The organism is Rarobacter incanus (genome assembly GCF_006715765.1).
GTDB classification, from domain to species: Bacteria; Actinomycetota; Actinomycetes; order Actinomycetales; family Cellulomonadaceae; genus Rarobacter; species Rarobacter incanus.
Map to the genome: position 1 here is coordinate 1,441,162 of NZ_VFNV01000001.1, position 57,671 is coordinate 1,498,832.

Annotated in this window: 39 protein-coding genes and 1 CRISPR repeat array (2 of these 40 only partly in view); of the genes, 24 read left to right on the top strand and 15 right to left on the bottom strand. The window is 63.9% G+C overall.

Annotated features, from left to right (window positions below; genetic code table 11):
- Positions 1–653, bottom strand: the 5' portion of a protein-coding gene (rocD, locus tag FB389_RS06100) for an ornithine--oxo-acid transaminase (RefSeq protein WP_211344962.1). It extends 592 nt beyond the left edge of the window; only the first 653 of its 1,245 coding nucleotides appear in the window; its start codon is at positions 651–653; its stop codon lies off the left edge, out of view.
- 311 nt (positions 654–964) lie between these two features.
- Here rocD (FB389_RS06100) and FB389_RS06105 point away from each other — a divergent pair, with 311 nt between their 5' ends.
- Together FB389_RS06105 and FB389_RS06110 are read left to right on the top strand one after the other, a co-directional pair.
- Entirely contained in the window at positions 965–1,273 is a 309-nt protein-coding gene (locus tag FB389_RS06105) for a TM2 domain-containing protein (RefSeq protein WP_246043550.1), read from the top strand.
- A gap of 127 nt (positions 1,274–1,400) precedes the next feature.
- Complete coding sequence (locus FB389_RS06110) at positions 1,401–1,850, top strand: zinc-binding dehydrogenase (RefSeq protein ID WP_246043551.1); 450 nt, start codon at positions 1,401–1,403, stop codon at positions 1,848–1,850.
- Between the two features lie 211 nt (positions 1,851–2,061).
- Here FB389_RS06110 and FB389_RS06115 read toward each other — a convergent pair whose 3' ends face one another.
- Complete coding sequence (locus FB389_RS06115; protein WP_170207899.1) at positions 2,062–5,376, bottom strand: amidase family protein; 3,315 nt, start codon at positions 5,374–5,376, stop codon at positions 2,062–2,064.
- Between the two features lie 331 nt (positions 5,377–5,707).
- Between FB389_RS06115 and FB389_RS06120 the strand changes: the two genes are divergently transcribed.
- Together FB389_RS06120 and FB389_RS06125 are read left to right on the top strand one after the other, a co-directional pair.
- The gene (locus FB389_RS06120; protein ID WP_142111949.1) at positions 5,708–6,643 is read left to right on the top strand and encodes a helix-turn-helix domain-containing protein; all 936 of its coding nucleotides are present in this window, start codon (positions 5,708–5,710) and stop codon (positions 6,641–6,643) included.
- A gap of 157 nt (positions 6,644–6,800) precedes the next feature.
- A complete protein-coding gene (locus tag FB389_RS06125; RefSeq protein WP_142111951.1) occupies positions 6,801–7,565 on the top strand; it encodes a hypothetical protein in 765 nt (254 codons plus the stop codon).
- A gap of 64 nt (positions 7,566–7,629) precedes the next feature.
- Here the strand turns inward: FB389_RS06125 and FB389_RS06130 are convergent, their stop codons facing one another.
- Positions 7,630–8,844 (bottom strand): substrate-binding domain-containing protein, encoded by a 1,215-nt coding sequence (locus tag FB389_RS06130; protein ID WP_142111954.1) that lies wholly within the window; start codon positions 8,842–8,844, stop codon positions 7,630–7,632.
- Positions 8,845–8,878: 34 nt separating this feature from the next.
- Positions 8,879–10,306, bottom strand: a complete 1,428-nt coding sequence (locus tag FB389_RS06135; protein ID WP_170207900.1) for a CHAP domain-containing protein — start codon at positions 10,304–10,306, stop codon at positions 8,879–8,881.
- A 323-nt stretch (positions 10,307–10,629) separates the two neighbouring features.
- On the opposite strand from FB389_RS06135, the gene FB389_RS06140 reads away from it, so the two are divergent.
- Positions 10,630–11,244, top strand: coding sequence for a hypothetical protein (locus FB389_RS06140; RefSeq protein WP_142111957.1), 615 nt, complete (start codon positions 10,630–10,632; stop codon positions 11,242–11,244).
- A 102-nt stretch (positions 11,245–11,346) separates the two neighbouring features.
- On the opposite strand, the gene ddaH is transcribed toward FB389_RS06140, so the two are convergent.
- Together ddaH and rocD (FB389_RS06150) are read right to left on the bottom strand one after the other, a co-directional pair.
- The gene (gene ddaH, locus FB389_RS06145; RefSeq protein WP_246043552.1) at positions 11,347–12,195 is read right to left on the bottom strand and encodes a dimethylargininase; all 849 of its coding nucleotides are present in this window, start codon (positions 12,193–12,195) and stop codon (positions 11,347–11,349) included.
- A 139-nt stretch (positions 12,196–12,334) separates the two neighbouring features.
- Positions 12,335–13,558, bottom strand: coding sequence for an ornithine--oxo-acid transaminase (gene rocD, locus FB389_RS06150; protein WP_142111961.1), 1,224 nt, complete (start codon positions 13,556–13,558; stop codon positions 12,335–12,337).
- A gap of 127 nt (positions 13,559–13,685) precedes the next feature.
- On the opposite strand from rocD (FB389_RS06150), the gene FB389_RS06155 reads away from it, so the two are divergent.
- Entirely contained in the window at positions 13,686–14,114 is a 429-nt protein-coding gene (locus tag FB389_RS06155) for an Lrp/AsnC family transcriptional regulator (protein ID WP_142111963.1), read from the top strand.
- A 129-nt stretch (positions 14,115–14,243) separates the two neighbouring features.
- On the opposite strand, the gene FB389_RS06160 is transcribed toward FB389_RS06155, so the two are convergent.
- Complete coding sequence (locus tag FB389_RS06160) at positions 14,244–14,762, bottom strand: hypothetical protein (protein ID WP_142111965.1); 519 nt, start codon at positions 14,760–14,762, stop codon at positions 14,244–14,246.
- 195 nt (positions 14,763–14,957) lie between these two features.
- On the opposite strand from FB389_RS06160, the gene FB389_RS06165 reads away from it, so the two are divergent.
- The 7 genes from FB389_RS06165 (at position 14,958) to FB389_RS06195 (ending at position 28,133) form a co-directional block, all read left to right on the top strand.
- The gene (locus FB389_RS06165) at positions 14,958–20,051 is read left to right on the top strand and encodes a DEAD/DEAH box helicase (RefSeq protein WP_142111966.1); all 5,094 of its coding nucleotides are present in this window, start codon (positions 14,958–14,960) and stop codon (positions 20,049–20,051) included.
- A complete protein-coding gene (locus FB389_RS06170) occupies positions 20,038–20,871 on the top strand; it encodes a DNA-formamidopyrimidine glycosylase family protein (RefSeq protein ID WP_142111968.1) in 834 nt (277 codons plus the stop codon). Before FB389_RS06165 ends, FB389_RS06170 begins: the two co-directional genes overlap by 14 nt.
- Before the next feature lie 100 nt (positions 20,872–20,971).
- Positions 20,972–23,020, top strand: a complete 2,049-nt coding sequence (locus tag FB389_RS06175; RefSeq protein WP_142111970.1) for a M3 family metallopeptidase — start codon at positions 20,972–20,974, stop codon at positions 23,018–23,020.
- A 317-nt stretch (positions 23,021–23,337) separates the two neighbouring features.
- Positions 23,338–25,674, top strand: coding sequence for an anaerobic ribonucleoside-triphosphate reductase (nrdD, locus tag FB389_RS06180; protein ID WP_246043553.1), 2,337 nt, complete (start codon positions 23,338–23,340; stop codon positions 25,672–25,674).
- A 63-nt stretch (positions 25,675–25,737) separates the two neighbouring features.
- On the top strand, positions 25,738–26,250 hold the full coding sequence (nrdG, locus tag FB389_RS06185) for an anaerobic ribonucleoside-triphosphate reductase activating protein (RefSeq protein ID WP_246043554.1): 513 nt from the start codon (positions 25,738–25,740) through the stop codon (positions 26,248–26,250).
- Between the two features lie 277 nt (positions 26,251–26,527).
- Complete coding sequence (locus FB389_RS10695; protein ID WP_142111974.1) at positions 26,528–27,034, top strand: TM2 domain-containing protein; 507 nt, start codon at positions 26,528–26,530, stop codon at positions 27,032–27,034.
- Positions 27,035–27,059: 25 nt separating this feature from the next.
- Entirely contained in the window at positions 27,060–28,133 is a 1,074-nt protein-coding gene (locus FB389_RS06195; RefSeq protein ID WP_142111976.1) for a YwiC-like family protein, read from the top strand.
- Positions 28,134–28,298: 165 nt separating this feature from the next.
- Here the strand turns inward: FB389_RS06195 and FB389_RS10470 are convergent, their stop codons facing one another.
- Positions 28,299–29,591: a Swt1 family HEPN domain-containing protein gene (locus FB389_RS10470; protein WP_246043677.1), complete on the bottom strand. Its 1,293-nt coding sequence runs from the start codon at positions 29,589–29,591 to the stop codon at positions 28,299–28,301.
- 239 nt (positions 29,592–29,830) lie between these two features.
- Between FB389_RS10470 and FB389_RS06205 the strand changes: the two genes are divergently transcribed.
- Positions 29,831–31,804, top strand: coding sequence for an HNH endonuclease signature motif containing protein (locus tag FB389_RS06205; RefSeq protein ID WP_142111978.1), 1,974 nt, complete (start codon positions 29,831–29,833; stop codon positions 31,802–31,804).
- 186 nt (positions 31,805–31,990) lie between these two features.
- Here FB389_RS06205 and FB389_RS06210 read toward each other — a convergent pair whose 3' ends face one another.
- Both FB389_RS06210 and FB389_RS06215 read right to left on the bottom strand, forming a co-directional pair.
- Positions 31,991–32,470, bottom strand: a complete 480-nt coding sequence (locus tag FB389_RS06210) for a YbaK/EbsC family protein (protein ID WP_142111979.1) — start codon at positions 32,468–32,470, stop codon at positions 31,991–31,993.
- Positions 32,471–32,907: 437 nt separating this feature from the next.
- A complete protein-coding gene (locus FB389_RS06215; RefSeq protein WP_142111981.1) occupies positions 32,908–33,786 on the bottom strand; it encodes an immunoglobulin domain-containing protein in 879 nt (292 codons plus the stop codon).
- Position 33,787: 1 nt separating this feature from the next.
- Between FB389_RS06215 and FB389_RS06220 the strand changes: the two genes are divergently transcribed.
- From FB389_RS06220 to FB389_RS06255, 8 genes are all read left to right on the top strand, one after another.
- The gene (locus FB389_RS06220) at positions 33,788–34,033 is read left to right on the top strand and encodes a hypothetical protein (RefSeq protein WP_142111982.1); all 246 of its coding nucleotides are present in this window, start codon (positions 33,788–33,790) and stop codon (positions 34,031–34,033) included.
- Between the two features lie 772 nt (positions 34,034–34,805).
- A complete protein-coding gene (gene cas9, locus FB389_RS06225) occupies positions 34,806–38,123 on the top strand; it encodes a type II CRISPR RNA-guided endonuclease Cas9 (RefSeq protein ID WP_142111984.1) in 3,318 nt (1,105 codons plus the stop codon).
- A 6-nt stretch (positions 38,124–38,129) separates the two neighbouring features.
- Positions 38,130–39,044, top strand: coding sequence for a type II CRISPR-associated endonuclease Cas1 (cas1, locus tag FB389_RS06230; protein WP_142111986.1), 915 nt, complete (start codon positions 38,130–38,132; stop codon positions 39,042–39,044).
- 7 nt (positions 39,045–39,051) lie between these two features.
- Positions 39,052–39,357: a CRISPR-associated endonuclease Cas2 gene (cas2, locus tag FB389_RS10980; RefSeq protein ID WP_425467270.1), complete on the top strand. Its 306-nt coding sequence runs from the start codon at positions 39,052–39,054 to the stop codon at positions 39,355–39,357.
- Between the two features lie 51 nt (positions 39,358–39,408).
- Positions 39,409–42,324: a CRISPR direct-repeat array (repeat unit 36 nt; unit sequence GAAGTCTATCGGAGGGGCCTGAATACGATTCCCAGC).
- 232 nt (positions 42,325–42,556) lie between these two features.
- Complete coding sequence (locus FB389_RS06240) at positions 42,557–43,708, top strand: SGNH/GDSL hydrolase family protein (protein ID WP_246043555.1); 1,152 nt, start codon at positions 42,557–42,559, stop codon at positions 43,706–43,708.
- Positions 43,709–43,797: 89 nt separating this feature from the next.
- The gene (locus FB389_RS06245) at positions 43,798–44,316 is read left to right on the top strand and encodes a hypothetical protein (protein ID WP_142111993.1); all 519 of its coding nucleotides are present in this window, start codon (positions 43,798–43,800) and stop codon (positions 44,314–44,316) included.
- A 167-nt stretch (positions 44,317–44,483) separates the two neighbouring features.
- On the top strand, positions 44,484–44,987 hold the full coding sequence (locus FB389_RS06250) for a hypothetical protein (protein WP_142111995.1): 504 nt from the start codon (positions 44,484–44,486) through the stop codon (positions 44,985–44,987).
- Positions 44,988–45,100: 113 nt separating this feature from the next.
- Positions 45,101–45,568, top strand: coding sequence for an aminoacyl-tRNA deacylase (locus tag FB389_RS06255; RefSeq protein ID WP_142111997.1), 468 nt, complete (start codon positions 45,101–45,103; stop codon positions 45,566–45,568).
- A gap of 173 nt (positions 45,569–45,741) precedes the next feature.
- On the opposite strand, the gene FB389_RS06260 is transcribed toward FB389_RS06255, so the two are convergent.
- Genes FB389_RS06260 through efeU form a run of 4 tightly spaced genes read right to left on the bottom strand, consistent with a single transcriptional unit; the run spans position 45,742 to position 50,230 of the window.
- The gene (locus tag FB389_RS06260) at positions 45,742–46,737 is read right to left on the bottom strand and encodes a hypothetical protein (RefSeq protein ID WP_142111999.1); all 996 of its coding nucleotides are present in this window, start codon (positions 46,735–46,737) and stop codon (positions 45,742–45,744) included.
- Positions 46,738–46,778: 41 nt separating this feature from the next.
- Positions 46,779–48,062: an iron uptake transporter deferrochelatase/peroxidase subunit gene (gene efeB / locus FB389_RS06265; protein ID WP_142112001.1), complete on the bottom strand. Its 1,284-nt coding sequence runs from the start codon at positions 48,060–48,062 to the stop codon at positions 46,779–46,781.
- Between the two features lie 55 nt (positions 48,063–48,117).
- A complete protein-coding gene (gene efeO / locus FB389_RS06270) occupies positions 48,118–49,332 on the bottom strand; it encodes an iron uptake system protein EfeO (protein WP_142112003.1) in 1,215 nt (404 codons plus the stop codon).
- Position 49,333: 1 nt separating this feature from the next.
- Positions 49,334–50,230 (bottom strand): iron uptake transporter permease EfeU, encoded by an 897-nt coding sequence (gene efeU, locus FB389_RS06275; RefSeq protein WP_142112005.1) that lies wholly within the window; start codon positions 50,228–50,230, stop codon positions 49,334–49,336.
- Between the two features lie 391 nt (positions 50,231–50,621).
- On the opposite strand from efeU, the gene FB389_RS06280 reads away from it, so the two are divergent.
- Both FB389_RS06280 and FB389_RS06285 read left to right on the top strand, forming a co-directional pair.
- Positions 50,622–54,152 carry an amylo-alpha-1,6-glucosidase gene (locus FB389_RS06280; RefSeq protein WP_142112007.1) on the top strand — a complete coding sequence of 1,177 codons (3,531 nt, stop codon included), beginning with the start codon at positions 50,622–50,624 and terminating at the stop codon, positions 54,150–54,152.
- Positions 54,149–56,101, top strand: coding sequence for a hypothetical protein (locus FB389_RS06285; RefSeq protein ID WP_142112008.1), 1,953 nt, complete (start codon positions 54,149–54,151; stop codon positions 56,099–56,101). The genes FB389_RS06280 and FB389_RS06285 overlap by 4 nt, the downstream gene beginning before the upstream one ends.
- Positions 56,102–56,142: 41 nt before the next feature.
- Here FB389_RS06285 and FB389_RS06290 read toward each other — a convergent pair whose 3' ends face one another.
- Positions 56,143–57,671, bottom strand: partial view of a discoidin domain-containing protein gene (locus FB389_RS06290; RefSeq protein ID WP_142112010.1) — the 3' portion only. 589 nt of this gene lie beyond the right edge of the window; the window shows 1,529 of its 2,118 coding nt (coding positions 590–2,118); its start codon lies beyond the right edge, outside the window; it ends in the stop codon at positions 56,143–56,145.

Consider the following 57,671-nt stretch of genomic DNA (forward strand, 5'->3'; position numbering starts at 1 on the left):
TAATCGGCCGGGGGGATGATGACCCCGGCCTCGCCCTGAATCGGTTCCAGCAGGACGGCCACCGTGTTCGCGTCGATTGCCTCCGCGACCGCCGTGGCGTCGCCAAACGGCACCCGCCGGAAGCCCGGCGTGAACGGCCCAAAGTCCTCGTAGGCGCTGGGGTCATCGCTGAAACTCACGATCGTGGTGGTGCGTCCGTGGAAATTCCCGTCCATCACGATGATGTTTGCCTGCCCCGCGGGCACGCCCTTGACTCGATACCCCCATGCGCGGGCAACCTTGATAGCAGATTCGACGGCCTCGGCTCCGGTGTTCATCGGCAAGTACATTTGCGTACCGGTTAGGTCCGTGAGGGCGGCGGCGAACTCGTCCAATTTGTCGTTATCGAACGCGCGCGACGTCAGCGTCAGCCGATCGAGCTGCGCGTGGGCCACGGCCAACAATTGCGGATTGGAGTGCCCGAAATTCACTGCGGAATACGCGGCGAGGCAGTCGAGGTAGCGTCGCGAATCCGTTCCCGTCACCCAGGCGCCCCGTCCGCTAGTGAGCGTGACGGGCAGCGGGTGGTAGTTGTGGGCGAGCCGGTCGGCCCCCGGCGCCGGCGGTCGATCGGCGGCGATTTCGGCTGGTGCGGGGGCGGAAATGTTGGTCACGATGTGCCTCTTTCAGTTAGATCCACCTCCATTATGCGGACCATCGCGCCGAGAATCGTCATCGGTGCCGCGCCTCCACCGACAACGATTCCCCCACCGCACCAAAAACCCGCCGCAGGCATTACCCCACCGCACCAAGAACCCGCCGCAGACATTCCCCTCACCGCGCCGAAAACCCGCCGCAGACATTCCCCTCACCGCGCCAAGAACCCGGCGCACCACAATCCCGCCGGCAACACGCTTCCAACGGCTGTCGGACCTATCCAATAGGCTGGAGCCACTCGTTACTTACTTACAGGGGGTACATGACCATGGCAGCAATTGGAAATAAGAGTTTCATCGCCACGTGGCTTCTATCGTGGTTCCTCGGCGTCTTCGGAATTGACCGTTTCTATCTCGGGAAGATCGGCACCGGGATTCTCAAGCTCGTCACCCTGGGCGGGTTTGGCCTCTGGGCTCTGATCGACCTCGTGATCACACTGGGCGGTGCCCAAACTGACGCGGACGGCTACGCACTCAAGGGATATGACCAGTACAAATGGACGGCAATCATCATCACGGTTGTCGTCGTGGTACTCGGTGGTGGCGGGTACAGCACCAGCATCATGTCGGGCAGCTAGGCGCAACTCTTCGCCCCGCAGCCGGTGTCGTAGGTCATGCGTAGGCTGAACGCATGAAGTTCTCACCCGCCACCCAAGCCTGGCTAGACGCATCCTTCGCTGCGCCGACGCCAGCACAGTTGGGTGCGTGGGATGCCATCGCCACGCGGACCGCGCCGCTCTGGCACGTAAGTTCGGGGCCACCGATGTGATCGCGGAACGCGGTGAAGCAGGCATCGCCGCTGTGCGCGACCTGCTGGGTGGCGAACTGGCTGACGCCGCGCTCGAATGCGTCGGGACAGACGTGGCCATGCACCAGGCGCTCGGATCGGTCCGCGGTGGCGGACGCGTCGGGTTCGTCGGCGTCCCCGCAGGCGGATCTCAGGTGCCCATCGGCACGCTGTTCTCCCGCAACATCACCATCGGCGGCGGTATGGCACCCGCCCGCCGCTACATCCCCGAACTGCTCGAGCACGTCCTCACGGGGACCGTCAACCCCGGCATGGTCTTCACCGAGACATTCGCGCTCGATGACATATCCGCCGCCTACGAGGCGATGTCGGAACGCACCGCGATCAAGTCGCTGGTGATGCCTTAGCGGTCGCACCGTCAGGGCTGGCACGCGCCACATCCCCCGGGCGGCGCGCTCGGTGTCGGTTTGACCCCCCGGGTAGCGCGTTGAAATGCGCACCCAGGGGGGTCAAACCGCCACCTACCAAACCCTCCGCCACCTACCCGAACGAGAGGGCGGGCCAGCCCCCGGGATGACCCCGGCGACCAGCCCGCCGCGACAGTGGCGTGCGAAACGGCTACTTCTTGACTGCCACCTTCTTGATGGCACTCTTGGCTACCTTCGTGGTGGCCGATCCGGCGTAGGTGACGCGCACCTTCGCCTTGCCCTTCTTCAGCTTGGGCAGCTTGACGCTGATCTTGCCGTTCTTGAGGGCAACCGTCTTCACCTTCTTACCGTTCACGCGGACCGTGACCTTGCCGGTGACGGTCTTGAGGCCCGACGCCTTGACGGTGATGGTCGCCTTGAGGCGCTTCTTGGTCGTCGTCTTCTTCGCGACCTTGAGCGTGACCTTTGCCGCCGCCTTGGCGACGGTGACGACCGCCGAGGTGGCCGTACGGGCGGCGCCGTTCGAGGCGCCTGGCAGCAGCCGCGCGGTGAGCGAGTGCTTGCCGACGGTCAACCCGGGCACCTTGAGGGTGGCCTTGCCCGTCGCCGGGATGGTCACCTCGGTGATGACCTTGGCGCCGTCGTACACGATCGCCGTGCCAGCGAGCGGCTTGCCGCTGGCGGTCGTGGCTGCCAGGGTCACGCTCGCCGCCGTTCCGTAGGTCAGTGAGGACTTCGCTGCGGATATGGCGATGGACGAGTCACTCGCCGTCACCGCGAGCTGTGCTGCGGCCGAGCCTGCCGCGACCTTCTGCGTACCGGCGTAGCTGGCCTCGACCAGGTGCGTGCCGACTGTCAGCGTCGAGGGCAGGGTGACGGTTGCCTCACCGTTCACCAGTGCGCCCGTGACCGACGCTCCGTCGACGTTGACCGTGACGTTCCCCGTTGCCGTGCGGGCGCTGACGACTTTGATGGTGGCCTTGGCCGGGGTTCCGAACGCGGTCGAGGTGGAACTCAGCGACAGAGACACGATGGAGTCCGCCGGACCCGAGTATTGCAGTGCCGGCGCGTACTGGGTGTGGAGGGCCGCCTTGGACTGCTGCTCGGCCGCGTAACCGTAGCCGAGGATGCTCGCGTCGTCCCAGGCCCGGCCCACGATCTGGACCGAGTTGGAGTAGCCGGCACTCGTGGTGGTGATCGGCAGGATGACGGTCGGGACACCGAAGTTCGACGTCAGGACTCCGGTCGCGCGGTCCGAGCTGAGGGCTGCGGATGAGGCGTCGTTGTTGCCGACCTCGGAGATGAAGCCCGGGTACACGACCGCGTCAACCGGTTCCGTATCGGCGGCACCTGTGTCCATCCAATCGGCCACCCGCTCCTTGTAGACGTCGCGGCGCTGCAGGTAGAGGTCCGTATTGGCATCGTCCATGCCGACAGAGGTGTAGTTGGACGAGACGTTGTACGGCAGGTTGTCTTTCGACTCGAGCAATCCCTTGGGCGTCGCGAACGGGAAGCCCGGGTTCTCCTCGATGTACCGCTCCCAGCCCTCGGCGCCGCCGCTGCCGACCGGGTTGATGCCCGTTCCCGACGTGGAGGGTGCGCCGGTCATCGGTACGAGCGTGGCGCCAGCAGCCTCGAAGATCTCCTGGATCGCCTCGAAGGTCTCGGGGCCTGTCGTGTCGTCCGTGAAGATGGCGGACTGGAAGGCCGTGGGCGAGTAGCCGATCCGCTTGCCCTGCAGCGCGCCAGAGTCAAGCGCGGTCTTCCATTCGGTCGGACGCTTGGAGTTGTCCACGCGGCTGGTCAGGATGTCGTCCGGGTTGTTGCCCGTCTCCTGGGTTGCGGTGGCATCGAGCAGTACGGCGAGGTCGGACACGGACTTGGCCATCGGGCCGGCGTAGTCCTGAGCCCAGGTGAGCGGCATGACACCCGAGGTCGACGTCAGGCCGTCCGTGCCGCGGAAGGCGGCGATCGAGGCCCCGGTGGATGGGGCGTAGAGCGACACACCGGTCTGGGAACCCATGGCTCCGGCGGCGAAGTCCGCCGCGAGCGCCGTCGCCGAACCGCCGGAGGAGCCGAACGAGCTCTTGGACGGATACAGGCCGTTCCAGGTCTGCTGGAAGCCGGATTCGCTGAAGGAGCCCGAATTCGCGAACTCGGAGAGGTTGGTCTTGCCGATCAGGACGGCTCCGGCATCGCGCAGTGCCGCGACCTGGAAGGCATCCGTGGCCGGCTGCCAGTCCTTCAGCGCCCGTGTGCCACCGGTCGTGATCTGGTCCTTGGTGTCGTACAGGTCCTTCAGGGCGATCGGGATGCCGAGCAGATCGGAGTCGGCGCCGTTCTTGCGCGCCACATCGGCGGCCTCGGCCTGCTCGATCGCGTTGTCGGCGACCGAGATGAAGGCTTTGAAGCCGAGCGATCCCGTGTCGTAGGCGTTGATGCGGTCCAGGTAGGCCTGGGTGATCTCGACCGAGGTCACCTCCCCGGCGCGCATCGCCGCCTGCAGTTCCGTGATGGTCTTTCCCGTGACGTCGTACGCCACATCGGTGACGGCGGGGGCCTCGTCCTCAGCGGGAGGGAGGACGAGCGGCTCTGTGCCAGCGCAGCCGGTCGCGCCCAGAAGCGCGGTGACGTCCCAGTTACTGACGGTGCACAGTTCGTCGAGCGTCAAAGCGCTGACGACAGGGCTGGCCGCGAGCGCCGCCGTGTTGGCCGCAATGGTAGTGGTGTCGTTCCGGTCACCCACGACGACGTAGCGCAGCAGGGACTGAGTCTCACCAGGGGCGATGTCGAGCGATTCGACAAAGCCCGGGTAGTTCGCGGCGCTGCCGGTGGTCACGTAGTCGGTCGTGAACGGGTCGCGTTGCTGGTTGCCGACGCGATCCGAGCCGGCGTCACCGACGACGACACCGACCGCCCGCCGGTTGCTGCCGCCCGCCGCCTGGGACAGGGTCCAGGAGTCGGTGCCATCGATCACCTGATCACCGCTGGAGGTGGCGAGAATCGACGCTGCGGAGTTGGCTGTGCCGTAGCCGAGCGCGCCACCGAACGAGACGTCGACTACGCGGTCCGCAGTGGCCGTGTTGGTGAATGTGTCGAAGAAGGTGGCGATGTTGGTGGTCGTGTCCAGCGAAAGCTTGCGAGTGACGAGGATGTCGCCGAGACGCACAGACGCGGAAGAGGTGTAGGTGGTGCCGGATGTGGCCGTGAGACCGAACCCACGCAGCATCTGACCATTCATGCGGGGCTCCTCGCCACCGCTGACCTGGGCGAAGATCGAGCCGAACGCCTCAACGTTCGAATTGGAGATGTTGCGGATGGAGCCCGTGTCGATGCCGGGTCGGCGAGCGTCGTTGATGTTCCACGAAGCGCTGTCGGCTCCCACGGGAGTGGTGATCGCCGATGCGCTCGTCCCGGCCACCACCGCTACCGGCAGTGCTCCGAGCCCTAGGGCCAGCGCGATGGCGCCGGCGGAGGCCCGTCGCGCGCTCATGTGTCGTCTCATGTTTCGATTCCTCTGCGTCGTGTCTGCTCGCGGCCCATCGGGCCAGACGTTGGACGGAGCCATCCCGGAAGGCATGGGATGTTTCCCGCCTCTCAGTCTGCGGGGCGGGACGGAACCGATTGACGCATTTCGCTCGCTATTTACGGTCGTGAAACAGGGGTTTTACTCGGGAATCTAGGGTGGGAGTCTAAGGCGCGAAGACGGCGGACTCAGGTGCCGGAGGGCTCCTGTTAAGGTCAGGAGCGAACACGCTCCCCGATGGGACATCGTCCAACTAGACTCGGGTGAACGCCAGCAAGGTCACCCGGACCCGCCAGACGAAGTAGCCTCGATGTCAGAAATCTCGCCAGAAGAACTCCTGCGAATCGCGCTCCGCTCGCGGGCTCGCGATGCAGAAAAACTGGCCTTGATCGCTGGCCTGGAACAGGCCGCCACCGATTCCCGTCTTGCCGAGTTGTCGGACGCGGAGCTGCTCAAAGTCCACGACGACGGAGGGATCGAGTACTTCAATCCGTTTGAAGTCGCAGTTACGCAGATAGCGCAGGGAGTGGCCTCCGCGAACCGGTTTCTGGATCGACTGCGTGCTTCCCTCGAGGACTTGCCCGAATTCCTCCGTTCCTGGCAGGAGGGCAGCCAGCCGAATCTTCTAGGACGAGTCATCCATGGTCCGGCCGCTGTCGAGCAGATCTGGCGAGAGAACTTCACGACAAGGGCACCGCGCGATGTTCGCGTGGTGCTGGTCGGCCCTTCCACGCTTCAGCAGTTCGGAGCGGTCCAGCCGGAATGGGCGCATCAGTATCTGACGCATCACGACGTGCGGATACGCTGCGTCGTCGATGCGATAACGTTCGAGGACGGCCCGAACCGGAGTGGATTCGACGACTGGTTCCCACCGTGGGTGTCACTTCGAGTCAACTCCCAAGCAACGGAGATGCTCCACATCTACGACGATCTGCTCCTGGTTCAGGCCGAGACGTCAATGGCGCGGTTCGACTCGGTCATAGCGATCCAAGGCGGTCCGATCGCTTCCCTTGCCGCCGCACACTTCGAATCCCTGTGGCGCAGCGGAGGCAACCCACGTCCGCCCGCCGCAGTGCGACCCTGGGAAGCACTGATCGAACTCCTTGCCCAGGGCCTCACCATTGAATCCGCAGCTCGAACCTTGCTGATCTCGGAAAGGACGGCCCGCCGCCGCATCGCCGAGGCGATGGACTACTACGGTGCTAGCTCGCTCTTCGAATTGGGCCGCCGAAGCGGCAAAGCCTGATTCGGCAGACTTCGGACATGGCCAGTTGATGCCGGTCCAATTCGGTGACCTCTCACCGACGGCCTGGTTTTATTGACAACATCACTGAAACGCAGGCAACGAAACCGAGGTCGTCTCGATCCCATGGTCGTGCAGCCTGACGACCCGAGGGGGAATCATGCGCGATACATCGGAGCTTTTGCCATTGCTGAAAACCGACTGGCGTCTCAAATTCATAGTGCTGATCGGGAGTTTGGTGTTGGTCGCATCGATCGCATCGCCCGCGACCACATCCCACGCCGCCGCTTCTTCGTCGAAATCGACCCCGTCCGCAGATACGAAGACACGGATCACCGGCTGGGTATCGGGAGTCAACCGGAAGGGCAAGCAGGGAAGACGCCTCCCCGCCGCTGTGGTGACCGTAACGGAAGTAGAACCCTACGTTCAGGTGGTTCTGGAATACAACGAAGGCGACGGATGGCGGTCGGCCACCATCAAGACAGTTCCGGAGAATTACGACGGCGGGCCGCTCAAGGTCAAGTTGCGCTTCCCGGTCACTCGAACGCTATCGACGAAATACCGAGTAAGGGTGCAGAAATGCGCAACCTCGACAGGAGCCACATCGAAGGTGCTGCTTGTTAAGGCGAAGGCTGTGAATCCACGCCTTAAAGTGTCGGCCAAGAGCGCCCTGCTGAAGGTGACGATGAAACCTGCCTATTGGCGCAAATATCGCATAGAGGAATGGCGTCAGGGCAGTTGGCGCACGATCCCCTACGGCAAAGGAGACTTCGCCACGTCGAAGGTCAAGACCACCATGAGTCTCTATCTCTTCGAGTCAGGCACGCACCGCGTACGCGTAGTCGTCCCGAGTTCGAAGCGGTACGGCAAAGGCGCGACATCCAAGACGGTGGTGGTGACAGGCCGTCGCAGTCATGTCGGCTAGGTGATACGGGATGTGACCACCCATGCGCTCGCACACGGGACAGATGTGGGTCGGACCTGTTCAGTCAGTCCAGATCGCCGACCGTGGCTTTGAGCGTGCCCAGCATCATCTCGTCATCCGCGAGAGCGGTCTCCCAGTTGTCGTTCGTGATCGTGACCGGATTTACATAGACGGCCGGAATGTCCGTAGCGGTTCCTTCGCGAGGCAGCGTGGGCAACTGGCCAATGGTCCCCCGCTGGAGCGCGTCGAGGGCCGTTCCCACGGAATTGACCAGTTCGGAGGGGAAGACCGTCACCGTTGCGCGCGTGTCAAGTCTCACCACCGATTCGAGGGCGTCGAAGGATGCATCCAGCAAGACCACTGGAAGCTCTTCCGGCAACGACGAGACCAGCAAGGTGCTCGGATCGGCGAGCACGATACCAGCCAGACCATCCAGGCCATCAAGCCATTCGAGCGCATGCTTCTTCACTTTTCGGCTGTCGCCGGCAATCTGGCAGTCGTGAACAATCACGTCGCCAGCGTCCGCGAGCTGTCCCGCTTCAACCAGCGCATCGATCGCCTCACTGAGGTCCGGGGACCCATACGCGAGATTGGCACGCTGCAAGTCACTACCGTCGCCCTGACCCAGGGTGGCGACGAAGTTCGCGATGCGCCACGGCTTCGGAGTATTCCTCTCTGCAAGCATGCCGACCAACGCCTCGAGTTGGGCGCGCGCGATAGCGTCCTCGCGCACTCCGACGTGCAAGTCGACGTCGACGTCGACGGATGCGCGCGGCACAGCGTTGTAGGAGATGAAGCGGACCCCGGCGGTGCGGGCGGCAGCTATGGCCTCCGCGTCCCCATCCCAGACATCGGATTCCATAACGATGGCTGCGGCCCCCTGCTGAGTCCACTCGTCGATGGTCTCCGCCCACGTCCAATCGTCCGTCACGTTCCGGCGGCCGTCGTGCTCATAGCCGCGTTCCGTCAGCATTTCTTGGAACAGATACTCGTCGTCATCCCAGGAGGTGAGTGCATCTGTCTCTTGGATGACACCGATCAGTGCCACAGCCTCCAGTGCCCGCGGCCGCGGGCTCTCATCTGCGACGGGTGTCGCCTCAGCAGGTAGAGTAGTTGACGCGGTGGGGTTCGGACCAGCAGCGCATCCAGCCAGCGTGATCACAACAGCGGCAACCAGAGCCGTCGCCGCGCGGAAGATCGCGGGAGCACGCAGAAGCGTATGGCACGACGCACGCAAAGTGGGGATCACGGTGGCAGTTCGCGAGACGGATCGGCTCATGCATCGAGACTAACCGAACAATGCACCTAGCATGCTAAGACTTATGGACTCTCTTGACTTTCGCCCACACCTTCGCGGTCACGTAGCCCTTCTTCTTGCCGGCAATGCGCACCGCGATCGTGGCTCCCCGATCGCGCTTCTTGACCTTGTAGGTGGCCTTCGTCGCGCCCGCGATCTTCTTGCCGCCCCGGTACCACTGGTACTTAAAGGTGACATCTGGCGTCCATGCGCCGGTCTTGACCGTGAGTTTGGCGCCGACTGCGGCCTTGCCCTTGATCTTGGGCGTCGTCGAGGCGAGCTTGCCGGGCATGACCACGGCGGTCGCGACCGACTTCTTGGTCGCGGTCTTGTATCCGGGCCGCGACGCGACGACGACGACCGAGAGTCGCTTGCCCTTGTCGTCGGGCTGCGCCAGGTACTTGCGGGTGGTCGCGCCCTTGATGGTCTTCCCTTCGCGCCGCCACTGGTAGTCGAGTACGACGCCTTCGGGCCAGTCGGCCACTGCCGCCTTCACCGTGGCCCCCACCCGCGTCTTGCCCGTCAGCGCGACGGTGCCAGCCTTGATCGCGAGCGGCTTCGTCACCTTGACGGTCCTGCCGCCGAGGAGCACCGCCCGCCCCAGCGTTCCAGCGACATTCTGGGCGTACACGTACACGGGCAGCTTCCCGCCCGTCTGTGTGTCCACGGTGATGTCGAAGCCCACGGTGGACGAGATGGCTCCCGTGGCATCCGCGCCCGAGGCGATCCCGCTGGGCGAGGACGGGTTCGTGGACGAGCCCTGCGCCCCGTTGGCGTTCGGCGTGGCGGCGACGGAGGACTCGTCGGCGATCACGCCCGCCCCGCCGGCGGGCGCGCCCACGACGACGCGAATGCCCACTGCCGCTCCGGCGGAGTCGGGGTCGACGGCCCAGCCAGTCACCCGGATCTGGCCGCGCACCGGCGACGTGGCGGCGTCGAGCGCGCCCGTCGGGTTGCCGGCCGCGTCAGCGGTGAAGTGGAGGAACCCGCTGGGCCACACCGAACTGGCGCGCTTGATGCGCTTCCAGTGGAAGTCTCCGGACCAGTTGTCCTCGGAGATGATGACCTCGTCGTTCGACACGACCCTCTCGACGTACGCGACGTGGCCCGCCGAACCCATGCCGCCCGCTCCGCCTAGCCACCAGGCGATCGCACCGACCGCAGGGGCCTGATCGACGAGTTGCGGAACCGACGTCCCCCAGTAGGTCGCGTTGCCTCCGCCGGTCCAGGGGCGCGTCGCGGGGCCGCCATCGCGAATGACCTTGTAGGCCGCGTAGTTGGTGCAGTTGTGGCCGGAGAACATGTTCCAGTACATGCTCGATCGGGCCTGCTTGTAACCGTGATCGGGGTAGCCCGCCGCGACGCAGCCGTCGTATCCGGTGCACAGCACTTCGTAGTTCGCCGCCTGGGCGGGGGCCGTGGTGGCGAGGCCGGGGAGGAGCACGAGGGCTCCTGCGAATGCCATGAGCCGTCGCCAGGCACGAAATGGCCGCCGAGCAAGGCGCCGTCGCCGTGTCGCACGCGGAATGCACCCGGGTACGACGGTCCGATTGGATGCTGCAATGTCGGTGGGAACGAGAGTGCGCTGGGGCATGGCACCTCCTTTGCGGCTACGGCCATCGCGCCAACTGGGGCTGGTGTGACAAAAGTGACAGATGATACGACTGTCATGACTCTATCGGCAGCAGCGACGCGCCACAATATGGCGGCTCGTGGCGTTGCAAGAATCGGTTCGCCGCCGACACATGATGGTTGGAGGTGAACCGCATGAAACCAAGGCTCGTGCGATCGCTAGTGGTGATGATCGCCGCGCTAGCGACGATTGGCATCGCGAGTTGTTCCTCGTCGTACACCAATGAGTTGAGCGCGGACTGGCCGCACTACAGCACGCTGCCCCAGGCCCTCTCGGCGGCGGATGCGGTCATCGTCGGCAAGACGCTGTCCTCCCGGGAATCCCTGCTGCTTCCAGAGAGCACGGCCGCGAACGGCGCCGTGGCGAATCCTGGCGAAGGAACCGCTCCGAGTCCCGACGAAATTGGCGGCTCGGCCGTACCAATAACGATCGCCACGGTCGAGGTCATCGAATCCATCAAGGGCAGCCTGCCGCCGGGAACAACGATTGAGATCGGGCAACCGGGCACCAAGGCTCAGCGCGAAGTCAGCACCGTCCTGCTCGAAGACATCGACGCGGCGGAGATGGTGCTGCTGCTCAGCGCCTACGAATCCTCTCCCTACAGTCTCATCTCCCCCGAATCCGGGGTCATGCCGCTTGCGGGCGAGCGGATCACTGCCCTCAAAGAACCTGCCGGGAGTAGTTCCACCCCGCTCGCCAGCGATCTAGAGGAGATCAGGAACGCGCTGCGGGATAAAGAGGGGGCATAACTCCGGCACCCGTTCCTGCAGACACTTCACGCCGGTGGCCTCCCATGTGAGCCACCGGCGTGAAGCGCTTTGTCGTCACTAGCCTTAAGAGAGGCGGCTAGATCAGTCTCGCAGCGTCATGGTGCAGCACTTGATGCCGCCACCAGCCTTGAGAAACTGCGAGAGGTCGAGGGGAACCGATACGAAGCCGAGTTCCTCGACGATGCGGCCGAACTCGCGCGCGGCACCGGCGTGGAACACGTGCTTGCCGTCGGAGACGGAGTTCATGGCGAATGCTTCCGCGTCCTCAGCCGACACCTTCACGGCGTCGGGGAACAAGCGCTCCAGCGTGGCGCGCGACTCATCGCCGAACGCTCCGGGGAAGTACGCGACGAGCCCGCGAGCCTCGTCGAGCACGCACAGGGCGGTGTCGAGGTGATAGAAGCGCGAGTCGACCAGGTGCAGCGACACGACCTCGCGACCAGCGACCGCTTCCAGCTCGCGATGCGACTCAATGGTCGAACGGAACCCATATCCGGCGAGGACTCGGTCGCCGAGCGCGATGTAGTCGCCCTCGCCCTCGTTCACGAAGGTGGCCTCGACGACCTTCGCGGACGTGTTCGCCTTCTGCCACTCGGCGTGCAGCGGTCCTTCGGCCTCGCGGAACTCGGTCGAGAACTTGGCGGTGTAGAAGATGCCGCCGACGCTGAGGCCGCCGTTCGCGGCGAACACCATGTCGGGCAGGCCCGGCACGCCGGGGATGATCTCGACGGTGTGGCCGTAGGCGCGGTACGCGTCGACCAGCGTGCGCCACTGGGCGAGCGCGAGTTCGCGGTCGGGGCGGTCGGTCGTGGCCATCCACGGGTTGATCTCGTATACGACGTCGAATTCGGACGGTTCGACCATCGCGAAGTGATACGGGGATGCGGTTCGCTCTACGGCTTCGACCTTCTCAGCCAGGGTTTCAGTCACGTGGGACTCCTCGTGTTTCTCAGGGCGGGTTCGGTGGTTGTAGTGATCGGGGGTGGTCCGTGCGGGCTCGCCCATGGGCGGGTGGTTCCTGAGCCTGTCGAAGGGCGGGCGGGTCTCCGGACTCGTCCGGCGAGCGCGATCAGGCGTGCAGGGCGGCCTTGACCGCTTCGGCGAGCTGGTCGACCTCGTCCGCGGTCACGATGAGCGGCGGCGCAAGCCGCACGGTCTGACCATGCGTGTCCTTCGCGAGCACCGAACGCTCCATCAGTCGCATGCAGACGTCGCGGCCCGTGCCGAGGCTGGGGTCCACGTCGATGCCGAACCAGAGTCCGGCACTGCGGATGGCCGTCAGGCCGTTGCCGGCCAGGGGATCGAGCGCCGCCCGCAACTGGGCACCGCGCTCGCGTGCCGCCTGCTGGTGCTCACCGGTCTCGAGCATCCTCACGACCTGGGTTCCCACGGCCGCCGCCAGCGGGTTGCCGCCGAAGGTCGAGCCGTGCTCGCCCGGCCGCAGCACACCGAGCACGTCACCGCGGCCGATCACGGCGGACACGGGGACGACGCCGCCGCCGAGGGCCTTGCCGAGGGTCATCAGGTCGGCGCGGACTCCCTGCCGCTCCGATTCGAGCGTCGCACCGGTACGTCCGAGACCGGCCTGGACCTCGTCGCAGATCAGGAGCACGTTCCGCGCCGCGGTGAGCTCGCGCACATCGGCCAGGTAACCGGCCGGGGGGATCAGCACGCCCGCTTCACCCTGAATGGGCTCGATCAGGACCGCGACGGTGTTCTCGTCCATCGCCTGGGCAATCGCGAGGGCGTCGCCGTACGGCACGCTGCGGAATCCCGGGGTGAAGGGCCCGAAATCGCGGTATGCGCTCGGGTCGTCGCTGAAGCCGACGATGGTCGTGGTGCGGCCGTGGAAGTTGCCGTCCATGACGATGATGTTCGCCCGGTTCTTGGGGACGTCGCGCACCCGGTAGCCCCAGGCGCGTGCCACTTTGATGGCGGATTCGACCGCCTCGGCGCCCGTGTTCATCGGCAGGACCATGTCCGTGCCGGTCAGGTTCGTGAGCGCGAGGGCGAACTCGTCCAGGCGGTCGTTGTCGAAGGCGCGCGAGGTCAGCGTGAGGCGGTCGAGCTGCGCGTGGGCGACGGCGAGCAGTTCTGGGTTGGCGTGACCGAAGTTCACCGCTGAGTAGGCCGAGAGGCAGTCCAGGTACTCCCTGCCGTGGGAGTCGGTGACCCAGGCGCCCTTCCCGCTGGTCAGCGTGACCGGTAGCGGGTGATAGTTGCGGGCCAGTCGGCTCGCGCCCTCCTGCGCGGCGGGCTTCGCGCTCCGGTGCGTCACGGTTGAGTCGGCCATTTCGCCTCCTTGGTGTCGGATTCGTCCCTTCCATTATGGGGACGAGCCCTCCGTCACTTCATTGCAAAATACGCAACGGGCATGCGAATAATGGCGATGGGCGCAAACAGTTTGCTAATTTAACAAAGTGGACGCAATAGATCGCACAATCATTGAACTGCTTCGCGACGATTCCAGAACCGCGCTCGGGGTCATCGGAGCGCAGGTGGGACTCTCGGCTTCCGCGGTGAAGCGAAGGGTCGACCGGCTCCGAGAGCTCGGGATCATCCGCCGCTTCACCATCGTGGTCGATGAGACCGCCGCCAACGCCTCGACCGAGGCCTACGTCGAGGTCTTCTGCCGCGGGACCGTCGCCCCCGCCATGCTCCGGACCATGCTGGAGCAGGTGCCCGAGGTCGTCTACGCCGGGACGGTCACGGGCGACGCCGATGCCGTGGCGCTGCTGCGGGCGCGCGATATCGCCGCTCTCGAACGGGCGCTCGAGCGAGTGCGGGCGATGCCGAACGTTGATCGCACGCGATCCGCTGTGGTCCTCACGCCGCTCGTTCAGAAATAGCGCCAGTCGTCGGCTCGGCCGGACGCTCGGCCAGGCATTGGCTGGCGGCCGTTCGGCAGGGCCAGAAGCACGCGGGCAGGCCCCACCGCGCTTGCGGCGAGACCTGCCCGTCATGAGGTTTGCGTCTGGTCAGCCCAGCAGGAATACCCGGGCGTTGTCCGCTTCGACCGTGGCGCCCAGAACGACTATTGCCTTAGTCTTCGCGGCAAGCGAAATAGGCAGATTGCCCTCGGCGAAGTCCTCTCCGCTGACGCGCTTGAGAACCTTGACGTTCAGCTTCTTGCCCTTGGCCGTGATGATGCGAACCTTCTGGCCCTTCTTCGCCTTCCACAGCTTCGCGGCCGACGCGTGGCCCTTCTTGATGCCAATCAGCAGGGGGAATCCCAACTCGTCGAATGCGCTGCCCTTGGCCTCGATGAAGGTGGACTTCATCTTCCGGGCCTGCTTCACCGTCAGTTTCTCGGGGTTGGCACGACTCTTCGCCTTTACGACGATCGTTTTCGTCGTCTTCACTGCGGCTACAGCAGGTGCGGCAGATACGGCTGGAAGAGGAGCCGCCGGGGAAGCCTGGGCGATGGGGGCGACGCCGGCGGCGGCACCGCTCGAGAGTGCTACCGCGGTCAGGGCCGCGACGATCTTTTTGCGCATGAGTGCGAGGTCTCCATTCAGACGTGAAATGCCGATGTCACATGACCATACTTGCGTCTAGGGACAAGCCAATAGAATACCGGCCACAGCTGGCGCTCAGATGGGACTTGTTCAGCCTCCGCCCCACGCCTAGTGCGACAACCTCCAGACAACCTCAGCCGCTCGTTTGTCAGAGCGTGTGCGTAGGGTTGGCATGTGACGTTCTCGCGCGCGACGCAAGCCTGGCTCGATGCCTCCTTCGACGCGCCCACACCGGCCCAGCGCGACGCGTGGCAGGCGATCGGCCAGGGCAATCACACGCTCGTCGTCGCGCCCACCGGCTCGGGGAAGACGCTCGCAGCGTTCCTGTGGGCAATCGACCAGCACCTCCAGGTCGCGCATCCGGCTTCCCCCGGCGTTTCCGGACCAGCCCCGCAGATCCTCTACGTCTCCCCCCTCAAGGCGCTCGCCAGCGACGTTGAGCGCAACCTGCGTGCCCCGCTGACTGGAATCAGCCAGCGGGCGCACCGCCTGGGTATCTCCATGCCGCCGGTGTCGGTGGGCGTGCGCACCGGCGATACGTCCCAGCGTGACCGGCAAAGAATGACCAAGGATCCCCCGGACATAGTCATAACCACGCCCGAATCGCTGTATCTAATGCTCACCTCGTCCGCGAGCGCGGCGCTGGAACGCGTGGGCACGATCATTATTGACGAGATCCACGCGATCGCGGGGACCAAGCGCGGCGCGCATCTGGCCGTCAGCCTCGAAAGACTCGATGCACTGCTCCCGCAACCGGCGCAGCGGGTTGGCCTGTCGGCCACGGTCACCCCCGCCGACCGGGTGGCGGATTTCCTGGCGGGGAGGCGCGCGCCCGACGCGGGCGGGCGCGCGGTGCGCATCGTGCAGCCGCCGAGCACCAAAGTGATCGATCTGGGGATTCAGTTCGACCTGCCCACCGTGGGTGAAGGCGGGATGGAGGATGAGCGGGCCTCGTCCTCGATATGGCCGCAGGTCGAGGGGCGGATCGTTGACCTGATCGAACAGAATCGGTCAACGCTAGTGTTCGTGAATTCGCGCCGAACCGCGGAAAAGCTCACGGCGCGGCTCAACGAGGAATGGGCGCGGCGCCACGGGGCAACGAATGCGTTGGGTGATGGCGTCCTGGCGGATACATCGAAGTGGCCCGCCGAGATCACGGCGCAGGCGGGCGCGGCGCTTGGCATCGAACCGGTGATCGCCCGCGCCCACCACGGGTCGATGAGCCGGGCCGAACGCACGTCAATCGAGGATGCGCTGAAGGCGGGAAGGCTACCCGCAGTGGTCGCGACTTCATCGCTCGAATTGGGCATCGATATGGGGGCGATCGATCTGGTCATTCAGGTCGGGGCGCCCCCGTCGGTTGCCGCGGGGCTGCAGCGGGTGGGCCGCGCTGGGCACCAGGTCGGGCAGGTTTCGCGCGGGGTGATGTTGCCGCTGTATCCGGGCGAATTGGTGGCGGCGGTTGTGAGCGCCCAGGGGATGCGCGATGGGGACATCGAGCCCGTCCGCGAGCTCACCAACCCGCTGGACGTGTTGGCCCAGCAGATCATCGCGGCGGTGGCCGTAGCCGACTGGCACGAACAGGACCTCTTGGCTCTGGTGCGGCGGGCTGCCCCGTTCGCGACCCTAGGTGATGCGACCTGGGCGGCGGTGCTCGACATGCTGGCGGGGCGCTACCCGTCGCAGGATTTTGCCGATCTGCGCCCGCGCATAGCGTGGGATAGGGCCACCGGCATGCTCAAGGGGAGGCCCGGGGCGGCGCTGATGGCGGTGACCTCGGGTGGCACGATTCCCGACCGCGGACTGTATCCGGTGGTGTTGGCCGGTTCCGACGGCTCCAAGGCTTCGAATCGTGTCGGCGAATTGGACGAGGAGATGGTCTTCGAATCGCGGGTGGGCGATGCCATTACCCTCGGGTCGTCAACGTGGCGGATCGCCGAAATCACGCCCCAGCAGGTCATTGTGACCCCGGCACCGGGGCAACCGGGGCGGCTGCCGTTTTGGAAGGGCGATGGGCCGGGCCGCCCATTTCAGTTGGGGGCGGCGATGGGCGCCTTCACCCGCCAATTCGATGCGCGCCGCCGCTCCGATGGGGCAGCCGCGCACGCGCAACTGCTCGCACTGGGCCTCAACGCGGGGGCGGCCAATGCCTTAATCGATTTGCTGCGTGAACAGTACGCGGCCACGGGCCGTGTCCCCGATGACAAGTGCCTGGTGATCGAGCGATTCACCGACGAGCTGGGTGACTGGCGCATTGTCGTCCATTCGCCCTTCGGGGCGCGGGTGCACGCGCCGTGGGCGCTGGTCCTGAGCGGACGCATCCGGGAGATGTATGGCCTGGATGCTTCCGTGTCCTATACGGACGACGGGCTGGTCCTGCGGATGCCACCCAGTGGAGACAGCCTCGACGCGGGCATGCCCGCCGCCGATCTTGTGATTGACCCCGCCGACGTACTGGCAGCGATCCAGGCGGAAATAACCGGTTCCGCGATGTTCGCGACCCGGTTCCGCGAGGCTTCCGCGCGCGCACTGTTGTTAGCCAAGCGCAAGCCGGGGCTCCGCCAGCCGCTGTGGCAGCAGCGGCACCGCGCGGCGCAGCTCCTGGCCGTCGCCGCCCAGTTCCCGGATTTTCCGATAGTGATCGAGGCCGTCCGCGAATGCCTGCAAGACGACTTTGACGTGCCCTCGCTGCTGGCTTTGATGACGGCCATCGATTCCGGCAGGATCCGGATTGTTGAGGTAACAACGTCGGCGCCCTCACCCTACGCACGCTCGCTGCTGATGAGCTACACGGCGCAGTTCATGTACGACTCCGACGCACCCCTGGCGGAGCGCCGAGCGGTGGCGTTGAGTTTAGATCCGGTACTGCTTGCCGAGATTCTTGGATCGCATGCCGCCCCCGATCTTGCGGATCTGTTGGATGCGGATGCGATTGCGCAGGTCAGCGCCGACGTGGAATGGACTTCTGCGGATCGGCGCGTCGCGCGGGTGGATCACTTATGGGAGCTCTTGCGCACACACGGGCCCCTGACCATGGCGCAAATCATGGCGCGTGCAACGTTGAGCGGCCCTGACGTGCGCGATTGGCTCGCGGATAACGAGTTGCGACAGGTCATCCGCGTCGCACGCCCCCATGGCGGCGAGTGGTGGGCGGCGGCGGAGGACGCCGGGCGACTACGCGACGCTCTCGGCGTGCCACCCCCGGCGGGGGTTCCCTCCGCATTCTTGGAGCCGGCAGCCGATCCCCTGGGTGATTTGGTGCGCAGATTCGCGCGCACCCACGGGCCGTTTACCGCGGCTGAGCTGGCAGCGGACCTTTGCCTTTCAAGCGGCATGGCGACCGAGGTCATCCGCCGGTTAACCTCTGCGGGCCACCTGGTAGCCGGCCCCACGCGAAGCCTCCGCGGCGACCCAACCGGCGGCCCCGCGGGCCCAACCGGCGCCGACGCCCGGGCATCGACCGGGGTGCTGCCTCCGCCTGCTTCCGGCACCGCCACCGTTGTCGACGCCGACGTCTTGCGCCGCATCCGCAGGCGCAGTTTGGCGAGCCTGCGCGGGCAGGTCGAGGCCGTTTCCCCCAACGCCCTGGCCAGGTTCGTTCCTGCCTGGCAAAGGCTGGGCCATACGGCGTGGCGACGCGGGGACGAAGGTCAGTTATCACCCGAACGGGTCCGGCCCGACCTACAGGGCGTCGATGGCTTGTTGACGGCAATCGAACAACTGGCCGGCGCCCGCTTTCCCGCCTCCGCCCTCGAATCGTGGATCCTGCCGTCGCGCGTATCCGACTACCGGCCGGAGTTTTTGGACGAGCTTTCCGCCCGCGGCGAGATTCTCTGGTGTGGGCATCAGTCGCTCCCCGGGGCGCGCGGGGACGGCGTGATTTCGTTGCATCTGGCCGAAACGGCCGCGCTCACCCTGCCACCACACGGCAACGACGCCCGGCCCACACCCGACACCGCAGCCGCGCCCACACCCGACACCACAGCCGCACCCACCCGGCCCACACCCGACACCGCAGCCGCGCCCACCGCGCCCACACCCGACACCACAGCCGCAGCACCGCCAAACCCCACCTCCCCGCCAGTGCCCACGTCCCCGGATCTCGCCGCGGTGCTCTTGACTACCCTTCGCACCGGGGGTCAGTTCTTCGACCACCTCCTGACGGCAACACGCGCCCCCGCTGACGCGGTGGCGGCCGCGCTCTGGGAACTTGCTTGGCGGGGGCTGATCACGTCCGATTCCTTCGGTTCCCTACGCCACATGGTGGGGGCCCGCGGCGGCGCGCACCGCGCCAAACGATCCCCCGGGAGGGCCCGCCCCGGCCGCGGCCTGCGGGGCCTGCGTGCGTTGGCGCACTCTCTCCAGGCCCCCACCTCGTTGGATCCACGCCCGCCAACCGACGAAACGCATTTCGCCCCGACCATGAGAGCTGACGGCAAACACGCGCTGCGCGACATAGCAGCGGCCCGCGCGGGTGGCCGCTGGTCAACACTGTGCGCAGATTCCGAAACAGGCGCCGCGGCCCCGCCCGACGCAGCATCCACCGATGCAACGCTGCGCGCCCATGCGGATGTCACGGTTCTATTGCAGCGCTACGGTGTCGTGCCCCGGACGCCCGGCCTCGCGGATCAGATCGTAACACCCGCCGCCACGATGTACCGGGTGCTGTCCGACATGGAAGCCCAGGGCCACGTGCGGCGCGGCTATTTCGTGGAAGGGTTGGGCGGTGCCCAGTTTGCGTTGCCCGGAGTAGTGGACGAACTGCGGACGTTTTCAGCGGAGCCCTCGTCCCCCCAAACGACAGTGTTGGCCGCGACCGATCCCGCAAATCCCTACGGCATCATGCTGGATTGGCCCCCGGCTGCGGATGACAAACACCGGCCCGGCAGGCGAGCGGGCGCCGTCGTCGTCCTGGTCGATGGGAGATTGGCGCTGTACTTGGAACGCGGCGGGCGGACCTTGCTTGCGTTCTCGAACAATGCATCCGAATTCGACGAAGCCATCGGTCGGGATCCGCGATCCGAGCGGCCGGGTGATCTTGAAGTCGCCGCGAACGCGCTGCTGGCTGCCGTGCGGTCGGGGATCGTTTCACGTGCAACGGTCCGCACGATCAACGCTACGCCCGCGCTCGAATCCGTCTCCCGCGCGCGTAGCCACCATCCCAATAACGAGGACGCCGCGACCGAAGTGGTGAACTATCTCCTTAGCGCCGGGGCCGCGGTCAGTGCCCAGGGCTTACTATTGGAGGCCCCCCATGCCCGAAGGTGACGTATTGGCGCGATGCGCGCAGACGCTGGGGCAGGCGCTCGACGGGACTCGATTGACGACAGCGCAGTTGCGCTGGCCGAACGTGGACCCGGGCGCACTAGTCGGGCAGACAGTAACGCAGACCCTTTCTTACGGCAAGAACCTCTTTCAGCGGACCGGTGACGGGTGGACGCTGCACACGCATCTGCGGATGGACGGAGCGTGGAGAACCGCCCCCGCAGGATCGCCCGCGGCGGCGCGATTGGCGCGAACTCCCCACGCACGGGTGTTGCTGGGCAACGATGCGACGCTGTGCGTGGGGCTCGATATCGGCATGGTCAACCTGGTGCGAACCCGCGATGAGCACACGATCGTGGACCGCCTGGGGCCCGACCTACTCGCCGCGGATTTCGAGGGTGGCAACGCCCGCGGCGGGCTTCATGCGGGTGCGACGCCCACTCCAACCGGGCTACAGAAAGCGGTGTCCAACGCGCAGGCCGATCCGTCGCGCCCGATCTGCGAGGTCTTGCTCGATCAGCGAGTCGTCGCCGGGATCGGAACGATTTACATGGCCGAGTCGTTGTTCGCTTTGCGAATTTGGCCCTGGACGCCCGTGGCGCAACTCGCCGGGGAGGATATTGCAAACCTACTACTGGCCGCGCGCAGGCTGATGCAACGCGTTGTGGTCGGCGGCTTCGGCGCGCGCACCAGCCACGCGCACGCCCGCCGCGGCAAGCCATGCCACCGCTGCGGAACTCCGATCGCGCGCGGCACGGCCAACGCCCTACCGTACGAACGTCCCGTTTTCTACTGCCCTCACTGCCAACCGGAGCCGCGATAGAGTTCCCACCCAACCCGCGCCGCGCCCCAACATCGGCCCCTACCCGCGTCGCGCCCCAGCATCGACCCCTAACCGCCCCGATCAGCGCGACAATGGATGAGTGACCGCCTACGATTCCACGAACCCCCTGCTCGCCCCATCCGCCCTGCCGTACCAGATTCCTAACTTCCGACGCATCACGGCGGACCACTATCTCCCCGCTCTTCGCGCCGCCTTGGCGCAGCAGGCAGCGACGGTTGCGGCGATCGGCGCTGAGACACGGCCCCCAACGACGGCCAATGTCCTGGACCCGTGGGAACGTTCGGTGGCAGCGGTCAACGCGGTGACGCACCCGCTCTTCAACCAGGTTTCAGCGGATGGAACCGCGGCGTTTCAGGCCGTGAACCTGCAAGCCTCCCCGCTGCTGGCTTCGCATCACGACGACATTTTCATGAACCGAGCTTTCCTTGCGCGCCTCAAGGGCTTGGCGGCCAATCAGCGGGATCTTTCGCCAGAACAGTCGCACAGGATCGCCGAAATGATCCGCGACTTCACGCGGGCGGGCGCCGATTTGCCGACACCGGAGCAGGCACAGCTACGCGAGCTCAATACCCGCATCAACGAACTACAGACCGCGTTCGAGCAGGCCGTTCTGGAGGCGGGGAACGCGGCAGCGGTGACAGTCGCGGATCGCGCCGCCCTGGCGGGACTGCCGGATGACGCCGCCGACGCTCTCGCCACTGCGGACGGTTACGCGATCGACATCAAACTCCCCACGGCGCAGTTGATCTTGGAGTCCCTGGATGACCGCGATCTGCGCGAGAGGGTGCAAAAAGCATCGGAAGGACGAGCGCTCCGTCCCCCGCACGACACTCGTCCGCTCGTGGCCGAGTTGGCCGCGCTACGCGCCCGCCGGGCACGCCTTCTGGGGTTCCCCAACCACGCGGCTTACGTTGCGCAGGGGGAAACGGCGGGGACCACCAAACGCATCGACGGACTGCTTTCGGAACTAACCCCGCGGGCTGTCGCGAATGCTCGCCTGGAAGGCGCCGCCCTGCAACAACGCCTCGACGCGGAAGACCCCGGCGCGCAGTTGCGCTCTTCCGATTGGCTCCACACGGCCGCCAAGCTGCGCGCCGACACGTTCGGATTCGACATGAATCAGGTCCGCCCGTACCTGGAACTCGAAACCGTGGTGCGCGACGGAGTGTTCTTCGCCGCGAGCGAACTGTTCGGCATCTCGTTCGCGCCGCGACCCGACATCGTCGCATACCATCCGGATGTCCGGGTCTTCGAGGTTTTCGACCAGCCTGAACCCGGAGCCCGGAACAGCGGCATCGGCCTGTACTTGGCCGATTGGTTTACGCGCGACACCAAGGCCGGCGGGGCGTGGATGAACACGTTGGTCGATCAAAATCACCTGCTCGGGCAGCGTTCCGTGGTAGTCAACAACCTGAACATCAACAAGCCCGCCCCCGGTGAACCGGCGCTGCTGCGCTGGGACGAGGTAATCACGCTATTTCACGAATTCGGTCACGCTTTGCATGCCCTCTTCTCGGATGTGACGTATCCGAGCAGTTCGGGAACCAACGTGCCGCGGGACTTCGTGGAGTACCCCTCGCAGGTCAACGAGATGTGGGCGTGGGAACCGCGGGTGCTCGCCAATTTTGCGCGCCATTACAAGACGGGCGAGCCCCTAGACCCCGCCATCGTCGACAAGATTCTCGCCGCAAGGCAGTTTGGCGAGGGCTTTGCCACCACCGAATACCTGGCCGCCGCGGTGCTCGATCAGGCGTGGCACCGCTTGGGTCCGAACGAGGTCCCCGCCGACCCCGCAGGCGTCACCGATTTTGAGGAGTCGGCGCTGACCGACGCGGGCTTCGACTACCCGTTGGTTCCGCCGCGGTACCGCTCCACCTACTTCAAGCACATCTTTGCGGGCGGCTATTCGGCGGCGTACTACGCCTACATCTTTTCGGAGGTGCTGGACGCTGACACCGTGGCCTGGTATGCCGAGAATGGCGGCCTGACCCGCGCTAACGGCGAGAGGTTCCGCCGCGAGGTGCTCGCGCCCGGCGGCAGCGGCAACCCGCTGTCCGGATTCGAATCCCTGCGCGGTCGCCCGGCCCGCGTGGACGCGCTTCTGCGGCGGCGCGGTCTTACCGGCTAAGCGCGCGCGGGGCCCCGCGCGACCGCGCAACCCCCGCGCAACCCCCGCGCACACCCCAACCCCCGGCGACCGGGCGCAACCCCCGCGCACACCCCAACCCCCGGCAACCGGGCGCGACACGCGGCGCGGAAATTCATCCTTCCACCCCGCCCGCCGCACAATTTCGCCGCTGCGGCGCACCCCCATGACCTTCGTCCCATTGCGACAGGGGTGCCACTAAATCTAGGGTTACAAGCATGTAATTCCCACAACATGTTGTGGGAATCCCCGCAGACGAAGCGGATTTCACACCTCGGAACCAGTGCAGGAGCATCGCAGTGACGATCGTTGATTCGGAACGAGCCTCGGACCTTCTCAACGCCACCGAGCACCTCACGGCCGCCGTGACAAGTGGCGAGGCGGCCTCGTCCCAAACCCTGGCCTCCATGAGTGTGCGCAAGCGCGACGGGCGCACCCTCCCGTTCAATGACTCGCGGATCCGCATCGCCCTGCGACGCGCTTTTAGTGAGGTTTACGGCCTGCTGGCACCGCTGCACGAGCACACGATCGATTCGCTGGTGGCCGCGATCGATGACGAAGTGACGCAGCGTTTCGGCCTCGAGGGTGAGGTGAAAATCTACGAAATCCAAAACATCGTCGAGCACATCCTCCTCGAATCTCGCGAATACGAAGTGGCGAAGGTCTACATCGACTACCGGGTCACCAAGGACCTGAACCGGTCGAAGGCGACGGACATCAATCACTCAATCAGCCGCCTGCTCGACAAAGAGGCCGCCGTCGTCAACGAGAACGCGAACAAGGATTCGGACGTTTTCAACACGCAGCGCGACCTCACCGCGGGCGCGGTCGGCAAAGCGATCGGCCTGAAAATGCTGCCGGCGCACGTAGCGAACGCCCACGCCAAGGGCGAGATTCACTACCACGATCTCGACTACCACCCGTACGCGCCGATGACGAACTGCTGCCTGATCGACTTCCGCACCATGCTCTCGCAGGGGTTCCGCATCGGCAACGCGGAAGTTGACCCGCCGCGCTCAATCCAGACGGCAACCGCGCAAATCTCCCAGATCATCGCGAACGTTTCCTCCAGCCAGTACGGCGGTTGCTCCGTAAACCGCATCGATGAGCTTTTGGCGCCCTTCGCGCAACGGAACTTCGACAAGCACATGGCGGAGGCGCAGCGGTGGATCCCACAGGGGCCGAACCGCGAGCTTTACGCCCGCGAGCGCACCGCCAAAGACATCTACGACGCGATGCAGTCGTTGGAATACGAGATCAACACCCTATTCACCTCGAACGGCCAGACGCCGTTCACCTCGGTCGGGTTTGGTCTCGGAACCGGGTGGCTGGAGCGCGAAATCCAGCGCGCAATCCTGCAAATCCGCATCGGAGGGTTGGGCCGCGAGCGGCGCACCGCGATCTTCCCGAAGCTGATCTTCACGCTGCGTCGTGGCGTGAACCTCACCAAAGATGACCCGAACTACGACATCAAGCAGCTGGCCGTCGAGTGTGCGACGAAGCGCATGTATCCCGACATACTCAGCTACGACAAGATCGTTGACATCACCGGATCTTTTAAGGTCCCGATGGGGTGCCGTTCGTTCCTGCAGGGGTGGCAGGATGCGGCCGGTAACGACGTCGTTGAGGGCCGGATGAACCTGGGCGTGGTGACCCTGAACCTGCCGCGCATCGCGCTCGAAACCCGCGGCGATTCCGACGCGTTCTGGGATCTGCTGGATCAGCGACTGGAGACCGTGCGCGACGCGCTGGTTTACCGGATCGAACGCTGCAAGGAAGCCGTACCCGCCAATGCGCCGATCCTCTATGTGCACGGCGCGTTCGGCAGTCACCTTGCCCCCGATGACGACGTCGATACGCTCTTCCGGGGCGGCCGCGCCACCGTCTCCCTGGGCTATATCGGCCTGTACGAGGTGGCGGCCGCGTTCTTCGGTGGTCAATGGGAGCACAACCCGGAGGCGAAGTCGTTCACGCTGCGAATTTTGCAGCGGCTTTCCTCTCGCGCCAAGGCCTGGACCCAGCACTACGGCTATCAGTTCTCGGTCTATTCGACGCCGAGCGAGTCGCTCACGGATCGGTTCTGCCGACTGGATAAGGCCAAGTTCGGCGCCGTTGCGGACATTACCGACAAGGATTACTACACCAATTCCTTCCACTATGACGTGCGCAAGGCTCCCACGCCCTTCGAAAAGATCGACTTCGAGAAGGACTATGCTCCATTCGCCTCCGGGGGCTTCATTCACTACTGCGAATACCCGGTGCTGCGCACCAACCCGAAAGCGTTGGAGGCCGTGTGGGATTACGCGTATGACCGGATCGGATACCTGGGGACCAATACGCCTATCGATCGCTGCTACGAGTGCGGGTTCGCGGGTGAATTCCACCCCACGGCCGCCGGGTTCGAATGCCCCGATTGCGGCAATCAGGATCCGCGCAGTTGCGACGTGGTCAAGCGGACGTGTGGGTACCTGGGAAACCCGCAGCAACGGCCGATGGTGCATGGGCGCCACGTTGAGATCTCGTCCCGCCTCAAGCACTTGGAGGGCGACCTGCGCGTTGCGGCCGCGGCGATGACGGATGACCCGCCGGTTGTCCCCGCGGCAAAGACGGACGACCCGCCGGCCTTGCCCGTTTAGGCCTGGGCGATGCGCACACCGGCGCCCGGGCAGTGGCGCTCCGAGAAACTCAGCCAAGGTTACGTGGCCGACTACAAGCCGTTCGTGATGGTCGACGGCGAGGGCGTGCGCTGCTCGCTTTACGTTTCGGGCTGCCTGTTCGCGTGCGAGGGCTGCTTCAACGAATCCGCCTGGAGCTTTCGCTGCGGCGAGCCGTATTCCGCGGCGCTGGAGGCGCGGATCCTGGACGATCTGGGGCATGTCGCCGTGCAGGGTTTGACGCTGCTCGGCGGGGAGCCGTTCCTCAACACGGGAGTGTGCCTGCGGATTGTGGGTGCGCTCAGGGCCCGGTTCGGGCGCGCCAAGGACGTGTGGTGCTGGTCGGGGTACACGTTCGAACAAATCATGGACGAGGCCCGCGCCGGGTCGACCGACAAGCTCGATCTGCTGCGCTCGATCGATGTGCTGGTCGATGGCCCGTTCGAGATTTCGCAGCGCGATCTGAGCCTGCCGTTTCGCGGCTCGCGCAACCAGCGCGTTCTTGACGCACGGCTGTCCTGCGCGGCGGGCCGCGCCGTGGAGTGGCTGCCGGGCTAGCGCATTGCGCGCACCGCACGGCCCCCGCCGACCGCGCCCCTTATGCCCCCCGCCACCCGCCGACCGCGCCCCTCTGCGCGCACCCCTCTGCGCGCACCGCGCGGCCCCCGCCGACCGCACCCCTTATGCCCCCGGCAAACACCACCCGCCACCCGCCGACCGCGCCCCTCTGCGCACACCGCGCGGCCCCCGCCGACCTCGCCACCTGTGATTCCGTTGTCGCGCTGCTGCTATCCATGTAGAGTTCAAAGCCCGCGACCTTTTCACAGGAGATTCCATGACGTTCAACAACGATCCCGCTGGCCAGCAGGGCGGATACGGACAGCCTCAGCAGCCTTTCGGCCAACAGTCAAACCCCTATGGCACAACTCAGCAGAATTACGGAGCGCCGCAGAGTCCCTATGGCGCTCCCGCACCCGAGTACAACTCGTACCTGGCAAATGCCTACGTATCGGACAAGACGTTTATCGTGACCTGGTTGCTATCGCTGCTTCTGGGAAGCTGGGGCATCGACCGCTTCTACCTCGGAAAGATCGGGACCGGTGTCCTGAAGCTGATCACGGGCGGCGGCCTGGGGATCTGGGCACTGATCGATCTCATCATCATCCTGACCGGGAATATGCGGGACAGCAACGGTCGCAGCTTGGCGGGATACGAAGAGAACAAGCGGACCGCGATCATCGTCACGGTTGCGCTGTTCGCAGTGTCGATCGTCTCGACCATCTTGATGATTTCGGCAGGAATGCTGACCGGAATCGGCGCGTACTCGTCAACCTCCGTTTGATTCGTTCCGCGATCTGGCAACGCTGATGCATCGAAGCCCTTCGGCCCCAGACGCAACCCGCCTCAAATCCGGCAACACATCGGCCCCTGTGCCACCGATCGCCCGCGCCCCAAAGCGACGCTCCCATCGCAACTCTGGATGGGTACCGCAGCATCATGGGGCGTGGGCGATGCTCATTGCGCCACTCGTCATGGGCGCCATCGCTTCACGGCCCAGCTGGCAGCATATTCCTCTTGCCGCGGCCTGGCTGTGCGGTTATTGCGCCTTCTACGCCTGCGGACTGGCCGTCAAGTCACGGCGCTTTGCGCGGTATGCCCCGCCGATCTTCGTATACGGCGCGCTGGCCCTGATCCTAGTCGCCGCCGTGATGAGTTCGGCGCCACTCCTCGTCGCTTGGGGTGTGCTCTTTCTCCCGCTGGTGGCGGTCAGCCTCTATGCTTCATATCGGCGTGCGGATAGGTCGGTGTGGAACGACGCGATCACGGCCGTTGCAGCGTGTGCGATGGCACTGGTGTCGGCTTGGGTTGGGCTCGCACCTCACGCCGTGTGGTGGTCGGTCATCGGATCGCAACCCTTTGCCCCCGCCCGCCTGGCAGCAGTGGTGCTATTTGCGTACTTTTTTGGCACGGTCCTGTACGTGAAGACGATGATCCGCGAGCGCGGTAATCGGATTGTCTACGCGGCCTCGGTGGGTTACCATCTCGCATTGGTCGCAGCGGCGTGTTTGGCTGCCTACGCCGCAACGACGACGGGTGCGGCGGCGGGCGCCCCCGCGGCACCGGCACCCGCAGCCATCGCACCCGCCACCATCACAGCACCCGCAGCCACCACAAGCACCCACCACATCACCCGGCACGGCACCCGGCACATCACCAGCCACCACATCACCCGGCACAGCACCCGGCACAGCACCCGGCACGGCACCCGGCACGGCACCCGGCACGGCACCCGGCACGGCACCCGGCACGGCACCCGGCACGGCACCCGGCACAGCATCACCCGCAGCCACCACAGCCACCACCACATCACCCGCAGCCATCGCAACCGCTGCGATGCGGCGATCGTGGGCCCCCTTCGATTTTCCCGTTCCGGCATCTGATTCCGGCCCTGTGCCGTGGGGGTGGGCGCTTGCGGTCGTCGCCGGCGCGCTTGCTCTTCGCGCCGCGCTTGTTCCCCGTTTCTCTCCGCAGGCATCACCCAAGCAACTCGGCATCGGCGAGATCATCGCGACCCTCGCAGTTTGCGCGGCGCTTGTGGCATACATCTAACCCGCTCGCTCCATTGCATTTTCCAGGTGCGTGCGTATCTTGCCTGACCTGCGAGCCCTTCCAAAGGTTCGCAGTACCTCCGATTCAAGTTCCGCCCGCCCCAGTTCGGGCCGCTTCGCGCTGATGAATTTTGCCGCATTCGCGATTTCAACGGGGCTTATGTGAGTGAATTCCCGCCCGACATCACTGCCATTCGGACGAAACTGGTCCCAAGTTGTCGGATCGATATCCGAGGGCCACACGAACTTATCGTCGTCAACGAACGCTCCACACTGGACCACCTGACGCTCAAGCTGTTTCTTGAGTTTGCCCCCCAGATGCGTCACCCCGAACGAGCTCGCCGTCAATCGAACCAGGCGTTCGACTGCGATCGGCCACTCAAAATCAACGATCTCGAGAGCAACAGAGCGGACCTGCAACCTGGGCGACTTCTTACGCAAGTCCTCAATGACGGTCCGGTCACCGTCCCGCGCGACCTGCCACGGCTGGTAGGGGAGCCTGGACGCCCCAATGAACGTCCTATCGCTCGCCATCACTTCGGGAGCAGGCTCGACGTGCTCATCAGCCCACTCACCCTCGATTCCAATTCGGCTTTGCCCGCGGGTTGCCCCTGTCGGGGTGGGGACGAGGCCCTGATGACGCTGCTTTGCCCCATAGCCCAGCGCACCACCGGCGCCACCGCCAGGCAGCGCACCCGCACCGGCATCCGCGCCACCGCCAGCCACCGTACCCGCACTCGCACCGGCACCCGCACCGCCATCCGCACCACCGCCAGACAGCGCACCCTCATCCGCGACAATCGAGCTGTCCGTCTTGGCGATTACCTCGTCCACCGCACTTCGTGTGAGTCCGCGCTCCCTAGCTAAGTCCATAAGAATGTCATCAGCTATAGTGCGCGCATGCGTAGCACCCGCGTCGGCCAACTCAGCAAGTAGTCGCGCGCTTGTGTCTGCGGCGCGATAGGCCTCGTCCATCTCAAATCGATATGTATGGGAAAGCCTATTGCGAAAGATTCTCAGCTCCCCCGCCAGCGTTCGCGAAATTCGATCACCACGGTCAAACGGATACGCGAACTCCCCGAGCCATTCCGTGAGCATACGCAATTGCGGTTGCAAATCACCGCACATGTACTCGTCCGAGGGTTTCCGCCCCTTCTTTTCGTCGATAATTCGCAATATCACGGTCCAGGGGTGGCCGCCCAGTTCGCGCGCGAATCGCTCACCGATGATCGGATCGAGCCGCGATGCCAGATAGTCCAATGCGGATTTGACGTAGAGATTCGGTGTCATTTTCACTGCAATTCAACCCTCCATGATGCCGCGGACGAGCGCCATGCGCTTCCTAATGTTACGTACTCGCAGTCTGCACCTAGCCTCTGACATTGCCCGACGACGGCCAAGCATCCGCGGGCGGGCGCGCATTTCGTCAAGCGATGAAATACACGGGGGTGACCCCCACTCGTAACTAAACTTGCGATTCGACGTCCGTTCGACTGGCATTCGGATTCGAACACCTGTATGATTGCTGCATGGAGAATCGTCGCTCAAGCTCGTGGGAGGTCGCCACATTCGCCGCCCACCTGCGCCTCAACGGCTACGCGCCCGCCACCGCGCAGCCGGCATCGGGCGGCCACGCATCAAACCGTCGCATGCTTGATGAGGAGCCACCGGCGTACCTTCTCGACCCGCCCCCCATTCCCGAGTGGATGCAAGAACAAATGCGCGAGCGGTCGCTTTATGAGGAACCGTTCGGAACCGAGTTTGAAGATGACAGTTGGGACGAGGATTCGCCCACCGACGGTTCAGATGATCCGGGACCGTGGACGTTGGTTTCCTCAGGAACCGACGACGCGGGCTACGTTGTTGTAGAACCAACTGGACGTCTGCGGGAGTTGGATCCGCGCGAACGCCTTCTGGGCGCCACAATGAACGACTCTCTGCCGTGCGCGGAGTTAGGGTTCGTGCTCGGAAACATCGATCCTGCTAGCTATCAAGACGAGGAACTCGTCGATGCAATCGCCGCGTGGGACAGAATGCGGTCATGGGTTGAGGCAGAACAACTGCGCGCCATCGCCGAACTGAGTACGCGACCGAGCATGCGCCCGGATTGGCCCGCCAGTGCCGGGGAAGTGACCGTAAAGGACACGACCGGTGACGAGGTCGCGATCCGGCTTCAGTGCTCACGCATGCAGGCACGGCAACGCGTTGAGCTGGCTAGGGAGCTGTTCTTGGGGCGCCTCGATCTAACCGGGCGCGCACTTCAGTCGGGTCACATCAGCCCCGAAAAGGCGCGCACTGTCGCCCGCGAATTGGATTGCGTCGACATCGAGGACGCAAGCATCATTCAGGGACGAGTTCTCCCCTCCGCCGGGGCCAAGACTCCCGCACAGTTAGGGCGGGCCATTGCCCGCGAACGGGTCCGCCTCTACGGCCATGACCAAGCTGCGGTTGAGGGTGCCAGAAAGCGGCGGCGAGTGGAACGTCCGCGGCCTCTTCCCGACGACATGGCTAGCTGGCAGGCCGTGCTGCCCGCCGCGGATGCAATCGCTGTTGACAAGGTACTGGACCATCAGGCTCGGTCGGTGCGCAACGGCGGCGACAAGCGGACCTTAGACCAACTCCGTGCGGATCTGCTGGTCGCGGCCATTTTGAACCCGTGCAGCGGGGCAAGCTGCCAAACCACGCGCGGCGCCAATGGCAACGAGCACAATGGCGAGTTCCTCGCCGCATTCGCCAGCACCCCCACTAGCCCGCAACCGCGGCTCACTCGCCCAGCACGCCCCGCCGACACAACCACAGCGCAGCTTGAGACCCCGGCCACCGAGCCTTTCGGCAGCCCCGCCAACACTGTCGAGGCGTTGAGTGGTGCGCCTATCGACACGGACGATGCCGGTTCCGAGTCAAAGCGTCTGCCGGTGCGCGCGCAGATCAATGTCACCGTCCCCCTCAACGTGTTGCTGGGCGACAGCAACGAACCCGCTGAGTTGGACGGTTTCGGGCCAATCCATCCCGACACCGCCAGGGCGCTAGCCGCGGGCGGAGTGTGGCGCAGGATCGTCACAGATCCTAAATCTGGGGCCGTTTTGGATGTCGGCCGGACGCGATATCGGCCACCCGCTGAAATGGCGGATTACGTGAGGACTCGCGACAGGTACTGCGTGAGACCGGGGTGCTCGGTTAGTGCCCAGAGCGCCGAACTCGATCACACCGAAGAGTTTCACCGACATGGCGGTGTGACCAGTGCCGCTAACCTGGGCCCGCTTTGCAAACGAGATCACCAGATCAAGACCGACGGCGGCCACACGCTTGTGCAGATGACGCCGGGAACGTTCAGGTGGACTACGCCGACCGGGCACGCATACATCATCACGCCCGGCATAGATGAAGAGGTCCGGCACCTCAGGCGCGCAGCCACCGGCGCACCGCCCACCGGATACGAACGTCTCCTGAAGCGCTCTTTCAAGACTGCAGCCGTCGACGATGACGAGGAACCGCCGTTCTGATCGCGTCGGGTCCCGACGCTGTCACCGCAACGCCTGTCGCCCGCGCCCATCTGCGCCACAGCACCGCGCAGCGCCCCTCCACGAAGCTCACCCGCCCGCGCCCATCCGCGCCCATCCGCGCCCATCCGCGCCCATCCGCGCCCATCCGCGCCACAGCACCGCGCAGCGCCGCCAAGCGCAATACCCCTAGCCGAGTGGAAGACGCGCAACGCTAACCCACCCGGCCGCGTTGGATAGTTCCTCGAGGTCGCTCAGCGTTAGTTCGATTGCCGAATTAGCGCTCCCTGCGGCGGGGTAGACGGTTTCGAACCTGCGCAGTGATTCATCGAGATAGATCGTGGCGGATTCTGGGTTGGCAAACGGGCACACCCCACCGGGCTCGTGGCCGGTGAGCCGCGCGACGTCATCGGATTGCAGGAATCTCGCCTTATATCCGAAGGCCCGCTTGAAGTCCCCGCTGTTGATCCGCGCATCGCCCGCCGCAACGATCAGCACCGCGGCATTACCGTCCTGCGAATATAGCGACAGGGTCTTCGCGATCCGCGCAGGTTCGCACCCAACGGCTTGCGCGGCCAGTTCAACGGTTGCGGATGACTGGGCAAAAACACGGATGTCGTGCGAGCGCCCAAATCTCTCAAGGTAGTGGCGAACTGTACTTTCAGACATCTCTCAACGATATCGCTGCGCGCAGCACTGTCATCGCATCCAGCTCACCAGACACACAACCCCAACCACCGGCACCAGACAGGCAACGCTAACCAACCGCACTCAACACACCACCGTGTCAGATAGCGCCGGCCCAACCGCGACCCCCCGGCGCTAACCAACCGCACTCAACACACCACCGCGTCACATAGCGCCGGCCCAACCGCGACCCCCCGGCGCTAACCAACCGCACTCAACACACCACCGCGTCACATAGCGCCGGCCCAACCGCGACCCCCAACGCTAACCAACCGCACTCAGCACACCGCGCCTCTGCAGCGCTCGGTCGGCATGCTTGCCACTCAACCGTCTGCACGCTCCGCATAGCTTCGCGCGACGGCACAACGGGGCGTCACGACCGCAAGCTCGCCGGTCATGACGCCCCGGAAGACACGGGGCTACGATTTTGTCGGGCCCTCGACGAAGGCCACCGAGTCAACGTTCCAATCAGACCTGTCCTTAATTCGCCAAACACCGCCAAGCGCCGTGCCGTGCGCGGGGAAGGCAAACGATGGGAAAGCTACGCAGCCGCCGGTGTAGACCTCGGGCGCGTCCCAGATGTCACCGTCGATAAAGACGTCTCCGTTGTCGTAAACGACCCCGTTCGTTCCGACGTACTCGATTGCCAGATCGCTCCAAGCCAGCGCCTTTCCAGGTCCCCTATAGCACGCCTTGGTCATCCCAAAGACGAGTTGATCCCCGGAGTCCGTCAAGTCATACACCGCTCGGTCGATCAGAACAGTCCAGTTATTCATTACAACGGTCGAGCCCTCGGCATAAGCGTCATTTCGCGTCGAATTCACGACGATGATCGCCGCACGGCTCGTCCGAATACCAGCAGCGTTCTTCGCCGTAACCCGGTAACGGTTGCCCGATTCCTTGAGCTTCGGCGTCAGTTTCAGATCAGGCGAACTGCGGTACGACGTGACGGCCTGCCAGGACGCGCCGTTATTCGAGCTCCGTTCCCAGCGATACTTGACGGCATTGCCACTGGCTCTCGCCTTTAGCGTCAGCGCGGACCCCGCGTCGACCAGCGGGCTCGCTGGTTGCAATTCGAAGGTTGGCCGCGAGATGACCGTGAGCCGCGCCGTCCTAGATGTCTTCTTGCCCGTGCCCTTGCCGCCCACGACGACCCTCACCGAGGCTCCGTCGTAAGCCCCCTTGGCCTTGAGAACAAGCGTCTTCTTCTTGCCGGCCTTTCCACTAACTCGTTTCCATAAACCCGCCCGCGCCTTGACCGACCACTGATACGTCAGGCCTGAGCCTTTCGCTTTCACAGTGAACCTCGCCTTCTTGCCCTTCACAACCGCGGTCGACTTGGGCTGCTTCACGATTTTGGGGCTGTCCGCACTTGCAGCGACCACCGCCACTTCACCGCTTGCAGTGGATCGCTCGGCCGCATTCGCGCTCGGCACAAAACTCGCCAACCCCACGGCGGTGCACAGCACCACCGCCGACCTCAATTGCCGTACCACCTGTTTAGATGTCATCACAACCACCAACTTCCAAATCGCGTATCAATGAGTCGCCTCCCGTTTCAAAAGATGAACCCGGTGACGCGCACAGACGCTATGGCAGCCCTCTGACATTCGTTGTCAGAGCCCCAACTCCACACCAAAACGCAACTCATGCAAGACGCGGAAGCCGGGCCTCGTCCCCGTAATTAATGACGAGCGCCCCCCGCCCTTGCCCCCTCGCGGAAGCGATATCCGAAGGGATTGAACCAACATTGGTCTTCATGGCACCATGTTCTTACAAACGAGGGGTCTTCGTGGCTGGGAATCGTGCTTCACCTCATCGAAGCTTCTCGCTTTCGTTTAATCGAGCAACTGCACAAAGGAGTGCACCGTGAAGATTCGATTTTCCTTGGCGTTCCAGATTTCTTTTGTCTGTCACAGACCCCGTTTCAAAACGGTGCGCATTAATTCACCGCGCCACCCTTATGCACGTCCGCCGCTGCGCCCGGACATCGATTGGAGCAATCGCAGGCGCCGCAGCGAGGTTCGCCCACCATCGCCAAGCATTGTGCCGCCCATAGAACACACGCACACGGCGCACAGCGCCCACCTGACCTGCCGGGCAAATGCACGATTTAAGTGCTTGACCTGTAAGAACATCCACCTGTAACTTTGAACTTACGATTCCCAGTAGGTCCCGACAGGTTAGCGGGACTGAATTCTCCACCGACACGCCCGCGGGTAACCCTGCGGGCGTTCGGCTTATATAAATCAATACGCTCGGGCACCGCCACTAGGTGGCGCGTTCCCGGCGCGGATATCGCAGCAAGGAGTCAAAGATGACCCGCACGGTCGCTGGCATTGACGTCGGCGCGAACTCGGTAGGGGTAGCGCTGTGGGAGCTAGACGATGATGGCACCCCAGTTGCCCTACTTAACGCCCAGACATTTCTGCACGACGGCGGCGTGCACCGGGGACTCGAAAAGGCAGCTACCAGCCGGCTGGAAGCTGCAGGGATCGCGCGGCGCACCAGACGCAGGTACCGCAGGCGCAAGCTCCGGCTCGAAGAACTTGATTCGGTCTTGGCTAGCAACGGATTCCAAGTGGCAACTCAACCGCCTAAGGACCCCCGCGCACCATGGCTATATCGCGCCGCACTAGCGGGCGGATTTATCGCGGATCCCGATCGCCGGGCGCTAATGATTGCGGAATCCGTACGCCACATCGCGCGCCACCGCGGTTGGCGCAACCCGTATCAGCGCGTGGAAGCGCTCCGGGGGTACACCGCACCCAGCGAGCCGTTCGAAAAGATGGCGGATTTGCTTGGCGTATCGCCAAACAATAGCGACGGCGAGATCATGACGGTCGGACAAATCGTTGCCGAGGCAATCGCCGAAAAGTCGGGACTCCCCGCGGGCCCGAAGCTCCGCGGACCGAGCGGCGCCATGGTCGCCCGCCTCCTCCAAAGCGACCTTGCGAATGAGTTACACACCATTTTCGAGGTCCAACAGGTCGATCCAGACACGGCATGGGCCATTGAGCAAGCCGTATTCGCTGCGGAATCGCCCCGCGGGTCAGCGGAAGGCCGGGTCGGAAAAGACCCCCTGCCCGGTCAGCGCGCGCACCCGCGATCCTCGAAATCCTCGCCGGCTTTCCAAGAGTTCCGCATCCGCGCCACCATCGCAAATCTGCGAATATCCGAGGCCGGCACCGAGCACCCCTTGGACAAGGACCAACGCAGGATCGTCGCCGATTGGCTCCTGGCCTGGAGCGATTCGGAATCTCCGACTTGGGGCATGGTCGCCGAACTCCTGGGGATACCGCGGCGCTCGCTCATGGGAACCGCCAACGCGGGTCCCGACGGCGAACCCGCAACACGCCCGCCAACGGATCGAACCAATCACCTCATGAGCCGGTGCTCTGTTGGCGCTGTCAGAGAATGGTGGCGCGATGCAAATGAGGCTGACCGGACTGCATTTACCGAATTGATAGCCGGGTCGCGGCAGACCGAGGCAAGCTCCGAAGAGCAGGCGGAGGTCGACGAATTATTCGCATCGTTGACCCCTGAAGAACTCATCAAATTGGAAGCGCTGGATCTGCCCCGCGGCAGAGCCGCTTATTCGGTCAATTCGTTGCGGCGCCTGAATGCCAGATTATCCTCTTCCGAATTGGACCTCCATGCAGCCTTACAGGCGGAATTCGGAGTAGACAACGACTGGCGCCCACCCGTCGATCCCATCGGGGCAACGATCGGAAACCCGGCCGTTGACCGCGTAACCCGCATCGTCGGGCGGTGGCTTGAACAAGTCGGACGCCGCTGGGGCGCGCCAGAAAGGGTCGTCATCGAACACGTGCGCGACGCGTTTGTGAGCGTCGCTCGCGCCCGCGAAATGGAGCGGGAAGCGGAATCGCGCAGGCGGAAACGTGAAGCCGCCAGGCAACGGTTTGCCGCAGAAACCGGCACGCCAACCGATCAAGTGCGCGACGAACAGGTACGCCGGTTCCTTATCGTCGAGCGCCAAGACGCCACGTGCGTCTACTGCGGTGCGGGCATCACCTACGCCTCCTCCCAATTGGATCACATCAGACCGCGCCGCGGGAAAAGTAGCCGCTCGACCCAAGATAACCTCGTTGCGGTCTGCGTCTCGTGCAACCTCTCAAAATCGAACACGCCTTTCGCGGTGTGGGCAGAAAGGAGCACCAACCCGAACATCTCAGTCAAAGATGCCGTGAAACGGGTCAAAGCCTGGCGACACCTTTCCGATTTACCGAATCCTGCCGCCCTGCGATCGCTGAAGACGCGGGTCATTCGTAACATCCAGACTGCGAATTACGACGATACTGACGAGCGTCCTATGGAGTCGGTCGCGTGGATGGCACGGGAACTCGCGGCCCGCATCCAGGCGCACTTCAAAGACGAAACAAAGGTAAATGTCTACCGCGGGTCGATAACCGCACAGGCGCGCCGCGCCGCCGGCATTGACAAGGCCTTCACGATGATCGGCGGACAGGGTAAGCAACGCCTTGACCGGCGCCATCACGTTGTCGACGCGGCCGTGGTCGCTCTCATGAAGCCCTACGCCGCCCAGGTGCTTGGCGAGCGGCTTGCGATGCGGGACGCTGCGCGTTATACGCCCACCGCGGACGCGGCCGGGTGGAAGACCCATGAAGGATCGACGCCAGCACTCGTTTCAGAGTTCCGCAGGTGGAAACATCGCATGGAAGCTGCGGTCAGTCTGCTGCAACGCGCGCTGGACGAGGACACCATCATCGTCCGCCGCCCGCTAAGACTCACGCCAAACGTCGGCAGGCTGCATGAGGATCAGGTGGCCTCGTTCTATCCAAAGAAAACGAAGAAGAACGAGGCCTCCGCCCCCGTAATCCGCCTGGGCGATGAGCTACCAGCCTCACTCATAGATCGGGCATCAACGCCCGCGCTGTGGCATGCGCTGACAAGGCACGAAGACTACGACCCGCAGCGGGGTCTACCCGAATCGTCTGCTCGTCGCATCCGCGTGCAAGGAAGGCTAGTCGAGGCGATGGACCCCCTCGAGTTTTTCCCCACGCCTGCGGCCGCATTGACGGTTCGCGGCGGGTGGGTGAAACTCGGTGACGCACTGCACCATGCACGCGTCTACCGTTTCCAACACCGCGGCAAGACCGTCTACGGAATGATTCGAGTCTTCGCGATTGACCTGCGCGGTGCCCGCGGCGGTGACGTATTCGGATTCGATCTGGATCCCGGTTCAATCAGTATGCGAACTGCCGAAACGAAATGCCGCAACGCGGTAGTGAACGGCGAGGCCGAGTATCTGGGCTGGCTGGTGCCGGGGGATGAAATACAGGTGAAGGTACCAATCGCCCGCGGATCGATTGGTGAGTTCCTTGAGGCTTTCCCGGGTATTACTCGGTGGGAGGTAACTGGATTGGAATCACCCACAACCTTAAAAGTCCGCCCCCTCCTCTTGTCGAAGGAAGCGACCCCCGCCGACCTCTCAGAAAACGCCACGACAGTTATTCAGAAAGCATGGCGGCCCAAAATAAACGTCCTGATGCAGATGCCTGGTCTAAAGGTTGTCCGTCGCGACACCCTCGGACGCGAAAGACAGGAATCCGCCGCCCACCTCCCAGTCTCGTGGTCGCCGCAGGCTGAGTGACGTGACATGGCTAGGGGCTGGCAGGTTCTTGATGTAACAAGTTCACCTGTCTCGATACGGCATCGGCGCGGTGAGCTTCAGGTATGTGTCGATGGCGAAATTGTGGGACGTGCGATGCTCGCCGATTTAGCCGTCGTGCTGATCGGTGCTCGTTCGAGTGTATCCGGCGGTGCGCTCATCGCCGCGACCGAGCATGACGTTGCAATACTTATGTGCGATTGGCGAGGCGTCCCCGTCGGTGGTGCGTATGCGTGGTCGAATACGACCCGCGTCGGCGCTCGCAACCGCGCACAAGCAGCGCTCAGCGCCCCCAGGCGAAAGAATGCGTGGGGCCGGGTCGTGCGCGCCAAGATCCTCGGCCAGGCTCACACCCTGGATGCCATCGGCAGGTCAGGTGGGAATGAACTTCGCGACATTGCTAACTCGGTTAGGTCCGGCGATCCCGAGAACCGCGAGGGCCTGGCGGCTCGTATCTACTGGCAACGCCTTTTCGGCCACGAAGAGTTCTCCCGCATACCCGGTTCCGCGGAGGGACGAAACGCACTTCTCAACTACGCGTACACCATACTGCGCGGTCACGGAATCCGTGCGGTACTGGCAGCCGGGCTCAGCCCCACCCTGGGCGTATTCCATCGCGGCCGCAGCAACCCATTCTCACTGGTCGACGACATGATCGAGCCGTTCCGCCCGGCCATCGACTACGCCGTCGCGCAGATCGATGTGGAAGCCCCCGGCATGGACGCCCCTGCGACCAAAAAGCACCTGGTCAATGCATCACGAATGGGCTTCGGTTGCGGCCGGATTCTCACGACAGAGATGGATTCATTGGCGCAACGCTTCGGACGCTACGTTGAAGGCGAAGTGGCAAAGCTGGACGTGCCGGTGTGGGACGGACCCGAGGAAGTCATTGACGATGAGTGAGGATCCGATGTGGGCAATCGTCATGTTCGATCTGCCAGTCCAAACTAAGGAACAGCGCCGGGAAGCGACCGCCTATCGCCATCTCCTGAAGGACTTAGGCTTTCAAATGGTCCAGTTGTCGGTGTATGCGCGATACTCCGTAACGTCCGCAACAAGCCTTCGGCTCGCTTCAACCTTGTCTGCGTACCTACCTAAGGGTGGGGAGGTGCGCATACTTCGCGTCACTGATCGGCAGTGGTCCCAAGGTTTCCGTTTTTGCAACGGAGACCCCTCCGACATCGAGCAGGCACCCGCTCCGCTGCTGCTTTTCTAATCGTGGTTCTGACCTATTTCAGCAGGTCAGAACCACGATTAGGGCCTCTCAGAAGTCTATCGGAGGGGCCTGAATACGATTCCCAGCATAGGCGTAGTGAGTACAGCGCTAGGGTGAAGTCTATCGGAGGGGCCTGAATACGATTCCCAGCGTTGCCTAGATGTTAGTGCCTAGTGCGAGAAGTCTATCGGAGGGGCCTGAATACGATTCCCAGCATAGGTTTGTTGTGCCGGAGCCTCTGACGAAGTCTATCGGAGGGGCCTGAATACGATTCCCAGCACCTCAAAACCCTCACCGACACCGAACTGAAGTCTATCGGAGGGGCCTGAATACGATTCCCAGCACTAGGCCGTATCCGAAAACGTGTAGAGGAAGTCTATCGGAGGGGCCTGAATACGATTCCCAGCAAGCTCTCTGTCACTGGCGAGCAGCACTGAAGTCTATCGGAGGGGCCTGAATACGATTCCCAGCCTCGGTCAGGGTCTGCGCAGGGTGGGCAGAAGTCTATCGGAGGGGCCTGAATACGATTCCCAGCCCTCTCGAATCGCTCAAAGCCGCATCGCGAAGTCTATCGGAGGGGCCTGAATACGATTCCCAGCTGGGTGTTGGTGGGCTTGAGGGCACGACGAAGTCTATCGGAGGGGCCTGAATACGATTCCCAGCTCAGGCCGGTGAGCGACCTGCTTGCAGGGAAGTCTATCGGAGGGGCCTGAATACGATTCCCAGCAGTGGCGTACGGAGGTTCGGGGCGAACAGAAGTCTATCGGAGGGGCCTGAATACGATTCCCAGCCCGGTCGAGGGGATCGCGTTGCCGTGAGGAAGTCTATCGGAGGGGCCTGAATACGATTCCCAGCATTCCGGGCCATTGTCGGAGTTTGTGCAGAAGTCTATCGGAGGGGCCTGAATACGATTCCCAGCTTCAAATCAAACGCGCACGCAAAGTCGTGAAGTCTATCGGAGGGGCCTGAATACGATTCCCAGCGATTGCCGACACTAGGGCGTAATTAGCGGAAGTCTATCGGAGGGGCCTGAATACGATTCCCAGCGTCTCATTGATTACGGCACCGCATTTGCGAAGTCTATCGGAGGGGCCTGAATACGATTCCCAGCCCGAACAGGAACGGCGACAGCGACTATCGAAGTCTATCGGAGGGGCCTGAATACGATTCCCAGCAGGACAGTGATGCCGCCGTTGCGCGTGTGAAGTCTATCGGAGGGGCCTGAATACGATTCCCAGCCCGCCGCGCGCGCCCACTTCGCGCCGGAGAAGTCTATCGGAGGGGCCTGAATACGATTCCCAGCCCGAAGATCGTTCGCACGAAATCCCACGGAAGTCTATCGGAGGGGCCTGAATACGATTCCCAGCATAGAACAAGCCCGAGCGCGGCCCCGTGGAAGTCTATCGGAGGGGCCTGAATACGATTCCCAGCGAGAATCCAACGCTTCAGCCCACGCGGTGAAGTCTATCGGAGGGGCCTGAATACGATTCCCAGCGTTCCTGGAGAGGCTCGGCGGGTGAACCGAAGTCTATCGGAGGGGCCTGAATACGATTCCCAGCCCAGGGCGGTCATGCTGCGAACCCTTTAGAAGTCTATCGGAGGGGCCTGAATACGATTCCCAGCACTGAACGCGCGGATTATGCGCAGATTAGAAGTCTATCGGAGGGGCCTGAATACGATTCCCAGCACGTGCTTCCCTTCGCGACGGATCGCGTGAAGTCTATCGGAGGGGCCTGAATACGATTCCCAGCGGGTTTACCGGTGCACGATGACCACGGTGAAGTCTATCGGAGGGGCCTGAATACGATTCCCAGCGAATCCGCGGTTTTCAGGTCTGCCGGCAGAAGTCTATCGGAGGGGCCTGAATACGATTCCCAGCGTCTCGCGGTATTCAGGGTTAGTAATGCGAAGTCTATCGGAGGGGCCTGAATACGATTCCCAGCGGATACAAGCCCGACTCGATCAACACTTGAAGTCTATCGGAGGGGCCTGAATACGATTCCCAGCATTCCGGGCCATTGTCGGAGTTTGTGCAGAAGTCTATCGGAGGGGCCTGAATACGATTCCCAGCGTGAGCGGCGAGCGGTGAGCGGGCAGTCGAAGTCTATCGGAGGGGCCTGAATACGATTCCCAGCCGTATCTCGTCGCCGCGGGCACGGTCGGGAAGTCTATCGGAGGGGCCTGAATACGATTCCCAGCTGGACGCATAAGCATGGCGCAGATCGGAGAAGTCTATCGGAGGGGCCTGAATACGATTCCCAGCAAGAGTGCGCCAGGGTGCCAGAAGTCCAGAAGTCTATCGGAGGGGCCTGAATACGATTCCCAGCGGGAGCGACCAGCGGAGCGCAGCGTAGCGAAGTCTATCGGAGGGGCCTGAATACGATTCCCAGCCTGTCGTGTAGTAGTCGTCGTCGGTCGTGAAGTCTATCGGAGGGGCCTGAATACGATTCCCAGCCATCTAAGGGGCGTAGACAACTCACTTGGAAGTCTATCGGAGGGGCCTGAATACGATTCCCAGCTTCCCGCTGGGCAGTCGGTGACGATCGAGAAGTCTATCGGAGGGGCCTGAATACGATTCCCAGCGGATACAAGCCCGACTCGATCAACATTTGAAGTCTATCGGAGGGGCCTGAATACGATTCCCAGCTACGCGCGCGACCACGCGGCGATCAACCGAAGTCTATCGGAGGGGCCTGAATACGATTCCCAGCGGAATCGGCGGCGTTCATGCTCGGTTCAGAAGTCTATCGGAGGGGCCTGAATACGATTCCCAGCATGAGGCTGGACAGGCACTCGTGCTCCAGAAGTCTATCGGAGGGGCCTGAATACGATTCCCAGCTGTGGCTGAGTCCCGTAAAGGGTTTTGCGAAGTCTATCGGAGGGGCCTGAATACGATTCCCAGCACGGGCGCACGGACTGGCACCGCGTGACGAAGTCTATCGGAGGGGCCTGAATACGATTCCCAGCAAGGGCATTGCACGGCGCGAGGCAGAAGACTCGACAAGCTCAGCCCCCTGCCAGCAATGGCATGAAACGACCAAGGCACTCCGCACAAGGCAAGCACAACCGCAAGCAATCGACCCCGCCGCCCCGCTCCCCGCGATTACGCTCGCGTCAAGCAGGTAAATACCTAGCGATGCCTGTGGGGCGGGTGACAGACTCAAGGGAGTACGCAACCGATACACCGACAGGCAAACTCGTGAGAACCAAGCACACCATTCCCTTTACCGACCAGTTCGTCCGCGGCGCGGCGGACCTCGAAATCACGAGCGAGGGAGCAATCCCCCACCGCATCGCGACCGCCAACCGCCATCGCTACCGCGACCCCCAACTGATGGGCGCCGAGGCTCAGCCATCCGGCGTGCGCGTCGAACTATTGACGGCCGCAACCACCGTCGAATTGACCGTCCACACAACGCGGTTCACCTACGCCGGGATCACGCGTCCGCGGGGGCAAATCGACATCGAGGTCGACGGCCACATAATCGCGAGCCACGCGCTCACGGGCGGAACCGCGCTGGAAACCGACTTCGCGACAGGCACGACCTCGCGAACCGTCGGCCCCGACGACGTCGTCACGATCAGTGACTTACCCACCGGAACCCACCACATCGCCATGTGGCTTCCCTTCAATGAACAGGTCGAACTCCGTTCTCTCGTTGCCGACGCGGCCGCCTTACCCGTCGCCGCGGCGGGAGTCACCTGGATCAATTACGGCAGTTCGATCAGCCAGGGCTCGAACGCGGCCTCGCCGACGGGCATCTGGCCGGTCGTCGCGGCCCGCAACACCGGAAACGTCGACCTCATCAATATGGGGTTCGGCGGCAGCGCGATGGCCGACCCGTTTATTGCACGCCAGATCGCGCAAACGCGCGCGGACGTTATTTCCGCGAGCATCGGAATCAATGTCGTCAACCTCGACGCCATGCATGAGCGCATCTTCGTCCCGCTCGTACACGGATTCTTGGACACGATCCGCGACGGCCATCCAACCACACCGATCCTGCTAATCACGCCGATTTTCTGCGGCATCCACGAAGACACGCCCGGCCCCGGTGCCTTCGATCCCGCCGCATTCGCCACCGGCACCGCACGCTTCATCGCAACAGGCGATCCCGCCGATGCCGCGCCGAGGCACCTCACCCTCACGTCAATTCGACGCCTCCTCACGTCAATTTCGAACGAGCGCTCCGACCCCCACCTCCACCTCATTGACGGGCTAGAACTGTTCGGCGCCGCCGACGCCGAGGCCCTGCCGCTCCCGGACGCACTGCACCCCGGACCTGCCGCGCACGATCTCATCGGCACTAGATTCGCACGGTTCCTTTGCACAGTGGCTTCCGCGCGGTAGCGACTCCATTCGCCCTGCGTATAATCGCGAGGCAGGCCAACCACACACAGCAACTACATATGAAACGTGAGAAGTAAATGCGCAATAAAATGACCGCCCTCGCCATCGCCGCGCTGCTGGCCGCATCGACGCTCGGCGCCTCCGCACCCGCCCAAGCGGCGGAAAGCGTCGTCGCTGCGGCGAGCGCAACAACGGCAGCCTCGAACGCAACGGGCGCGACCCCCACGCTGGCCGCACCCAAGGCGGTCACTATCACCTCCACGTTCCGCACGAGCCTGGCCGGAATCAGCAAACCTAAGAACGCCCTTAAACTCCTCACTACTTTCGCCCAGGTGAAGGTCAAGGGAGTTACGCAGCCAATCGTTATTGGAGTGAAAGAAGGGCCTAGGAGTGCCGCGCAGGCCTGGAAGCTCAAGAAGAACCAACGGGTCAACGTGAAACTCAAGGGTAAGAAGACTCAAAAGCTGCGCGTTATCAAGGTTCTCAACAAATCGACAGTCGCGAGCTACAAGCCAACCTTTGCGGAGCAATCCCGCACGAAGCTGATCATCGGAGTTTCCTCGGTCACGAAACCCGGAAAAATGAAACTCATTTTGGTCGGCAAGTAGGTCGCCGCCGGACCCCACGTTAATAAGCGCAAGGTCCATCTACGGCCTCGGATCACTCTAATGTTTATGGTGCGCTGAACGCCGCCAAGTCTTCCGCAGAATCGCAACTAACAGCAGCCCAGGACGCGCGGGCTGCCGCCGCGGCGCAACTCAACGGCACGGCGGCATTGGCGGCGGACGCCGAATCGACCAGGGCGGAGCTAGCCGCTGATCTGAGCGCCGAAAAGAAGGCGGCGGAGGCGACCGCGGCGGCCAAGACCGCAGCCGCAAAGGCTGCGAGCGCCGCGAAGAAGAAGGCGTTGGCGGCCAAAAAGAAACTCGCCCGCGCCAAGGCGAAACTTGCCAAAGCGAAGAGGCGGGCCTCGTCGGCGAAAATTCGCGCAGCGAAGAAGACCGTGAAGAAGCGCACGGTCTCCTACAAGAAGGCACAAGCAAAGGCGACGAGCGCCGCCACCGCCGTCCAGGTGGCATCCGCGAATGACAGCGCGGCGGTCAAAGCCCGGGCCAAGGCCCAACGCGCGGTGGACCGGAACGCGACACGCATTTCCTCCTACGCGGCCAAGACGGCGACTCTCACCGAATCCATCGCCGCGCTGGCCGCGGACATCGATGGATACGAAGCGGACATCGCCTCGCTAGCCGAGCAGCTGGCGGCGATCTCGGAGAAATAGCCTGCGCGCAATCGCCAAGTGGTGGCCGGTGGCGCCGAGGGACTGACGATCCCCTCGGCGCCACCGGCACTTATGCGCACGGGTTTGGTTCCCGGCGAGGTTACGCTTGCAGGATGAGCGAAACGCGCGCAATCGAGGCCCTGCGCCAAGCCGAAATCGCATTCACCATCACCCGCCACGGCCCTGCCAAATCGTTGGCGGAAGCGGCAGCGATGCGCGGAATCGATCCCCGCCAAATCGTCAAGACCCTCGTGGTCAGGCGGGCCGACGATGACTACCTATTCGTCCTGGTTCCCGGCGACCGCGAGATATCGTGGCCGAAGCTTCGGGGCCTGCTCGGCGTTGGGCGCCTGTCCATGCCGCCGGCCGCAACCGCGTTCGCGGTCACTGGCTACGAACGCGGAACGATCACGCCCTTCGGGTCGACGACCGCGTGGCCGGTCGTGGCCGACTCTTCCATCGTTGGCCAAACCATTTCATTGGGCGCCGGCGCCCACGGCGTAGCGGCAACGCTGGCGGCCGACGACGCTATCCGCGTCCTTTCAGCCACGGTGGCCGACGTGACGACGCCGCAGGCATAGGCGTGGCACGGGCGCTGGCGGACGCGCAGGCATAGGCGTGGCGCGGGCGCTGGCGCAGTCGGACGCGCAGGCATAGGCGTTGGCGCAGGCATAGGCGTGCCTTGGTGGAGGCGCAGGAACCCGCGCCCGGCGCGGCCCCGCTCGCAGATGGCATGGCGAGAGGCGCCCGCGCCCTAGACGCTAGCGGAATCCGCAGCGGTTTGCGCCAACGAGCTCACCAACCATTTTCCGTCGACCTTAGAGAGCGTCAACGTGTAGGTTCCGTTCGCGGAAGAATCCGTCGACCCCTTCATCGTCAGGGTCGCAGTGGCGTTCGACCCCTGGGTTTTCACGTCACTCACGGTGAGGCTGAAGCCGTCCGCATTCGGTTCGAACGACAAATCGGAGCATGTGACGGTCTTTCCACCGCGAAACTGCGAGGTTGTCAGGTTGTTGACGACTTCCAAGACCTTGTCATCGCACGATTCTGCCGCCATGAAGTCGCTGGCGAATCGCTGGGCCACGTGGGTCGGAGTGTTGGTGTTGAGCGCTCCGCGGATCGCGAAGACCCCCACGCCAATACCCACGGCCAGAATCAGGGCGGCCGCCGCGATGAGAATCACCGTCTTCGTTGTGCTCAGGCGGTTCTTCGGCTTCCCCGGCGCACCCGGGAAACCCGGCTGCCCGTAGGCTGCGGGGTCGTACCCCTGCCCGGCCGGATAACCCTGCCCAGCCGGGTAACCCGGCTGCCCGTAAGCTGCGGGGTCGTAACCCTGCCCGGCCGGAAAACCCTGCCCAGCCGGATAACCCTGCCCGGCCGGAAAACCCTGCCCAGCCGGATAACCCTGCCCAGCCGGGTAGCCGGGGACGCTGCCGAAGGCAGGCTGCCCGCCGGAGTTGGGCGAGGGCATCTGTTGGCCGGGCATGGGAGCCGCCCACGGCGACCGGTCGCCTTGCGCCGCCGCTGGCACCGCGCCGCCCGCCGCTTCCGCGGGAGGCGCCGTCGCCCAGTGGGGAGCCGGCGGGGGTATGGGGGAGAACTCGTCACTCGCGTTGCCGACGCCGGGAAGACTGCCACCGCTCGGGGTTTCGCTGCCAGCCTGTGCGCCCGCGGCGCCACCATCGCCCGGCGCGGTGTCACCCCCAGACGGTACGGCCCATCCGTTGTTGCGGTCGTTCGATTCGCTCACGATTCACCCTTTCCGAGCGGGATCGGCGGATGCGAGCGGATTTACTCGAACAACCCTTGACCAATGTAACCGCCCTCGCGCACCCCCGGGGGCACTGCAAAAACGGCCGATCCCACGTGCCTAATGTATTCATTAAGCGCATCGGACTTCAAAGAACGCTGAACGTCGATGAATTGTTGCGGATCCTTTTGGAAGGCGATGAAGAACAATCCGGCGGTCAGTTGCCCCAAATTGTTGTTCCCCTCGACGAAGTTGAAGCCCCTTCGCAGGATCCGGACGCCGCCATTATTGTCCGGGTGGGCCAAGCGCACGTGCGAATCGGCGGGAATCGCGAAGGCCCCGTCCGCTTCGACCGCGCCGAAATCGGGATCCGTGAATTCCTCCCCGCCCGAAAGCGGCGCGCCCTCGAATTTGTCCCTGCCGATAATCTGTTCCTGTTCGCCCAGTTGGGCCCGGTCCCAACTCTCGATCGTCATCAGGATCTTGCGCACCACCAGGTACGTCCCACCCGCGAACCAGGCCGGCTGCGAATCGGCGTCGGTCCACACCCAGGCTTCCAAGTCGGCGGTTTCGTTCGCCATGATGTTCGCGGTGCCGTCCTTGAATCCGAACAGATTGCGCGGGGTTGCCTGCTTCTTCGACGTTGCGGAGGTCTTGCCGTAACCAAGCTGCGCCCACCGAATCATCGCCTTGCCGAAGGCAAGCCGGGTCAGGTTACGAATCGCGTGGACGGCAACCTGCGGATCCTCCGCGCATGCCTGGATACACAGATCACCCCCGCTCAGTTCATCTTCGAGGATGTCGAACGCGAACAGCGGCAAATCGGCGAGCGCATCCGGCTTCCGGTCCGCGATACTCAATCGCTTTCCCAACTCGCCCGTAAAAAGCGATGGGCCAAAACCAAACGTTATGGTCAAAGCAGCGGGCCCCAGCCCCAGCGCCTCGCCCGTGTCATCCGGCGGCTTCAGCGGGCCTCCCCCAACGGCGCCTTCGGCGGTGACCTGCTGCCCGTGGGTCAGGCGCGCGGACGCGTCCGTCCACGCCTTGAGCAGCTCGATCAGGTCATCGCGCGTGGTGGAGTCCGTCAGGTCCAGGCTCGCGAAGTACAGGTGCTGCTGCACCTCGGTCGTGATGCCAGCCTGGTGGGTTCCGTAGAAGGGGTGGACGGTCTTGGCGCCGCTAGCGGCCTGGGCGCGGGCGGCGCCGATCCCGTAACCGGCACCCCCCGCCGCCGCGGCCGCCGCCCCGGCACCAACCAACCCTAGGAATCCGCGGCGCGACACACCGCCGGTTTCCTTTCCGGTTCTTTCGGGTTCGTTGGGCATCCGGAGCCTCCTGCGTTCCATCGTCTACTTCCGCGGAGACCAGCCCCGCAACCTACTACTCTGCCTGTTCAACCCCGAGCACGGTGTGCGTGAGCTGCGACAACGGTTCGCTCAACGCGTTCAGTTGCGCCCCAAGCGCGTTGCGCTGTTCCTGGCTGACCGTATCGTAGGACACAAACCCGTCCGTGTAGTTGCCGTACTTCGCCAACGCCTCCTTCATGGCCTTGAACTGCTTGTCGAGCTCGGCAACCAGCGTCTTGCCCTCGGCACCCTTGGCAATCGCGATGTCTCGCACCGACTCGTAGGCAACGTCCGCGCCCTCCACGTTGGCATAGAAGTCGTACAGATCCGTGTGGCTAAATTCGTCCTCTTCACCCGGCAGCTTCCCGTCGGGTGCGGCAACCTCGTCCAGCAGCCCGATCGCACCGTTGGTGATGTCGGCGAGCGTGAGCGCGAAGTCGGCCGAATGCACCTTGTCGTAGAGCGCCTGGATGTCGGTGTTCAGCTGGTCGGCGACCTTCTTGCGGCCGGCATCGGTGAGTTGCTCGATGTCCTCGTTGGGGTAGTTCTTGACGGCCTCGCCGTACCACAGGTCCATTTCGATCCGGTGGAATCCGGTGAATTCCAGCCCCTCCGCCTCGGCGCCGGGCTTGCGGTAGTCAATCTTCGGATCCAGGTCGCCGAACTGTTCCGCCGTGGGCTCGATGCGCTCGTAGCTCACCCGCGCCAGCGGGAAGAGTTTGCGGGCCTCGTCATCGTCGCCCGCAACGTACGCGTCGGTGAACTTCTTGACATTAGTGACGAGTTCCCCCACCTGCGTTTTCACGTATGCCGTGTAGTTGGTCACCGCCGTTGCCGTCTGGGCGGCCTCGTCCTGATCAACCGCGATTTCCTGGCCCGTTACCGTAAAGGGCGTCTTGCCCACGCCGTCGCCGACCATCCCGGGCTTGCAAACGGTGAAATAGTTGCCCGGTTGCGCCTGAATTGTCAGGGCCCGGCTGGCCGCGGGGGCGATGTTTTCGACCTCGCCGACAATGCGCAGCCCGTCGTCGGCCAGCACGTAGAACTCCGTCACGGTGTCGCCCGCATTGGTGACGTTGAACGACACGTTCCCGCTGGTCGCGGTATCAGCGGAAACGTCGCAGGCGTCGGCGGTGGATGCAACGGTGATCGCTTGCGCGCCAGACGTCGGGTTGTTCGCGACGCAACCGCTCATCGCAAACGCGGCGGCGACCGTCGTGGTTGCCGCGAGTACGCGTGTGGTCTTCATGTCACTCCTTGGTGGCAATTGATGCGGCCCGCGCACGGGACGCCCTGAGATGGATGATGATGTAGATGGAAAGAGTGGTCGCGACGTAGACGAACCAGCCGGCGACTTCGAGCTTGGTCATTTCCGGGCTGAAGCCAACGGTTCCCTTCAGGACTGCGGCCAGGATGCCGTCGGGGCTGATCGTGTCGCTGACCTTGAACGCCCACGCGCCGTTCCCGAAGAATTGCGCCGCGAGCACTCCCCCACCGTCGGGCACGGGTGCGAACGGGCCGGGCAGGACGCGCGCCTCTTGCAGGTCGTGGATGCCGTAGGCAAAAATGCCACCAGCGACGAAAATCAGGAACACTCCCGTCCAGGTGAAGAACGTGCCCAGGTTTATCCGCACGGCTCCCCGGTAGATCAGCCAGCCGAGCGCGACCGCGGCCAACAGCCCGATGACCGCACCGACCCAGGCAGTCGGGGCGTCACCGCTGGCGCGGACCGCCGACCACAGGAACAGCGCCGTCTCGATGCCCTCGCGGGCGACCGCAACGAAGCCGATGACGACGAGCGACCATCCCGATCCGGTCAGCAACGCCTTGTCGACGGTCCCTTCAAGTTCGCGCTTGAGGTTGCGGGCAGCCTTCTGCATCCAGAAGATCATCCAGGTGACCAGCCCGACGGCAAGAATCGACATGGATCCGCCGATAATTTCCTGCGCCTCGAAGGTGAGCCCGTAGGCACCGAAGGTGAGAATTGCGCCGATGAGCAAGGACCCGACTATTGCCAGTCCGACCCCGGCCCAGATCCTCCGCACAACGTCTGCTCGCCCCAGCTTATTGGCGTAGGCGATAAGTATGCTGACGACCAGCGCGGCCTCAAGGCCTTCACGCAGGCCAATGATGAACGTTCCAATCATGCGGTGGCAATACTCCCGGTGGTTTGTTTAGGTAAGCCAAACCTACCCACACAGACCCCCGTTGTCACGCACAAGGAAGGTGACAAACCGCACATCGCGAGCAGCCATCGCCCGCCATTTATGGCGCCAACAGCCGTTATTAGTGTCAGTTTTGGACTTGACAAGCCCATTCCACCCGATAATCTTAGGCACTAGGGAGTGACAGCGTTGTCAGCCATTCGGATCCAGCGCGTGGCCCAGCAATCCTGCAATGCCGCAGGGTGAAACGTACTTCGCAGAACAAAGCGTTACCCGCAGGGCAAGCATTACCCGCAGGGCAAGCGTTATCCGCAGGTTCGCGGGCAAACATCGCCGCCGCGAACACCCGCAACAGTGAGGTAAGGGTGAGGAATTGAAAAGGAATATCCGGCGTCGCCGCGCGCTGGCGGTCGCTGCCGCAGCAGCCATCATCGCGCCACTCGTGGCGACAAGCGCGCCCAGCGCCCTCGCCGCCGCTTGCGACACGCCCACTGGAGCGACGACCTACACCGACCCCGATGGTGCATCCGGAAGCGTAGCCATAACCGACACGGACTCGTCCACGTGCAAGCGCACCTACAAACTCACCTACGGCAACGACACCAGCACGTTCAGCGAGACGCAAGGGGACCCCCGCGTTCGCACCGGTTCGGCTGCACTCGATGGCATGTATGCGCTAGCGCTACAGGAGTCGAAGGAGGTGTCACGGGATTCCGTGACAGACGGCGCGTACAACAGCTTTCAGCCAATTAACTGCTCGGCGGACGGCACCGGCTGCTTCATCACGGGCGAAAACTGGACGTTTGTGTGGACTCGGGACGTTTCTTATGCCGCGTCGCTCGGGCTCACGGCGGTCGATCCGGTTCGCATGCGCAACACCCTCAACTTCAAGCTATCCGAACGCCGCAGTGGCTACTGGGATGACCTCAACTCAGACGGTACTACCGGAAAAGACCTGCAGATCATTCAGGATTCTGGTACGGGTGGCAGCTACCCGAATTCCACTGACCGCGTGTCTTGGGCGGTCGGGGCGCAGGAGATCATGGCGTGGCTGCCCGACAACTTCCGCGCGGCCTTCGAAACGCGCGCTTACACCGCAATCAGCAACACCATCGAACACGATCGCCAGGTCATCTTTGACACCACGAACGGACTGTATTCGGGAGAATCATCCTTCCTGGACTGGCGGTGGCAAACGTATCCGCAGTGGATTGGCAAGGACATGACTCAGGTCGCGCAGTCGATGTCGCTTTCGACAAACGTCACCCACTGGGTCGCCATAAACCTTGCCGCGCAACTAGCCACCGAGGACGGCGATAGCGCCAAGGCAACGAAATACCGCTCCTGGGCGGACGAACTGGCAGACAACATCCGCACCAAGTTCTGGCTGCAACAGCGCGGGCAATTCTCGGCGATGATCTCCTCGACCCTGGATCCCTCCGCCACACTGCGCTACGACGCGCTGGGAACAGCGCTGGTCATCCTCACTGGAATCGCCACACCCGAACAGGCCGCAAAGGCGGTTGCGAACTACCCGCAGACGGTTGCGGGACCCCCGGTCATCTGGCCACAACAGCAGGTCATTTCGTCGCTGCAGCCGCAACAAACCAGCAGCTATCACAACGAAGGCGCATGGCCCTTTATTACCGCCTACATGCTGCTAGCGGCTGCGAAGGTCGGCAACGACACCGCCGCATCCGAGCAGGTCGATGCGATGATGCGCACGCCGATGCTCTACGGCTCAAACTACGAAAACATCAACATCGTTTCCGGGGCCAAGAACACGGCCATGAACTCCCGGAAGCAACTGTGGTCCATCGCGGGCATGCTGGGCATGTTCCAGCGCGTGTTCTTCGGCGTCAATGCATCGCGTGACGGGCTCACCATCGCCCCTTCGATCAGCGCGCAAACCCGCAACAAGTACTTTGCCGATTCCGAGAACCTAACGCTCACCGGCCTGAACTACCGGGGACGCAAGCTCAACGTAACCGTCAAGCTGCCTGACGCAACCGCTAGCAAGGGGATGTACACGGTGACGGCAATGACCGTTAACGGAAATTCGGTCGCCCCGGACACGACTATCACCGCCGACATGCTCGGGCCGACGGGGTCCGAGGGCAACGTTGTGGTCACGCTCGGCGCCCCGCAAGCATCGGTGAGCGCCCACGCGGTTGTTCCCGTGACATCAACCGAAGCACTATGGGGGCCAAAGGATCCGGCGATCTCGTCCCTGAATGTTACAAACCGGGGCGTCGAACTAGCGATCGATTACAACGGCACCGAACCATCGCGTGTCACCATGGACGTGCTGCGGGACGGCGTCGTGGTCGCGCAGGACATTCCCGGGCAAAGCACCTACACCGACCGCACCGCGGCGCAGGCCTCAACGACCTCGTACTGCTACACAGTCCGCCTGACCTACACGTCGAGCGGCAACACCTCCCAACCCTCCAAGCCGGCGTGCTATTGGGGGGCAAACGACTCCCGCATCACGACGATCGATTCCAATTCGTTCGACCGCGTTGGCGGGGAATGGGGAGAAAAGACCATAGGCGGGCAGACCCGACGCTACGTCAAGAACTGGGGCAACGGGCTCACGGACTCGCTCACCGGCAGGTTCACCGCCAGCGCCACGGGCAGCTACCTGGTCCAAGTCAGCTACGCGGCCACGGCCGTGCGCGACATCACCGGCGGGGTATCGTCCGGCATCAAAATGCTATCGGTGATCGACGATACGACGGGCGAGACGGTGGCGCGCAAGCCGATCGTCATGTCGAACTATGGAACATGGGACGAGATCAACCGGTCAACGTTTGTCCCCGCAAACCTGACCAAGGGCAGAACATACAAGATCGTGGTATCTGCTGATCGTTTGGCCGTCAACATGGGCTACTTCACGATCAATTCCACCTACCGAGCGAGCGACACGGAGGAACTATCGCAAGCGCCAATGAATGCGAACGACATCTTTGACATGCGCGTGCTGCTTAAAGAAGCCGAACCGCTAAAAGTGACGGCCATATCTGATGCTTTGACCGCCGCGCAGGGGGAACCGGTCGACACTATTCTGGCAACGGTCACCTCGGGTACGGCTGTGGAGGCATCCGACCTCACGGCCAGCGTCGCGTGGGGTGATGGGAGCCAGGACGCCGGCGCGATCGCAACCACCACCGACGGGTCCTTCACCGTTTCGGGAGCCCACACCTATCCAAGTGCGGGCCTATACACGGCGACCGTTACCGTCAGTGATGGAACGGCAACCCAAACCGTGACCTCCCGGGTCAGCGTCAAGGCGCCCGGAACTAACGTGAGCTCGGTTCCCGCCATCACCGGAACCGCCGGGGTCGGCGGCACGCTCAACGCTCTTGTCGGCACGTGGCGCCCGGCGGTGTCCCTCGAATACCAGTGGCTGAGCGACGGAAAGCCGATCGCGGGCGCCACCGGCGCCTCGCTTGCCGTCACGGCCGCGCTGGTCGGATCGCGCATATCGGTGCAGGTCACGGGGCAGTTCCCCGACGGCAAGGCCGTCACCGAAACCTCGCGCGCCACCGATCCCGTCACCGCCCCCGCGGCGACCAATCCCGGCACGGGCGGCGGGGATGGCAACGGCACGGGCGGTACCAAGCCGAAGGCCCCGAAGAAGTTCACCAAGCGCACCACCGTCCGCATCACGGGCAAGGCGAAGGCCAAGAAGAAGTTGAAGGCCAGGATCAAGCGGGCGAAGCCGGGCCCAGTGAAAATAAAGATCACCTGGTATGTCGGCAAGAAGGTCGTCAAGAAGGGTTCCAAAACCCTCAAGATCAAGAAGAAATGGCGCGCAAAGAAGGTTCGCGTGAAGGTCACGACGTCGAAATCCGGCTATGCCACGACGACCGCCTCGGCGAAGGTGAGGATCAAGCGATGAAGCACATGAGGAGCACACGGCACCCGGCGATCGGACTCGCGGTGGCCGCTGCGGTGACAGCCACGGTGGCCGCCGGAGCCCTGGCCCCCAGCGCACGCGCCGACTACAGTGCCATCCGGCAGAGCACCAACGTCGACGTGTCCTCCACGATCAACTGGCTCGCCTCCGACTACACCAACGCGGCGATCGGCGACCTGGGAAGCGGGAACGCTGACGCCGATGGGGGCCAGAACTACCTGTTGCGCTCCGACATGATCAGCGCCGGGGCAGCGCCGAACGTGGCGACCGTACTGCCGGGGTCCGGGCTCACCTACGTGCTGGGTGGTGGCGTCGCGAACGCGGCCGACCATATCCGGGCACAGGGCCAGTACATCGACACCCGCGCCGCCCTCGGGTCACAGTCGGCTCGTCCCGCGACCAAGATCCAGCTCGTTGGCTTCGGGGTCCAGGGCGGGCAAGCGGACCAACCCCTCACGCTAGCGTTGGGCGGATCGGACCAAACCGTGAAATTTGGGCTCACCGACTGGTGTTCGGCCACGCCTTCCTACGGAAATCTGGTCGTCGGAACCCACAAGAAGCGTTACAAGGGAACCGATTCGGACGGCGGGGTGTGCGGGTTGTTCGCCACCGCTACCATCGACGTCCCCACCGGCAAGACGCTCGAAGGCATCCGCCTGCCGGCCAACCCGAACGTGCGGATATTCGCGATCGCCTCAGACGCCGACACCACGAACGCTGGCCGGCAGCCCGCCCACCAGTTGAGCGTCGATGGCCCCGCCCGCGTCGGCGCTTCCCTCACCGCCACGGTGGCGGGCCTGAGCGGGACGGAGGCAGTCGGCTACCGCTGGCTGCGGTCCAGCGCCGAGGTCCAGGGAGCGGACCAGGCAACCTACCTCGTCACGTCGTGGGATCTGGGCAAGAAGGTCCGCGTTGTGGCAACCGTGGCGCGGTCCGGCCACGTCCCCTTCGCGCTTGAGGGCACCGCCACGGATCCGGTTGGCGCCGGAACCATAACGGCGGATGCCCCACCGACAGTCACGGGACTAGACCAGGCCGGACTGGTCCGAGCCGGGCAACGCCTGGCGGTCGACGCCGGATCGTACTCACCGCGTTGGGCGGATGCGGAGGCGACATGGTTTGCGAACGGCGAACAAATCGAAGGAGCGACGAGCGCCGCCTTCACCCCCGGAACCGATTTGGTCGGTGCGACGCTCAGCGTCACAGTCACGGCAGCCGCCACCGGCTACGCGCCGCTGACACAGAACGTTGCGGTCGGCATCGTCACGGCCCCCGCCCTCGAGGTCACCGATGAGCCCGTCGTGACGGGAACTCCCGTCGTGGGTGAGACGCTCACGGCCGTACCCGGCGCCTATTCCGTTGCGAACACCGCAGAATCCGTCGAATGGCTCCGCGACGGAGCCGTCGTGGCGCGCGGATCCCGGACGTATCAGGTCCCAGCGCGGGACGCCGGACACCGGGTCACCGCGCGCGTGACGGCATCGGCGCCGGGGCACACCCCGGTGACCACGTCGATTGCGGTGGGAGACGTGCAGAAGTTCGCCGCACCCCCCACTGCGGCTGCGGCCAAGACGAACGCATCCGCCGGTGCAGTCGCCACCGAAGCGACCTCCAGCAAGAAGAGGTCGGCGATCACAGCCGATTCCATCAGGCCACCGGTCATTACCGCACGCGGCAAGCGGGTGACGCCCGCGACGAAGGTGCGCAAGGGCACGAAGCTCAAGGTGACGATGCGGAGCGTCTCCGCGCCAACCGCCACCATCAGCTACCGGTGGTTACGCGGGACAAAGACAATCAAGGGGGCAACGAAGCGCACCTACATCGTCAAGCGCAGGGACGTCGGAAAGAAGCTGCGCGTGAAAGTCACCGTGGCTGTCAGTGGCTCGGCAGCGGTCAAGATCGTCACTGCCGCAACCCCGAAAGTCCGGTAGGAGGCCCACCTCCGGGCGGCGCGAGCCGCCCGGAGGCCTCGTCAATTTCGATTGATCACAAACGATTCACCCGCATCGTTTGCAATTTCCTGATTGTTGTTGGACATCGTTAGGTTCGTGAGCGTCATCGCCCCCGTCGCGCCCCACTTCACCCAGATCGCCCGTCCCGAACCGTCGTTCCAGGCGTCACCGCTTAGTTGCGCACCGGTAATCGTCACGTTCGTCAACGTCACGTTCCGAATGTCCTGATTGGCCGCGGTGTTCTTCGACACCGTGATGCCCGCGTAGGTCGGATCGGTGATCGTGATGTCGGACATCTCTACGTTTTGGAACTGCTCCTGCGAGGCGTACAGCCATATCGCGCCGAACGTCTGCGAACCCCAAAAGTGCCCGCCTGCGCGTTCAATCGTGATCGCGCTGAAAACGGTCGAGCCGTCGACGCCAAACCCGTCCATCGAGTATCCGAAATTTTCGGAGCTCACGGTGACTCCCGAATACGCCAGGGTGTCAGCGACGTATATGTTGCGGAACGTATTGTTACCGCCCCCATACACGGCCAATCCCGCGGCCCGCCACGGCAGCAGCGCGGTTAGATTCTCGTAGGTGTTTCCCGTCTGGCTGGCCTTGACGCCATCCGTGGCGCTGAACAACGCGAACGAATCGTCTCCGGTCGTGCGCGCGGCAACATTGCGCACCGTATTAGACGTGGACCCGTTGGTCATGTTTACCCCATCGGCGAACATGTTGCGGATCCGAGAATTCTGGATCGTGACATTGCGAATGTTCGTGCCCCAAAACCCGCACACCGCGTGTTCCAACCACACGTTGTCGATCGTCACGTCGGACACGTCCCAAAGGTTGATCGCCTTTCCGGGCCCGTCGATGCGCTCAACGTAGTTGCCCCAGTATGAAAAGCCGCGCAGCTGAGTGCCGCTGGCGGCCGACGCAACCCCGATTGTGGCATTCGTGTTTATCTGGTCCGTGGGGGCGTGAAGCAGGGTAAACCACGGGCCCGCGCCGACAATGTCCATCGCTCTTCCCCACACCCACAGGGTGCCGTCGACCGTGTAATCGCCCGGCGGCAGGTACACCCCGGCGTATTGGTCGCTCCCTGCGACCTTATCGATCGCGGCCTGGATGTCCTGCTGGGTGAAGCCGGCGGGCTGCACGTACTTGCTGGTGTCTGGGTTCGCCGTGAATTGGGCCATTTCCGTGTCGATAAGATCGACGGTGACCGGCAGCGGGTTTGCCTCCGTGCGCTTGATAGTCAGCGTCGCGCCGGCCGGAATTGTGCGCGGCAGGTATGTGTGCGCCTCGTCGTAGATGTGGCGCGGCGCGCCGTCACTGGGGTTGTTTGTCGGGTTGGTTTCATCCCCGTACTGCCACGAATACTTCGAGGTGAGCGCAAGCCTCACCACGAACTCGCCATCTGCGTAGACGTCAATCGAGCCATCGCGGCCCTTGCCGTCCGCACTGTCGGGGATCGAAAAGCGCCCAACGATCGTGTCTGTAGGTTCCGTCAGCGTCCACTGGACGTACGCGCCCGTGGTGTCGAGCGTCACCGCGCGCC

Excerpts from the sequence above, each read along its gene's own strand:
- FB389_RS06105 (WP_246043550.1), top strand. The coding sequence starts at position 965 with ATGGCAGCAATTGGAAATAAGAGTTTCATCGCCACGTGGCTTCTATCG.
- FB389_RS06115 (WP_170207899.1), bottom strand. The coding sequence starts at position 5,376 with ATGAGACGACACATGAGCGCGCGACGGGCCTCCGCCGGCGCCATCGCG.
- FB389_RS06120 (WP_142111949.1), top strand. The coding sequence starts at position 5,708 with ATGTCAGAAATCTCGCCAGAAGAACTCCTGCGAATCGCGCTCCGCTCG.
- FB389_RS06125 (WP_142111951.1), top strand. The coding sequence starts at position 6,801 with ATGCGCGATACATCGGAGCTTTTGCCATTGCTGAAAACCGACTGGCGT.
- FB389_RS06130 (WP_142111954.1), bottom strand. The coding sequence starts at position 8,844 with ATGAGCCGATCCGTCTCGCGAACTGCCACCGTGATCCCCACTTTGCGT.
- FB389_RS06140 (WP_142111957.1), top strand. The coding sequence starts at position 10,630 with ATGAAACCAAGGCTCGTGCGATCGCTAGTGGTGATGATCGCCGCGCTA.
- rocD (WP_142111961.1), bottom strand. The coding sequence starts at position 13,558 with ATGGCCGACTCAACCGTGACGCACCGGAGCGCGAAGCCCGCCGCGCAG.
- FB389_RS06160 (WP_142111965.1), bottom strand. The coding sequence starts at position 14,762 with ATGCGCAAAAAGATCGTCGCGGCCCTGACCGCGGTAGCACTCTCGAGC.
- FB389_RS06170 (WP_142111968.1), top strand. The coding sequence starts at position 20,038 with ATGCCCGAAGGTGACGTATTGGCGCGATGCGCGCAGACGCTGGGGCAG.
- FB389_RS10695 (WP_142111974.1), top strand. The coding sequence starts at position 26,528 with ATGACGTTCAACAACGATCCCGCTGGCCAGCAGGGCGGATACGGACAG.
- FB389_RS06195 (WP_142111976.1), top strand. The coding sequence starts at position 27,060 with ATGCATCGAAGCCCTTCGGCCCCAGACGCAACCCGCCTCAAATCCGGC.
- FB389_RS10470 (WP_246043677.1), bottom strand. The coding sequence starts at position 29,591 with ATGACACCGAATCTCTACGTCAAATCCGCATTGGACTATCTGGCATCG.
- FB389_RS06205 (WP_142111978.1), top strand. The coding sequence starts at position 29,831 with ATGGAGAATCGTCGCTCAAGCTCGTGGGAGGTCGCCACATTCGCCGCC.
- FB389_RS06210 (WP_142111979.1), bottom strand. The coding sequence starts at position 32,470 with ATGTCTGAAAGTACAGTTCGCCACTACCTTGAGAGATTTGGGCGCTCG.
- cas9 (WP_142111984.1), top strand. The coding sequence starts at position 34,806 with ATGACCCGCACGGTCGCTGGCATTGACGTCGGCGCGAACTCGGTAGGG.
- cas1 (WP_142111986.1), top strand. The coding sequence starts at position 38,130 with ATGGCTAGGGGCTGGCAGGTTCTTGATGTAACAAGTTCACCTGTCTCG.
- cas2 (WP_425467270.1), top strand. The coding sequence starts at position 39,052 with ATGTGGGCAATCGTCATGTTCGATCTGCCAGTCCAAACTAAGGAACAG.
- FB389_RS06245 (WP_142111993.1), top strand. The coding sequence starts at position 43,798 with ATGACCGCCCTCGCCATCGCCGCGCTGCTGGCCGCATCGACGCTCGGC.
- FB389_RS06255 (WP_142111997.1), top strand. The coding sequence starts at position 45,101 with ATGAGCGAAACGCGCGCAATCGAGGCCCTGCGCCAAGCCGAAATCGCA.
- efeB (WP_142112001.1), bottom strand. The coding sequence starts at position 48,062 with ATGCCCAACGAACCCGAAAGAACCGGAAAGGAAACCGGCGGTGTGTCG.
- efeO (WP_142112003.1), bottom strand. The coding sequence starts at position 49,332 with ATGAAGACCACACGCGTACTCGCGGCAACCACGACGGTCGCCGCCGCG.
- efeU (WP_142112005.1), bottom strand. The coding sequence starts at position 50,230 with ATGATTGGAACGTTCATCATTGGCCTGCGTGAAGGCCTTGAGGCCGCG.
- FB389_RS06285 (WP_142112008.1), top strand. The coding sequence starts at position 54,149 with ATGAAGCACATGAGGAGCACACGGCACCCGGCGATCGGACTCGCGGTG.